This is a genomic window from Pseudoalteromonas phenolica (assembly GCF_005886345.1).
In the GTDB taxonomy this organism is placed as follows: domain Bacteria; phylum Pseudomonadota; class Gammaproteobacteria; order Enterobacterales; family Alteromonadaceae; genus Pseudoalteromonas; species Pseudoalteromonas phenolica_A.
Genome location: NZ_PNEC01000015.1, coordinates 1 through 54108, shown reverse-complemented (window position 1 = coordinate 54108; position 54108 = coordinate 1). Strand labels below are relative to the sequence as shown.

Genomic DNA, 54108 nt, shown 5'->3' with positions numbered 1-54108 from the left:
CCTTTTTTAAAGAAAAATGCATTATTTTCTATATATTTAAATATACAAACTTACAAACCACTTAATGACAACTTACCCACAAAATCCTGTGGATAAACTATGTTTTGCCGCTGTGCTTTAGATTGCCTTCCTTATTTATGCTAGATTACGGACCTCATTTATTCGTTCAATTAACTAGGCATTCAATTATGGCTGATATTTTAAACTTTATTAGTGGATTGCTATGGGGCCATGTCCTTATATATCTATTAATAGCAGCAGGTTTATTCTTTACCTTCCGTTTGGGCTTCATTCAATTTAGACAATTTCCTTATATGGTTAAGGTCATGGCTAATAGTAGACAAGGTTCTGACTCGGGCATTTCTTCATTTCAGGCTTTTTGTACTTCATTAGCTGCACGCGTTGGTACAGGTAATATGGCTGGTGTTGCTGTTGCACTCTATTTAGGTGGTGCTGGAGCAATTTTTTGGATGTGGTTAATTGCACTTATCGGTATGGCAACCAGTTTTGCCGAAAGCGCCCTTGCACAGCTATATAAAACAAAAGATGAAGATGGCAACTTCCGTGGTGGCCCTGCTTATTATATGGAGTATGGTTTAGGAAAGCGTTGGATGGGTGTCCTTTTCTCTTTATGCCTTATATTGGCATTTGGTCTTGTCTTTAATGCAGTACAAGCAAACTCAATCACAGCAGCGTTTGAAGTTGCCTTTGATATTCCAAAGCACATTATGGGGGTTTTACTCGTTATCGGCTCTGGTTTTATTATTTTTGGTGGTTTAAAAACCATCTCTCGTTTTGCTGAGTTAGTTGTTCCTTTCATGGCTTTGGCTTATTTAGCTGTTGCATTATATGTATGTGCTATCAATTTAGAGCTTTTACCAGCTGTGTTTAAGCAAATTATCTACAGTGCTTTTGGCATTGAACAAGCAGGCGCTGGTGCAATTGGTTATGCTGTTATGCAGGCAATGATCCAAGGGATTAAACGAGGTCTCTTCTCTAACGAAGCTGGTATGGGTAGTGCTGCCAATGCTGCAGCAACTGCAACACCAAACCCAAACCACCCTGCATCGCAAGGTTATGTACAAATGCTTGGCGTGTTTGTAGATACTATTATTATCTGTTCTGCAACTGCTGCACTTATTCTACTATCTAATCAACTAGTCCCTGAGTCTGGTGTTACTGGTATTGCTTTAACGCAAGCCGCTCTGGTTCAGCATGTTGGCGAATGGGGTGCTATTTTCATTGCAATTGCCATTTTATTCTTTGCATTTACATCTATCGTAGCTAATTACTCATATGCTGAAACAAACTTAATGTTCTTAGAGCACAATCATAAACATGGCATGCTGATCTTTAGATTATGTGTACTTGGTATGGTGATGTTTGGCTCTGTCAGTGAACTGGGTTTGATTTGGACTATGGCTGATGTGTCCATGGGTATGATGGCGATTGTAAACGTAGCTGCCCTATTCATGTTATCAGGTGCTGTAATCTGGCTTTACAAAGATTACATCTCTCAGCTTAAGCAAGGTAAAGTGCCTGTATTTGACCCAAATAGTAATGAGAAAATTAAAGCAACATTACCTAAAGGTATATGGACTAAATAATTCATAAACATTAAAAAAGCCGTTGAAATATTCCAACGGCTTTTTTGAAATCTTTTCTAAAGCAATATTAGATTGCTGTTTTCGCAAACTCTTTTACAAATTCACGTACTGGAATATCGTTACAACGTAAGCTACGCGCTTTGTAACCGATTTCTTTAATTCCTTTTCTCGCCGCTGTCATACACAGAGACGTTTCTAAACTTTGGTTTTTAGCAACTAATGTTACTTTCTTCTCTGAAGATGTATTCGCTTCACGCTCAGCACGTTCTGCAACTTTACGAATATCTTCGCCATTACATAATAAGCTCGGTGAAAAACGAGACACGTTTAAGCCATGTTTACTTGCTTCTTTACGAGCTGCTGAAAAGCCTTCTGTTGAAGCAATAACACATACTTTCGTTTCTGCTGAATTATCAGCTGACACGAATGCTGATGCTTGAGCATTCAAAGAAACAGTTAAACCAAAAGCCAAAAGTGAGATAGATTTAAGCATAATACACCTAATAAGAACGAGTTTGCGCGCATTATATAGACACTTTTTCTCTTGTAAATGTAATAAATGATTTATTTTGTACATTTAATAAACAGTTTACATTTGGTTAAATGTCGTGTTCAAAGCATTTAAAAGTTTATCTAATTTGTACAATTTGTTTAAAACTTAACGCACGCTTTAACTACTTTACATGTCTTTACAATCTTGGCTGGTGAGACTGTAAAAACTGAGTTAGCATCAAAAGGAATAATTTATAACAAGGATTACTATGAAACGATTTCTACCTCATGCTTTAAGCATCATTTCTTTGGCAGTATTAGCTGGTTGTAATAATGACAATAACACTCAAACTCAGCAATCTACTGCACAGGTACAAGAACAAACTGTTGCAGCACCGATAGCCAAAAAAGTACCACACGAAATGGAAATACACGGCCATAAACGTGTTGATAATTACTATTGGATGCGTGATGACGAGCGAAAAGATCCTGAAATCATTGCTCACTTAGAAGCAGAAAATGCTTATACAGCCGCGCAACTTAGCAACACAGAAAAACTTCAAGAAACACTATTTGAAGAACTTAAGTCTCGGATCCAAAAAGACGACAATTCTGTACCGACCAAACGTGGTAACTATTTCTACTCTTCGGAAATGCGTGGTAATAACGAATACCCTATTTATGTTCGTAGCAGTGACTTCAAAGGTTCTGATAAAGAGATCCTTATTGACATTAATGAACTTGCAAAAGGCCATGAATACTATAGTGCATCAGGCTTATCTGCGAGTCCAAATGACCAACTACTCGCTTATGGTGAAGATACAGTCAGCCGCAGAATTTATACTATTCAAGTTAAAGACTTAAAAACAGGAAAGCTTTTAGACGATAAAATTGAAGGCGCACAAGCGAGTGTTGTGTGGGCTAACGATAATGAACATTTCTACTATGTTAAAAAAGATCCGCAAACTTTATTAGGCTACCAAGTATATCGACACAAGCTTGGCACACCGCAATCTTCTGACGAACTTATTTATGAAGAAGCTGATAACACTTATTACACGTACATAGGTAAAACGAAAGACGGGTCAAATGTTGTCATTTACCATTCAAGCACCGAGTCTTCAGGCATGTCTTTCATAGACGCAAACGATAGTAAAGCTAAGGCCAAACGCTTTATTCCTCGTGAGAAAGGTCTTGAATATAATGTTTCGAAGCATAAAGACACCTACTATATTTTGACCAATCTAAATGCGGTTAACTTCAAACTGATGCAAGTTAACGAAAAAGACTTAGGTGATAAATCTAAATGGGAAGAAGTCATTGCACACCGCCCAGCAGTTAAACTAGAAGGTATCGAACTTTTTGATAACCATCTTGTTTATCAAGAACGTGAAATGGGTCAGGTAAAGGTAATCGTTCGTTCTCTTAAAGATGGCAGTGAAAAAGCACTTAAATTTAATGATGACGCATTTGCTGCATATTTATATGGCAATAACGAATTAAACAATGACTCAATCCGTATTTACTACACCAGTATGACTACCCCAGGAACTCACTACGATTTCAACCTTGAGTCAGGTGAACCAAATATTCTTAAACAAAATAAAGTACTGGGTGATTTCAAAGTAGACAACTACGCTTCTGAGCGTATTTTTGTTACGGCTAGAGACGGTGTGAAGGTACCTGTTTCTTTAGTTTACCGTAAAGACAAGTTTAAGAAAGATGGTACAAATCCATTATATCAATATGGTTATGGCTCTTACGGAGCAACAATGGATCCAAGCTTCTCAAGTAATCGACTTAGCTTACTAGATCGAGGCTTTGTTTTTGCTATTGCACATATCCGTGGTTCACAAATGCTAGGCCGTCCATGGTATGAAGATGGTAAAAAGCTGACCAAGCAAAATACCTTTAATGATTTTGTAGACGTAACAAAACAGCTGGTTGAACAAGGTTATGGCCATAAAGATCAAGTTTACGCTGTAGGTGGCAGTGCTGGCGGTCTGTTAATGGGTGCAGTGATCAACCAAGCGCCTGATTTATATAAAGGCATTGCTGCACATGTTCCTTTTGTTGACGTAGTTACAACTATGCTTGATGAAAGCATTCCACTTACTACCGGTGAATATGACGAATGGGGTAACCCAAACGACAAAGCTTATTACGACTACATGCTAAGCTATTCGCCTTATGATCAGGTTAAGAAGCAAGATTACCCTCATATTCTTGTAACGACTGGCCTACATGATTCTCAAGTACAGTACTTTGAGCCTGCAAAGTGGGTAGCAAAGCTGCGCGACTATAAGACAAACGACAATAAATTATTGTTTAAAGTAGATATGGAAGCGGGTCACGGTGGCGCATCAGGTCGCTTCAAACGCTTACATGATACTGCTCTAGAATATGCATTCTTCCTAGATTTAGCGGGAAAAAATAACTTATAAAATAGTTATTCAGTAAATGTAAGGCCGGATTAACTGGTCTTACATTCTCTTACATTTCGCTACACTTCGACACACACATTTCGGTTCTTCATTGCTAAAATTAAAACATATCAAAAGTAGCTTAGGCTCAGGGAATTGTTATGTTTGCATCAGCGTATAAAAAGATTTTTAGTTTAGTTTTATGTTTTGGCTCAACCTCGGCGTTAGCAGAGCCTGTCTCTCATTTAAATAAATTAGATAAAAGTCACACACAATCGACAAGCTTCAAACAAAACAATGATGATAAAAAGTTTCCAACCAAAAAAGAGTAACCTTATGGTTACTCTTTTTATTTAAAACGTTTAGTTTCCGAATTTTATTTTAATTATTCGTTTAGCGCTTTTAGAAGTGTTTCACCATCTGAATCTACATTTCTTATCAGCTCTAAGCCCAGTATTTTAGCTACTGTTGGGTATATTTCTAAATTACTCATTTCTTTAATTTTATGGCCCTTTTTGAAAGCAGGCCCAGTTGCAACAAACATAGCAGCCATATCATCTGTATTTGCAAATCCGTGAGTACCTTTATAATCTAATTTACCATCAAGACTAAAAACACTCGGAGCTTTGGTTTCTAAGATAATATCTGGGATCCTTGGGGTGCCATGGTAATGGCGCTGCTTTAAAATCGTCTCATCTAGCACTGCATACCGATTGTTTGAGATAAGACGCAGCTGTTGCTTTGCTGTATTAATGTTTTCAATTGAAGCGTCATTCGCATAAATAAGTACTCTTGGTCCTGTGTTTTTCACCGTCCAAGACTTTGGAATATTCAGGCTGCTAATCGTGATTGTTTTGTCTTCTTTTAATGAGGACATACCATGATCAGCCACCAGCACTAAGTTTACATCATGAGGCAGCTTTTTTAAGCGCTCATTAAACTGCCCGATTAGCTTATCCATTTTTTGCACGGCATCATATACTTCTTTGCTATCAGGGCCAAAGTCATGGCCCATACTATCGACTAATGAAAAATACCCTGCAACAAAACTTGGTCTTTGTTCTTTTGGTAATTTTAACCACTCAACCATTTGGTCAATACGAGTTTGGTAATCACTATGCTTTGAGTAATGGTAGTAATAGTCAGGGGTCATACCATTAAAGCGCGCATCGGATTCTGGCCAGAAATATGCAGCTGATTTGAGCCCTTGCATTTTTGCCAGATTCCATAAAGGTATGCCATTAAGCCAAGTACTATCTCCCTGCCCTTTGCCCATTTTATAACAATCACCTCTTTGTTTATCACAGAACTTATTGTCAATAATACCGTGATTGACCGGTAATAAGCCTGTAATTATGGATATATGGTTTGGAAAGGTTTTACTTGGATAAACAGGCCACATTTTAGTGGCTCGAACACCGCTATCAGCGATGCGTTTAATATTTTTAGCGTTATGCTTTTCAATATAATCCCACCGAAAACCATCAAGTGAGATAAGAACAACAGTTTGTTGCTTAGCGATACTGGGTATAGCTATCAGCAATAAGACACAATAAATAAGTGTTTTAATCATTTAAAATTCCCGTGTTTAAGTGCGATGTTATTCTGATAGCTTTAAATTTCAAAATAAACAATTCACGATAAACGGAAACTCTAAAATTAAGACAAGTTGAAATAAATTTTCGCTTTCTCGGTCTTATTGCGTATTCCCAATTAAAAAGGTTGTTAAATGAAAAAGTTTTATTGCAATACCAACGTAGCGTTCTTGTTAGTTGGATTATCAAGTATATTGATGAGCACGAGTATGTTGCTAATGGGCAGTCATAGACATATCGAAAAAACAGTCAATTTTTTTGGCTTCAACTCACTCCTAAGTTATGAACTTGCTAACATGCTGGCTGCTTTATGCTTTTCTTTACTTGCTGTATTTTCGATACTTTCTATGTACTTTGAAAAAGTTAAACCAGCCTTAGCATCCCTACTTATTGTTGTCTCTGTAGTGCCTTTACTAAGCCTTTTTTCAACGAGTATGTGGATTGAAAGCATGGGCGGATTTCCTGTCATCGGAGCAGGCCAAGGCGTCATTAAGTATTTTGCGTTACTTTCAATTGGCATCTGTCTACTTAACCCAAACCTGTCTCAGTATGCAATGAAGTGGATTGCAATTTTCCCTGTTTTGGTCGTACTCGTTTGGATCGGGGGTATGAAGTTTACCTTGATAGAAGCACAAGGGATCGAAGACTTACTGCAAACTTCACCATTTATGTCTTGGATGTATAGTGTTTGGGATTTACAAACTGCTTCGAATTTAATTGGTGTTTATGATTTGTTAGCTGTTTCACTTTTGATTGCAGCCATATATAACAAAAAAGTACTTTGGATTGGCGTGTTAATGTCACTTGCTGTTTTTATCATGACGCAAACATTTTTAGCTACAACCCCAGGCGCAGTTACGTCATCAACTATTTTATCTACGACTGGCCACTTTTTAATTAAAGATTTATGGTTTATTGCGAATTTAATTTTCTTTTTAAAGTTTACCGAACAAAAAGTATGATAAAAAGGGCACGTTTAAGCGTGCCCTCTCATATCCTGTTTATTTATATTTACCATAACTACCATCATCAAATAATGATTTAAGTTCATTAGCAAAGCTCACAAACTTTTCTTTAATCGTGCGCTTAATTTCAACGTCAACTGAGCCTAACCACAGTTTGCCTTTAATCTTTATAGTCGGTGCTTGTTTTGGCGCAATAGATGGCGCTTTATTTTCTACATTACCTAGAATGCAAAAAGCCTCACAGATCACGTTTACGCCTTCGGGGATTAAAATTTTCTCTGAACCCAGTATGCAATTTACATTTACAGTAACTTCTTGATGCTCAAATACAGCATCGGAAAAATCTAAGGTTGTAGAACCCAGTACATTCAATAAGTTAATTTCTTTCGGTACCGCCCATTTACCTGTTCGAGAGCTGTTTCCTAAAACCGTTTTAATATCTAGCTTGTCGCCTGCAGATTTTTGTCCGTAATTAATATTTAAGCTCGCATCTTTTTGTGCCGTATACTTCTCGTCAGCTTGCATAGTAAGGTCGGCCGTTAAAGCAACGATTTCAGCATGAACCTGTGTACTCATTGCTTTGTCTAAACGTCTTTCAAATGCCTCTGCGGAAATAACACCATGGCTGTAGTTGTAAATTAGGTTGTCTATTACTTCTTCTCTGACTTGTTCAATTGGTCTATCTTCTAATACGACGCTCATGATATTTCCCTACTATATAATACCAATCTGTAATAACACTTAATTAAGCTGATTGGTATGAGTGAATGACAGGTTCAACTTAAGCATTCAATAAGCTGTACCATTAAAATTGCATTTATTAAGTTTAAAGCAATAACCGAACCAGAAATAAAGTCATTATAATTCAATGCACTAGTTCGGACTGCACTTCTAGTTAGGTTGCTTTCTCACCAAAACTTGAGTGTATTGACCAATAAATAACATATCTCCCAAACCGAAAAAAGTGATAGATAATTAAATTGCTATCTCGGGCTTTCGCAACTCCCTTTCAATGTTAAAATGGTACGTAAATTACATAGAACTATAAGCGCAAATTATGAAAGTAATCTCATTTAACATTAATGGCCTTCGTGCTCGTCTTCATCAATTGCAAGCATTAATCGACAAACATCAACCTGACGTAATTGGTTTACAGGAAATCAAAGTTCACGATGAAGCGTTTCCGGTTGAAGATGTAGAAGCTATGGGCTACCACGTTTATTTCCATGGTCAAAAGGCACATTATGGTGTCGCACTGATGTCGAAGAAACCTGCTAAATCAATCAAAAAAGGGTTTTCGACTGATACAGAAGAATCCCAAAAACGTATGATTTCAGGTGTATTCGAGAATGACAAAGGTGAAGATGTGATCATTCATAATGGCTACTTCCCTCAAGGTGATAACATAAATCATGAAACCAAATTCCCATACAAGCGTCAGTTCTATAAAGACTTAATGACACACTTAAATGAAAATCACACGCCTGAAGAAAATGTCATTGTAATGGGTGATATCAATATCTCACCGATAGACTTAGATATCGGCATTGGTGAGCCAAATAAGAAACGTTGGCTGAAAACTGGCAAATGTTCATTCCAACCAGAAGAACGCGAATGGCTTGCGACGTTAATGGATTGGGGATTTAAAGACACTTTCCGCGAATTAACACCAGAAAAGACAGAACGTTACTCGTGGTTCGACTATCGCTCAAAAGGTTTTGATGATAACCGAGGCCTTCGCATTGACGTAGTATTAGCGACTGAATCATTGATGGCCAAATGTGTAGAAAGCGAAATCGATTACGAATTGAGAGGCATCGAAAAGCCTTCTGATCATGCGCCAATTTGGGCCGAGTTTAAATTTTAATTAGAACTCACTCTATGTTATTGACCCCGCTTGTTACCTTAATCATATTCGCGTTTACTATCGATAAACGCGAATATTTAACGCTTTGGCATAGGCCTATCCGACAAACTGGCGTACTTGCTTGTTCAGTTGTACTGGCACTGCTTTGGCAAATTAAAGCGGGGATATTGCCCTATCTAAATATTCATATATTGGGAATAACCGCAATTACTTTGGTGCTTGGCTGGCGGTTAGCAAGTTTAAGTGCTCTACTTACCAGTCTCTTATTACTTGCTTTTGGCGCCATTCAATCTTCTGAATTTGCCGACTTTTATCTTTTTACTGCGCTACTTCCCATATTGGTCAGTTACGGGCTATTTGTGCTGTGTTACAGCAAATTACCAAGACATTATTTTGTATATATTTTTGTCTGTGCATTTTTATGCGCAGGCTGTATTGGCGCATTCAAAATATTGTCGTCAGGTATGTATTATTGGCTAATTGATACGTACACATTCCAACAGTTATTAGATAACTATTTATTTTATGCAACCTTGATTTGGTTTCCCGAAGCCATGTTAAATGGTATGGCAATCACTTTACTTATTACTTATAAACCCCACTGGGTTAAAACCTTTTATGATAAGGAATACTTAGATAAATGACGCTAATTTATCACTGTCCGCTTTGTCAGGCTCCGTTAAATAAAACTGGCAATAGCATGTCTTGCGAAAACAGACACCAATTTGATTTCGCCAAAGAAGGCTATGTCAACTTACTGCCTGTTCAGAATAAAAAATCAAAACAACCCGGTGATAATTTAGATATGGTTCAAGCGCGTCGTGCCTTTTTTGCAACTGACCATTATCACTTTTTGAGACAAGAGATTGCCAATCTTATTGCACTATCTTCTCCTCAAACATTGCTCGATTTAGGCTGTGGTGAAGGATTTTATACGCACTTATTTGCCAATGAACTGCCCGAATGTGATGTATATGGGCTCGATATTTCAAAATCAGCCGTTAAATATGCGGCTAAGCGATATAAAGAGGCCAATTTTAGTGTTGCCTCAGCTAAACAAGCACCATTTGCAGATGAAAGTATGGACTGTGTTGTCACTGTGTTCGCCCCCGTTTTTGAACAAGAATTACAAAGGCTGGTGAGGAGCACAGGTAAAGTAATTTTAGTGAACCCGGGCCCTAAACATTTATTTGAGCTTAAGTCGTTAATTTACCCTGAAGTGAATTTACATACACATCCAGATACCCCTGCTGGGTTTAAATTAGTTAAACACCATGAACTTGAAAAACGAATAGAGATTAAAACAGAAATCATTGAGCATTTAATACAAATGACACCATTTGCTTGGAAGTTTAAAGAAAGTCACTATGACGCCTTAAAGGAAAAGCAGAGTCATACAATTACTCTATCTTTTTATTTAAGCGAATATCAAAAAGTGTAATCTGTTCTGTTAAATTCCCATCCTTTCATCCAAGTGATTTGCAGTGAGGATTAGTATAACTAAAAAGAGCAGTTTAAAACTGCTCTTTAGTGAATGCCTTATCCATTTTCTCAAACATATCTTTTAAAAGTTTTGCCAAGGTTCGATAAGTGGGTCTGCGAGACTGTAATTGCATGGGTGCATCATAGCCATTGGCGACCATCTTATTAAACAATTCTTGATACCAAGTATTTAAAGATGGATTAAGCGGCGTATCAGCACGTTTCCCTAACCAAAGTAAGCCTTGTGCGGGTAAAGATAAGAAAAATAAGGCAATCGCTAAAGATTGAGGTAAATATTGATTTCCCAGCCAGTTCGTTTGCAACACAAAGGTAATTACGGCTAACAAGGGCATCACATTAATAGCAAGTTCAGTTGCTTTAATTACTCTAAACTCTGCAAATATAGGCGCAAGTTCTTTGCGCATTGGCCATTCTTTGGCGTATTGTCGTCCAAGTTGCATTTGAGAAATGAGACTTTTTTGCATTAGGACTCCTAGAAGCTAACTTTTCAGTCAAAATTGAAGTAAAATATACAGTGTTCGACTGTCTATTATATCTTTGTATTAATGCGTAGCTTATACTGCGTCTTCGCTTAAGCTTAATACGCATTTACTGTTATTGTCAAAATTGGAAATGCATATGCCCTCATCTCATGTACTGGTTTTAAATTGCGGAAGCTCTAGTTTAAAGTTTGCCATCATCGACACTGTGTCGGGTGACGAGCTTCTTTCAGGTCTAGCTGAACGTTTAGGCGAGCAAGATCCGCAAATCAAGTACAAGTTTAATGGTGACAAGCAACTGATCGCGCTATCACCAAACGATGCTCATCAAACTGCAATTGCAAAATTAGTCGAACTAGTAAAGCACTTACAATTAGATTCGAGCCTAATTGCTGTTGGACATCGTGTTGTTCATGGTGGTGAGCACTTCACAAAATCAGCATTAATCACACCAGATGTGATAGAAGCAATCACCAAGACTTCTTCACTTGCGCCACTGCATAACCCTGCTAACTTGCTTGGTATCAAAGCGGCGCAATCTGCGTTTTCTCATTTACCGCAAATTGCTGTGTTTGATACCGCATTCCATCAAAGCATGTCGCCAGAAGCTTTCTTATATGCGCTGCCTTATACGCTTTACAAACAACATGGGATCAGACGCTATGGTTTCCATGGCACCAGTCATGCCTTTGTATCGGCAGAAGCAATCAAGACCTTAAACCTTAACGAAACAGACTCCAAGGTTATCAGTGCGCATTTAGGCAATGGTTGCTCTGTTACAGCTATTAAAAATGGTAAATCGGTAGATACCAGTATGGGTATGACACCACTTGAAGGCTTGGTGATGGGCACCCGCAGCGGCGATATTGACCCGGGCATTTTCAATTACCTGACTGAGCAACTGAATTACTCCGCAAAGCAAATAGATACACTCTTGAACAAAGAAAGTGGCTTACTAGGCATTAGTGAACTTTCTAATGATTGTAGAACCATTGAAGAATCTGCGGCTGACGGGCATCAGCAAGCAGCACTTGCATTAGATATATTCTGCTATCGTTTAGCAAAACAAATTGCAGCGTTTGTAGTGCCATTAGGTGGGTTAGACGCACTGATTTTCACGGGTGGCATTGGTGAAAATTCAGATGTTATTCGCGCTAAGGTCGTTGCACATTTATCCTTCTTAGGTTTAGAAATCGACAATGATAAGAACCTTGCGGCACGCTTTGGTTCTGAAGGTGTGATCACAAAGCAAACAGCGCCATGTGCCATAGTGGTGCCTACCAATGAAGAATGGATGATTGCCAACGATGCAGCAAACATTGCACAGGAGCAAAAATAATGAGCCGTAGGATCATGTTAATCCCCATCTCTACTGGGGTTGGTTTAACATCTGTCTCTGTTGGTCTTGTACGTGCGCTTGAGCAAAAAGCAGTAAAAGTAAACTTTTTCAAACCCATTGCTCAACCTCGTAAAGACGATATAGGGCCTGAGAAATCGACAGTTATTGTGCAACAAGGTTCCACTATTCAGCCTCCAATGCCGTTTGAACTTAGTTATGCTGAACAAATGATTGGTGATGGTAAAGGCAATGATCTGCTAGAAGAAATCGTTGAGCGCTTCGAAAGTGCCATCTGTGATGATGAAGTTGCGATTATCGAAGGTATGGTGCCAACTCGCCTTCAGCCTTATGCTGGTCGTGTTAACCGTGAAATCGCACAAACACTTGGTGCAGACATCGTATTTGTATTAACACCAGGTAATGATACCAACGAACAATTAGAAGATAGATTAGAAATAGCATCTGGTAACTACGGCGGCATAGATCACAGTCGTGTACTGGGATGTATTTTCAACAAAGTAAATGCTCCGCTTGATGAAGAAGGCCGCGCACGTGCTGATTTAGTTGACCAGTATGAACCTGAAGAACTTGAGAATGAAATGAACCGTTTGGCGTCATTGCCTATTTTCAGGAAACACCCGTTTATGTTACTTGGCGCAATTCCTTGGGATTTCGATCTAGTCGCGCCACGTGTAGCAGACTTAAGTGATTACCTAAAAGCCGAAGTGATCAATACCGGTGACATGGCTCATAGACGTTTACGTCGTGTCACCTTTTGTGCCCGAACGGTATCAAATATCTTGAATCACTTTACCCCGGGTGCGTTACTAGTTACACCGGGAGACCGCTCTGATGTGTTAGTGGCAGCGTGTTTGTCAGCTATGAATGGTACCAAATTAGGTGCGATTTTATTGACGGGTGGTTTTAAACCTGAACCACGCATCATGACTTTATGTGAACAGGCAATGGAAACGGGTCTGCCGATTCTAGCCACTGAAGCTGATACTTGGCGTACATCTTTGTTACTTCACAACTTTAATATGGAAGTACCAAGTGATGACGAACAGCGTATTGAAAAAGTAAAAGAGCATAATGCTGCGAACATCGACTCAGATTGGTTAGATACTTTAGCCAAAGACGTTGCGAAAACACGCAAGCTTTCTCCTCCTGCATTTAGATTCTTGTTGACCGATTTAGCGCGTCAAGCAAAGAAAACCATCGTGCTTCCTGAGGGCAATGAACCTCGCACTATCAAAGCTGCTGCAATTTGTGGTGAACGTGGCATTGCCAAAACTGTACTATTGGGTGAAAGAGAAGAAATCGAACGTATTGCGCTTCAACAAGGTGTAGAGCTCAACGAAAACGTTATTATTAAAGATCCAGGTGAGATCCAAGATAATTATGTTGCACCTATGGTTGAGTTGCGTAAGAACAAGGGCCTTACCCCTGTGGTTGCTAAAGAGCAACTGCAAGACAATGTTGTTTTAGGCACTATGATGCTCGCTGAAAACGAAGTCGATGGCCTTGTATCTGGTACGGTGAATACCACAGCGAATACTATTCGCCCTCCTCTTCAGCTCATTAAAACTGCGCCGGGTTCATCTTTAGTGAGTTCTGTGTTCTTTATGTTACTACCTGATCAAGTATTAGTTTATGGAGACTGCGCTATTAACCCAGACCCTACTGCTGAGCAACTTGCCGATATCGCCATTCAGTCAGCTGACTCTGCTGCGGCATTTGGTATTGAGCCACGAGTTGCCATGATCAGCTATTCTACAGGTGAGTCTGGCCATGGTGCTGATGTAGATAAAGTGCGTGAAGCCACTAAAATTGCTCAGGAAAAACGCCCTGATCTTGAAATTGATGGCCCACTACAGTACGACGCAGCGATTATGGAAAACGTAGCACGTAAAAAGGCTCCAAACAGTAAAGTTGCAGGTAAAGCAACTGTGTTTGTATTCCCAGACTTAAATACTGGTAATACGACTTATAAGGCAGTACAAAGAAGTGCTGAACTGGTAAGTATTGGTCCTATGCTTCAAGGTATGCGCAAACCTGTGAACGACTTAAGCCGCGGTGCACTAGTAGAAGACATTGTCTATACGATTGCTCTAACCGCGATACAGTCTAAACAGTTATCAGAGCAATAACCGTTAAGTTAGCTAAGTGTTAAGGGTTTAATTTTTTAACACTTAGCTATACTATAAGCATATAGCCCGATAATAATAAATGACTATGTCAAAGCAAACTTTACAATTGTTAGAACAGGATTTTTCAATACATAGCCTTGACGTTGACCAAGCTATTCCTGATCAGGTTTTAGCTTGTGATATCTTTTTTATTTCTAAAACACTAGAAGAACTTTCAATTGTGTGCCCTGCTGATGTTTCCATCGACAGTTTTGCCGTAGAGCGACATTGGCGAGCATTGGAGGTAATTGGTCCTTTGGGATTTTCTCTTACAGGTATCATGGCGAATATTTCAGGCGTATTGGCAGAAGCTAAAATTTCTATTTTTGCGATTTCTACATACGATACTGACTATGTTCTAGTAAAGGAACAACAAATACAAGACGCTATTGATGCGCTTAAAAAAGACGGATACACGGTTCTTTAATGCAGTTTTCTCCATCCATTTCTTTTTCGCCAATAAACGAAATCACAGATCCAGTTTTACACTTAGCCAGTCCATTTAGCGGCAAAGTTTTAAATCTTAACAATCACCCTTTAGCTCTATTTTCATCTGGCATGATTGGAAGAGGTGTGGCTGTTGAGTTAACTCAGGGAAAAGTCACCGCGCCATTTGACGGTAAAATTGAACAAGTTAAGCGTCATGGCTACGAGATTATATTGGTTGCAAAAAATGGCTTGAAATTACTCATACATATTCAACCACCTTCAGAGCAAGCCAATACAAGCTTGCAAATCACCAGTGCTTTTGGCAAAAAAGAAGTCAAGCAAGGTGAATTACTTGCTTACTTCGAAACCACACATCTTGACAAGCCACTGCTCGGCAGTTTACTTATTGTTAACGCAGATAAATTAGGTCCTTGCTTTTACCCACTTAAGCAAGTGCGTGCTGGATTAGATCCACTCATTACAATTACTCAAAACCAGAATATTTAAGAGGCTCTTATGATCACTATGTATGGCATTCCAAACTGTGACACCATTAAAAAAGCAAAAAAATACCTTAGTGATAATAATATTGAATTTACTTTTCATGATTACCGTAAAGATGGGATTTCAGAAGAGTTAGTTACTGAATTTTGCAAAAACTTAGGCTGGGAGCAAGTATTAAACAAGCGTGGAACAACCTACCGCGCGTTATCAGATGATGAAAAGAACAACCTATCTGAAGCATCTGCCATTACTCATTTAGTTGCGGCTCCAGCAATGATCAAACGCCCTATTCTTGAGGTGAATGGTAAACTACACCTTGGTTTTAAAGCAGCCCAGTATGATGAGATTTTCGCTTAATGGGCAGTCAAAATAATACACCTCAACATTCTGAGGTTGTTTCACTAGCCCAAGCATTGATCCAAAAGAAATCAGTGACCCCTGAAGATGCTAACTGTCAAGCCTTAATGAACGAGCGTTTAGCTAAACTTGGTTTTAACATTGAAGAGCATTTTTTTGTCGATACCTTAAATACTTGGGCAAGGAAAGGCACTGATAGCCCACATTTTTGCTTTGCAGGTCATACTGATGTTGTGCCTACAGGCGATGAGACTGACTGGCAACATCCTCCTTTTGACGGTGTCATTGAAAATGGCATATTACATGGCCGTGGTGCCGCTGACATGAAAGGGTCACTGGCGGCTATGGTGGTTGCAACTGAGCGATTTGTAGAAAAGCACCCTGAGCATAAAGGCTCTATTTCGTTTCTAATTACATCGGATGAAGAAGGTCCATTCATTAATGGCACCACAAAGGTAGTCGATCTACTTGAAGCCAGAAATGAAAAAATCGATATGTGTTTGGTCGGGGAGCCTTCTTCTCGTGACCGACTAGGAGATGTGGTTAAAAATGGCCGTAGAGGCTCTTTAACAGGACATTTAACTGTAAAAGGCAAACAAGGCCACGTTGCATATCCGCACTTAGCACATAACCCAATTCATGCGGTATCTCCTGCTTTGGCAGAGCTGAGTCAAACTGAATGGGATAAGGGCAATGCATTTTTCCCGGCAACCAGTTTTCAAATATCAAACATTCAAGGCGGCACTGGCGCATCTAACGTCATCCCTGGCAGTGTGTATGTGCAGTTCAATTTTCGTTTTTCAACAGAGTCAACGGTTGAACAGCTACAACAACGCGCAATCGCAATTCTAGATAAGTTCGGCTTAGAGTACGACTTAAACTGGATTGTAAATGGCCTACCATTTTTAACTGAGCCTGGTGAATTGCTTGATGTGACGTTGGCTGCCATCGAAGAAGTAACTGGCTTGCCAAGTACACCAGAAACAACTGGCGGCACGTCCGATGGTCGTTTTATTGCGCAGACGGGCTGTAAAGTAATAGAGCTCGGGCCAATTAATGCGACCATACATCAAGTTGATGAACACGTTAGCTGTGATGATTTAGACAAACTGGCTTTAGTTTACGAGAAGATACTCGAGAAGTTACTTAGCTAATGACTTTATCTGATATGGCCGCTTGCGCTTGCGGCCTTTCTGAAGCGCATTTAACCGAATACAAAGGCAAACAACTTCATCAAGAGATCGTCGATGATTTTCGAGCTTTAGAATTAGCCGCTAAAAATGCAGGGTTTGATTTAGAAATTGCATCTGCATATCGAAGCTTTGAGCGCCAATCTCTTATTTGGAATAACAAGTTTTCTGGTAAACGCCCTATTTTAAGTGCAACGAATGAACCTGTTAAAATTGCTAACCTGTCCGAAATTGAGATTATAAAAGCCATAATGCTCTACTCAGCAATGCCAGGTGCGAGCAGACATCATTTTGGCACTGATTTAGATATCTACGCCCCTAATATGCTCGCTGAAGGGCAAAGTCTGCAATTAGAACCGTGGGAATATAACCAGTCGGGTCCTTTTTATGAGTTGAACCTATGGTTGGAGGAAAACTTACTTCAATACGGCTTCTATAGACCTTATAAGTCTTTTCAAGGTGGTGTCGCACAAGAGGCTTGGCATATTAGTCACATAAAAAATGGCAATATGATGATGCAAATGCAAAGCGAAGAGAACGTAATCAAATCACTTGTTGATTCTGATGTGCTTGGTAAAGAAGTACTTATTGAAAATATCTCTTATCTGCACGCACAGTTTGTCACGAATTTATGCTCTCCTTAACCTACTAATCATTTATAGTTTTATATAAATGTTTGAAAAACTCTTCTTTACCAAAAAGCCGCGTACCTACTCCGGTATATACTAATCTCATTTGAATACGGCTAGTATTTTTGTAAAAACTAAATCTGGCCTCAGAGTCCGAAAATAAGCTGCAGTGCACTTTTAACTGACTTTCTCCCATCACTTGTATATAAGTTGCTGGCTCATGATCTGTTAGCTTCACGCAAATAGGTACCAAGCCATGTAATGTTAGCAAGTCACATAACAAATCTAGGTGTTCATTCGCTTTATTAATGATGTTAAAAGGCATAGCTTATTATTCTTTTTTGATAATTGACTAATATTAAAGCATACCTTTTGTTATTTATTGATCTATTTAAAGAATTTTTGTTATTACAAATTCAGTTAATTCACTATTAATGCGCCATTCAAACGCTTCGTCGAGAGATTTATTTAACAGTAACTGGCCTAAAGGGGAAGAAGGAGTGATAACCCAAATTGGTGTGTTTCTGACAACTAATTTTAAGCCACCTTCTGCTGGGCCAATAAAATACCAAAAACACCGCTCGTTATCGTTTTCACAACAAAGTAAACTGCCAACTGTAATAGTCTCAGTCGAATTTAAACTATATATCTCATCAAATGCTTTTATTGCTCTATAAGCGTCATCAACGCGTTCGCTCTGCCCTTGCGCTAAATAAGCAGATTCTATGCTTAATGAATCATATTGTGTTTCGGCTGCACTTTGTTCATGAGTAGCATCAACTCTTGCAGAATTTGCAGCTTGTTTAGCTTCTTGGAGTTTTGTTTCTAATGCGAACTTTAGATGTTCAATGAAATGCTGTTTGTTCATAAAAAATAATGGGCTGTGAAAAACAGCCCATTATCCTCGATTTAAAATAGTGATTCAAATGTACTATCAGGAAATAATATACCAGGAATACCTCTAACAGTTTGAATATCCCCGACTTGTTTATCTCCTAGGTAGTAACCACCCGTATAGTTTTTACCTTTCTTTTTGAGATCTAACCAATAGCCATGTTCACCCCGAGCAACCAAATTGATATTGTCGCCCGCAGTACGCACCACAATCTCCATGACTTTATTATTATTTAATAAATACACATCACCTTGGTTCAACTCAGAAAGTAACTCAGGTTCACCTATAAACTGTAATTTTAAGTCTTTTGCTCCATTAAGTGCTAACCCTAATTCAATACCAAACGCTAAATTAGTCGAATCTACCTCAAAAGGGGTTCTTTCATTTGCATATGCCTTTAAAGGAATAACCTGACTCGGTGTTGTCAGCACTGCATCAGTAGCGAATGAAAGAACTATCGTATCTAACTGCTCTTCAAGGATCTGTCTTTTAACCGTCAGATCAACATCCCCTTTAAGTATAGAGTTCTCTTGATTCAGAGTAATAACGCCAGCAAAGATGCCAACACCCGTTGTACTTTGCGAATCATCTGTGTCAATCGTACCATCAAGTTCTAAATTAATATTTGATAAATCAAGGGCCAGTTCTAAGTCACCTTTTGAAATTTTAGCGATCCCTGTACCTTCAATCTTATCACCCAAAGAAGCACTTTTGCGCCATGTTGGCATGACAATATTCATTTCAATGTCATAGCCTTCTCGCTGTCCTGATACAACCCAAGTAAATGGTCCATCAGAGTAGTCAATGGTTAAGCCATTAACTTGATAACGGCCCGGAAAACTATCATCAGCAGGTGAAACCTCTAACACAACATCTAAGATAGATTGCCCTATAAGCTCAATGGCTTTCTCGGCATCTTGATTTATTATTCCCTCAATTTCTTCAAGTCGCTTAGACATTTCTTCGCTATAGTTTTCATCTTGAAGCCTTAGCACACCGATGGCTTCGCGTATTTGAACAAGTAACGCATGCTTTCTATCAGCATCAAAGTCATTACTATTTGCTAATGGAATGGGATTAAAAACACTATTCAAACGAGTATGAACGAGCGCAGATTGACCAGCATATAAAGCACTCATTTTGTCATCTGTTAATAGAGTTCTTAAATAATCATTCGCATTATACAAATAGTTAGACCAATCAGTACTCTCGATATCATTTAACACCGTGTCATAGGCTTGTGCAAATTGACTACCTGACTCTCTTAATCTGTGCTGCATGATTGCATCGGAGAAAGTAATTGCATCAGCTAAAAACTCAGCACTCAAAGATTGGTTTTGATTACTATGAGCGAGATGATATATCGGTGTACTGGTCAAGCTTAATTGATTATTTGCTATATTCCTTTCTGCCATAAGCGTGGCAAATGGTGAGAAGAAAACCTTATTAATACCTGCAACAGGAAATGCTTGAGCTTGATAAGTCAGATCCGCAATTATTGGCTCACCAAAATCTATTTCATTATTGCCATTGAGATCATCTGGGTCATTTCTGATAGAGCGACCACATCCTGCTTGTAACGGGCACGTTATACGATTGTCAGTTGGAGCAAATGAAAACGCATAAGTTCTTTGTTCGTCTAATGACAGTTCATAAGCTGATATATCAGCCACTTCTTTGTTTTGTGTCGTATTTGTCGTTAAATCTACAATTTTTAAAACCCCACTTTGAGAAACAAAGCTAGGCATATAAAACTCCACTTCAGACTTCTCTAGTGTCTCTTCAATGGGTGGAGGGGTTGTTTGTTCAGTGTTATCTTTACTCGAGCCACACCCTGAAAGAAGAGCGACGACAAGCGATGAAATGAGTGTTTTTTTCATAATTCTGCTCTAAAAATCTTTTTTGATTGACCAAGATAAATTGGCGTAGTTGGCATTATCGAAATCAAAATTATCGGTTTTGAATGACAGAGTAAAATACTTGTTCTCAACACCAATAAGATAAGCTTTGCTATGCGTTTCAAAACCCGCAAACGTTTTCCAATGATCCCAAAACCCATATCTGACAGACATTTGATGAAATGCGTCGTTGTGATATTTTCTACTTGCAAGCTGAAAAGCTAAGCGGTCATTATACTGATAATCAACATTCACATAATACCTAGCATCACGCTCCAAGGTATGCGTTATTTCTCGATCAAAAGAGCTAGTGTTCAATTTCACTGTAGGTGATGTTGATAGCGTGCCACCTTCATTTTCTTGAAAAGGAATATCTGTAGTAAAACCTTTTACGAATCCACTGCCCTCATACTCGGCCTCATAAAAAAGGTCTTTCGCTAGAACATGAATATGTAAATCATCTGTGGCTTGCCATGACATGCCTAAATCGAAGCTATAACCTTTACCTTGTGGACTAGTATCGGGTGTGAACTCTTTAAATAATACATCCTTCGAGAAGTAGTAATCGACGTTTAAAGCACCTTCAACCTCATCACTGTAAATAGTGCCATCTACAACCCCATCTTGAAAATGTGCACTTTGGAAATACGTTACCTTAGGTTCAATAATTAAAGATTTTTTAAATAGCTCAATATCATATGAGATATAAACACCATGGGTAGTGCTTTGCTTGCCTTCTAAATAGTATCTGTAATTTCTATCTTCAAATGGCAAATCGTTTTTTTCTAAATGCGTATACAGGGCAGTATCAGGATCAAACTCTAACACATAGTCAAATCGGCTCTGCACACCAACCCCCACGCCCATATGCTTCACACCTAATTCAAAGGTATTGAATGTGAAAGCATTGTCACCTGTTTCTAATGGCTTATCAAATTCATCTAGAAAAGCTTTTACTGGTTGAGCTTCAGTATAAATCTCCGAAGAAAATGAGTGATGAACGGTAATTGGATGCTTGCCTGCTTGTGCATGCGCGGCAACAAATAAAGAAAGTATTACTGGGCTTATTTTTATTTTCATAAGAGTACTTCTAAAACAAAAAAGGGAAAGGTTGCCCTTTCCCTAGTTATTAAAAATTGGGTTTATCTGTCGCCGTAAACCTCAATATTTGTGTAATCAATCGATTCATTGCTAATGTAATTGATTCTAAAGCCGTTTTCAATTTCAGTAATGTCACCAGCTTTGAATCTAGTTAGGCCTTCATCAAGGATAGAAACTTCACCCATTAGTGGATCAGATTCATCTACTAAATTAACACTAAATTGATAGCCATGGTAATTAAGTAGGCTAATTGTCATCGAACCAATTTCTTCAACCGGCTCTTCATACCTTACATCAAATGAAGTGCTAAACTCCACCTGCTCTGAAGTCCCTTGAACCACAAAGTTTAGATGCTGAGTTACATCACTATTGAAGATTGGCACCGAATAACCATCAATATCAGTCGCTGTTACATCGAAACTAACGAAACCATCAAACCCATAAGGTCCGTCTGAGAATGTTACAAGGTTATAAGAAGTTACTCTATCTACTGAATCCGCGTCTACATCATCAAACTTTGTTACATAATCATTAAAGTGGATAACCAAACATGATGCATTAGGAGTAATAACTTCTCGTTCAAAAGAGTTGGCATAATCTAAACATTCAGCACTGTCTTGTTCAGATATATTTAAAGTTTGTCCATTATCTGACTTAACCATACCAGACCAAGTCAATGAGAACTTGCTTCTTTCTGTTGATATGAAAGAACCTATTGCATCAATGTTTTGGCCATCTCTGGTATTTCTAAAGCTAAATGAATATCTCTCTGTATCATATGAATATTCCCAGTCAGGATACTTTTCTGAAGTTCCTGACTGTTGTCCTGAGCCAAAGCTACCGTTATCTAAAATATCTTTGATCACATCAAAGATAACTTCACCAACATTAAATACTGCATCAGCACCTTCACGAGAAACTGCACTAACATTAACCAACTTACCAGTACCAACTTTTGCTACACCAGTCGCCATTTCATCGATTCGCTCACTACCAAAAACTGTATAGTAATGCTCTATAGCTTGTGTATGCATATCAGATGTAGCTGCTTGAGTAGCGATTGAATCAGCTTCTTCATCAGTGCTTTTCGCTTCTTCAACATAAATATTGGCTTTTTCAAGTGCATTTGAAGCATCTGCAAAGAACTTTTGAGCCGTTTCTTTATTCAATGAATAAGCTGACTCTAATTCAGCAAGAATGTCTTTTGCAGTTTGAGCATCTTGTGAACTTTCAATCGAACCGACAGCCTCATCAAATCGTACCTTAATGGTATTAAAGTTAACTTCTGCACTAACTGCGTCAGTTTCAGCCTGTTTAGCAGTTTCAATTGCTGATTCAGCTGTCTCTTTAGCAAATTCTTTACCTAAATTAAGCTCATTTACCGCTTCAACTGCATCAGCCAAATGTTGCTGAGAAGAAGCGACTAAGGCTTGTACCTTAACATTCTCACTATCTACAAGTGGTTTTTGTGCTGCTGCATCGTCAGCAATTGCTTGATATTGAGCATCTTTAGCAGCTAAGCCGTTTGTAGAAGAGACTAATTCAACTATTTTATTCGTTAGCTGAGTTGAAGTTGCAGAAATATCGCTTTCACGAACTGCTCGTTCAAATTCTGTTGCCGCAACACCATAATCAACAACATCTTGGTTACTTTTATCATCTTTTCCTGCTAACTCATCAACATTTGCTAATTGAGTTTCAAAAGTAGCCATCAGAGTTTGAACTGAAACTAGTTCAGCTTTTAGCTCCGTCAAACTATTAGAAAGCAACTCTGCAAGTTCAGCATTTTTTAGAACTTCACCATTACCAATTTCATCTAATTGCTTCTCTGATTTTTCAGCATCTTCTTTTAAATCTTCTTCCGTCGTTGCACCAGACTCAACGGCTTTATCTTTCGCTTCTTGAGCAGTTGCAGCTGTTTGTTCCGCTGTTTCTTCATCGACACCAGCTTCAATTAGCGCTGCTTTAACTGCTTCTGTATCACCGCTTACAACTGCTGCTAAAATCTTACCCGCAGCCTTAGATTGTTCTTTTAGCGCTGTAAACGTATCACTTGCCTCTAAGTTATCATCTTTAACATCATTTTTTAGCTGCTCGATAACGTCTGAAATTGAGCCATTGTCGCCTTTTGCTGCTACAGCCTGAATTGATGCAGCAACTTGGATCATGGTTAATACACCAGCATCGATTGATTCTGTACCGTCTACGTCCGTGAAGTCAACCGCACCACCTTCAGAGATATCCGCAGTTAAAGTTGCTAATAATGCCTCGTCACCGATCAGCGCTCTAATAACTTTCGAGCTTGCGCTTTTGATTGTATCAGTGCTTATTTCCCCATCAGCAATAAGAATTGCTGCAGCAGCAGAGGTAAATAAGGTTACATTAGCTTTAAAACTAGCTGCTGCATCACCTTCAGCATATTGAATACCTCTTACAGACGATGAATCAGAGCTAGTTGTTTTGATTAATTTAACAACAGAAAGCTCTAGGTCATCTTTATACCACTCGCCAAAGTCAACTTTATCATTTTTGTTAGTATCTAAATCTGATGCAGCTGAGAAGTCACCACAACCGACAAAAGCGTCACACTTTACTAAGCTGTCATCGCCATCTTTCTTGGTGTTAACTGAAATATGTAATGGACCGCTGAAGTCACTGGCAAGATAAATGGTATACTCACCTTTCTCACCTGTTACAACTGACGGGCTAGCATCTAAAATGGCTTTTTCAGCTAGGCTTTTTGCTTCAGCTTCTGACGTTGCCGAAGCGGTTTCTTCTACTGACGTTACTTCTGAACGATATGCAACATCAACTAATTCACCATTTGCGTTAACTGTTTTAACAGATAATGCAGCATTTTTTAATGTGCCTTTAACTGCACGACCAGAAACAGCAATATTGAAATCAGCATTTGCAACGCCGTCGACGGTAACTACAGGTTCAACTTTTACATTGTTGTCATCGTCTCCGAAACAACCAGTTAAACCAAGTGATAGTGCGACGGAAGTTGCGATTGGGGTAAGTTTATTAAATCGCTTTGCCATTAGGTAGGTCTCCTTAAGACAGCTATATGCTTATTATTCTTCTTAAATTCTAGTTGTTAATAAAAAAACAGCTAGTTAAATAGAGCTTCTATTTATTAAATGAAAACCAATATACGCAATGTTATTTACAATGTCATTGCAAAAAACGCGCTTTTGTAAAGAAATATAAAAATAATTAACAAGCTGGGTTTTAACTAAGTGGAAGGTATCTGTAATGTTAATACTTTATTATTCTCTTGCTGGCTTATTTCAAGCTTAATTTGCCATCGCATATCTTGAGTTTCACACACACCAACAAGACCACTAGCCCTATATGTATTATTTGAAAGCTTAGAAAAAAATAATGGTATGTAACCCATATTCATATTGATGCTTTCTATTCTAGCTGAATCAATTTGTAGACTTTCATTATTTTTTGAATGTAAAAAAATAGAAAACTCTTGCTCTGCTTTTACTTCATTATTTCCAAGCCAAAGTGTCAGTCCATCATGAGTGAAACAATGAGAAATTTGTTGGCATTTCTCTGGCGGAAGATAACTTTCACTTTTTTCTGAACTTTCATGTATAATTATATCCGAGTCTGAACAGGCAGAGGCCAACAGGCTCAAAACCAAGATAAAGAGATGAATTTCACGTTTTGTCATACTAATTTTATATTGAGTCTTAGACGGTAAGTGTAAGCTTTTTTTAAATCAGTCGCCATATTGGCCTTTCAAATTTCGCTTTTAGTGGAAAAATTGATTGATGTCATGATTTCATTTCTTTTAGGTATCTTTTTTTTTGCATAAAAATTACTATTACCATGCAAAAAAAAGGGTTTCTCAAGCTTGTTTTTTAAGCGTTTTATTAAATTTTAAGCGCTTTAGTGCAAACTTTTGAAATAAATAATAGGGCCTGCTTGCAGGTAATTCATTTCTAATCGCAAAAATTGCAGCGGAATCCAGAAAATGAGCCAATCAGTAGCATCACAATCTGAGTACAACTACACAGTTGTACGCCAATTCGCTATCATGACAGTGATTTGGGGCATTGTTGGTATGGGTGTAGGTGTGCTTATTGCAGCACAGCTTGCTTGGCCAGCATTGAACTTTGACACTCCATGGTTAACGTACTCTCGACTTCGTCCGTTACATACGAACGCAGTTATCTTCGCATTTGGCACAAGTGCGCTATTTGCAACATCTTATTATGTTGTACAACGCACCTGTCAAACGCGTCTTTTCTCAGACAAACTAGCCGCTTTCACCTTCTGGGGTTGGCAAGCTATTATTTTATCAGCAGTAATTACTCTTCCTCTTGGTTATACAAGCGGTAAAGAATATGCTGAACTTGAATGGCCAATCGATATCGCTATCGCGGTCGTTTGGATTAGCTATTTGGTGGTATTCTTAGGCACTCTAATAAAGCGTAAGGTTTCTCACATCTATGTGGCCAACTGGTTTTATGCTGGTTTCATCATTACTGTTGCTGTGCTTCACATTGTTAACAGCATGGTGGTGCCTGTATCTCTTGGTAAATCTTATTCAATTTACGCAGGTGCTGTAGATGCAATGGTTCAGTGGTGGTACGGTCATAATGCAGTAGGTTTTCTACTTACAGCTGGTTTCTTAGGCATGATGTATTACTTCGTACCTAAGCAAGCAGGACGTCCTATTTATTCATATCGTTTATCAGTAGTTCACTTTTGGGCACTAATTTCTCTGTATATCTGGGCTGGCCCTCACCATCTTCATTACACGGCATTACCTGACTGGACTCAGTCTTTAGGTATGGTTATGTCTGTAATCCTATTCGTTCCATCTTGGGGTGGTATGATCAACGGTATCATGACGCTATCTGGCGCATGGCACAAACTTCGTACTGATCCTGTTCTTCGTTTCTTAGTTGTTTCACTGTCATTCTACGGTATGTCAACGTTCGAAGGCCCAATGATGGCTATCAAGTCTGTTAATGCATTATCACACTACACAGACTGGACAGTTGGTCACGTACACTCAGGTGCACTTGGTTGGGTTGCTATGATTTCTATCGGTGCAATCTATCACCTCATTCCTGCTCTATTTGGTCACGGTAACATGTACAGCGTTAAGCTAGTTAACACGCATTTCTGGTTACACACTGTGGGTGTAGTTCTTTACATCGTAGCAATGTGGATCTCAGGTGTAATGCAAGGCCTAATGTGGCGTGCAGTTAACTCTGACGGTACATTAATGTACAGCTTCGTTCAATCTCTTGAAGCATCTAAGCCTTTCTACATCATGCGCTTCATGGGTGGTGTATTCATCGTAGCGGGTATGTTAGTTATGGCATATAACGTTTACCGTACAGTTGCAGCGAAGAGCGGTTCTTTAACTGCTGACGCTAATACTCAAATGGCTTAAGTGGGGTGTAATGTATGAGCAATAATAACTCTACCAACAAACATGAGATTGTCGAAAAGAACGTTGGCCTTATGGCTATCCTAACTGTTTTCGCAATCAGCTTTGGGGCACTTGTAGAAATTACACCACTGATGTTCCAAGACGATACGACTAAACCTGTTGATGGCCTTCGCCCTCTTACAGCTTTAGAAATGGAAGGTCGTGATATTTATGTGCGTGAAGGCTGTTACAACTGTCACTCACAAATGATCCGTCCATTCCGTGACGAAGTTGAGCGTTATGGACATTACTCTGTAGCTGGTGAATCTGTTTGGGATCACCCGTTCCAGTGGGGTTCTAAGCGTACAGGTCCTGACCTTGCTCGCGTTGGTGAGCGTTACTCTGATGACTGGCATTATGCACACTTAATGGACCCGCGTTCGGTGGTTCCAGAGTCAAACATGCCTGGCTATCCTTGGTTAGATGAAAATGTACTAGATGGTAAAGACACAGCTAAGAAGCTTGAAGTGTTCAAAGGGTTTGGCGTGCCATACACCGATGAAGACATTGCAGGCGCATCAGAAGCAGTTAAAGGCAAGACAGAAATGCAAGCCCTTATTGCTTACTTGCAGCAACTTGGCACTCACTTGAAGTAATTTATTATGGATTACGGCACATACAGAGGCATTTTGACTCTGGTAATTTTGGTACTATTTGTTGTGATTGTTGTGTGGGCATATAGTAAGCGCTCAAAAAATCGTTTCGACGACGCTGCTAATGCTATCTTTGAAGATGAAAAAAAGCACAACAACACAATCTCTAATGAGGAAAAGGAGTCTGAAAAATGACTAGCTTTTGGAGTATTTGGGTCATCGTATTGACCTTAGCGTGTCTAGCTCTAATCTTAGGCTTACTTCTATGGAACCTGAAAAACTACGCAGGTGTAAAAGAAGGTGAAAGCTGTGGCCATGAGTTCGACGGTATTGAAGAATTAAACAATCCACTACCAAAGTGGTGGACTTACTTATTTTTCGCAACTTTTATTTGGGCAGTTTACTACCTAGCAATGTACCCTGGTCTTGGTAATTTCCAAGGCTTCCTAAAGTGGTCAAGTTCTAACCAAGGCGTAACTTCAATGGAAGAGTCTCAAAAGGCGATTGAAGAAGCAAAAGCCAATGGTGAATGGGTTCAGCTAGACCAAGAGTATGTTGCAGCTGATGAGCGATTTGGTCCTATCTTCCAAGCATTTGCAAAGCAAGACATCGAAACACTTGCAACGAACGAGGAAGCACTTGAGATTGGCCAACGCCTATATGCACAAAACTGTTCTCAGTGTCACGGCTCTGATGCACGTGGTGGTATGGGCTTCCCTAACCTAACTGACAATGATTGGCTATACGGTGGCAACCCTGACCAAATCAAAGCAACACTTCTTCACGGTCGTGTAGCTGCGATGCCAGGTTGGGAAAGTGCATTAGGTGAGCAAGGCATTAAAGAAATGACAGCTTACGTATTAAGCCTTTCAGGTCGTAAAGTGAATGCAAAAGACGCTCAAGCAGGTCAGGCTAAGTTTGCAATGTGTGCAGCGTGTCACGGTATGGACGGTAAAGGTTCTGTTGCTAACAACAATCCTTTCGGTGCGCCTAACCTAACTGACAATATCTGGTTATACGGTGGTTCTCAACGTGCAGTTGAAGAAACATTAATCAATGGACGTGCTGGTGTAATGCCGGCTTGGAAAGATATTCTTGGTGAAGACAAAGTTCACTTACTTACAGCATATGTATATAGCTTATCTCAGAATAAATAAGCGAATCGCTAAGATTATTTGAGATCAAAAAAGCCTCCATTTGGAGGCTTTTTTTTAGGTTTTTATAGGCAAATAAGATACTATATCAGCATTGTTTTTTAGCTATGAGTACACTATGAAACCTACCCCTTGGTATAAGCATTTTTGGCCTTGGTTTTTAATGTTCTTCCCTGTTGCAACCATCGTTGCATGTATTGGTCTAGTTGTATTTGCGGTTGGTAATGGCCCAGATATTGTGGTAGATGATTATTATAAAAAAGGTAAAGCAATTGACCTTGAATTAAGTAAATTCAACAAAGCAAAAGCCTTATATCTTCATGGTGATTTAAACGTAGAAAGTGATTTTGTCGAATTTAAATTTACCAAAGGTGATTTTAGTAAAGTTACTGCTCTCAAAGCCTCTTTTTATCACCGCACAATTAAAAAACATGATTTCGAAGTTAACCTCCTTGCTAATGCAAACGGTAGTTTCACCGCTATTCTTGAAGATATCCAATTAGGCGCTTACACCATCTTTATTGAGCCTATGGATGGCAGTTGGAAAATGAAAGAAGATCTACTAATTCCGACTATTGAAACGCTTGAAGTATCACCTGAATACAATAAATCTCTGAAGTAAACCTTTATGTCTAATTCTTGTTTTCATTGCTTAGAGCCAATCCCTGCCGGTTTCGATGACCATATAGAGTTTGAGGGAAAAAATGAAGCAGTGTGTTGTATTGGCTGTAAAGCTGTCGCTGAAACCATCATTAGTCAGGGCATGACCGACTATTATAAGTTCAGAACTGATAGTGCAGGCAAGGTTGAAACATTGGTCCCTGAGCAGCTCAATTTTATAAAAAGCTATGATAATCAAGAAATTCAAGATGATTTTGTCACACATCAAGGTGACTTATCTGAGGTACTATTAAGTGTTGAAGGGATCAGCTGTGCAGCGTGTGCATGGTTGATAGAAAAGCAACTTTTAGCACTGCCAGGTGTTGCCCGTGTTGACGTGAATACATCGACTTACCGAGCAATGATTTTATGGAACAAAGAGAAAATATTGCTCAGTGAAATCATCAAAGCATTAATGGAAATAGGTTATAAAGCTTACCCTTTCCAAGCTGATGATGAAGCCGCGCAAAAACAAGCTACTGCCAAAGCATACATTAGAAGGTTAGGTGTTGCTGGCCTTATGACAATGCAGGTCATGATGTTCGCTTTTGCGATGTACTTTGGCATGTTTTCAGGCATGGAAGAAGACTTCGAACAATATTTCAGATGGATTAGTCTTGTTCTGGCTACCCCTGTGATCCTCTACTCAGCTCTCCCCTTCTTAACCAATGCAGTCAATGGCCTAAAAGCTAAACAGTTAAACATGGATCTGCCTGTCTCACTGGCAATATTTGGTGCTTATGGTGCCAGTGCTTACGCAACTGTCATGGAAGTGGGTGAAGTTTACTTCGAATCTATTTGTATGTTTACCTTTTTGCTCTTACTGGGCAAATATCTTGAGTTTAGAGCCAGACTTAAAGCTTCTGAATTCACTGCAAACCTGCAAAAATTATTACCTTTAACAGCTAGAAAACTTTTAGACGACGGTACTGAAGATGTCATCGCTGCACGTAATCTAAAATTAAATGACAGAGTACTTATCAAAGCCGGTGAAACCATTGCAGCCGATGGTATTGTCATCGATGGCAGCAGTACGGTTGATGAGTCTATGATGACAGGTGAGCATCTGCCTGTTAAGAAACAACTAAATAGCCAAGTCTTCGCTGGTACAGTAAATCACGATGGTCTAATGACCATTGAAATCAACAAAATTGGCCAAAATACCCTCCTAAATCAAATCATTCGCCTGCAGTATAATGCGTTAAGCAAAAGACCAAAATTGGTTGAAGTAACAGACAAAGTCGCTCAATGGTTTGTTGCGTGTTTACTGGTATTTGCTTCAATGACCGCGATTGGCTGGTATCAAATTGATCCTGAACAAGCTTTTTGGGTGACAATCGCCGTGCTTGTTGCCACTTGTCCTTGCGCACTCAGTTTGGCTATTCCTACCGCATTGACCTGTGCTGTTGCCACGTTGACCAAAAAAGGCATATTAATCAAAGAAGCCCATGTACTCGAAACACTAACAAAATTAACTCGTGTCGCATTTGATAAAACAGGCACTTTGACCGAAGGTAAGTTTTCAATCGCGAAAACAGTGCTATTTTCATCTGAATTCACAGAGGAAAAAGCACTCGCCTTAAGTGCTAGTTTAGAAAAATACTCTGAGCACCCTATTGCTGCTGCCTTTTTAGAACATGCTTCTGAATATCACGAGCTTAACGACGTAACTGTTCATCCTGGTATTGGGATCAGTGCCAAACTTGGTACAGACGAGTTTTCACTCGGTAAAACTGGTTGGTTTGGAGTTAGAGACAGCCAAGCTCAGGCTACCTTATTTATCAATCAAAAGCCGATTGCTGATTTTTATCTCACAGATAAAGTCAGGAGTAGTGCATCAAGTGTTATCGAGCACCTAAAAAGCTCTGGTTTGACGTGTCATATGTTAACAGGCGATAGCTCAAACGCTGGTGAAACTTTATCAAAACAGCTGAATTTAGATAGTTACCAATCAAACTGCTCACCAGAAGAAAAGCAAACAGCCGTTGAGTCTTGGTCAAAAAACAATGAAGTAGTTGCCATGATCGGCGATGGTGTTAATGACAGTCCGGTATTTAATAGTGCGCACCTATCAGTTGCTATGGAAACAGGTGCTGATATTTCAAAAAATACCGCTGACGTTGTGTTACTTAAAAGTGATTTAAACTCAATCAACACATTGAGAGAAGTCGCAATTACCACTCGTCTTATAGTTAAACAAAACCTCGCTATTTCACTGTGTTATAACGGTTCAATTTTACCGCTTGCTGCATTTGGATTAATTCCACCTTGGATTGCTGTAATAGGCATGACAACAAGTTCGATTGTAGTTATTTGTAACTCACTAAGGTTATTAAAACTATGAGTATCATATATATCTTAATCCCAATTGCGATTCTGTTCGTGATCATCGCAATTGGCATTTTCTTCTGGGCTGTGAGAAGTGAGCAGTTTTCAGATCTTAATAAGCAAGGCCATAGTATTTTATTCGAAGACGACAAAGACAAGCATACTAAAAGCAGTAATGAACGAGATTAGTTTATTCAGCGCATTTATTATGGGCTTAGTTGGTAGCGGTCACTGCATTGTCATGTGTGGTGGAGTTGCTTCTAGTCTGCAGCTTGCAAGTAAAAACCTGTCGGCTATCAAAGTCAGTTTAGCTTATAATTTTGGTCGTCTAGCAAGTTACTGTATTGCCGGCATGCTAGTCGCGACCTTAGGTGCGAGTTTTGCTAAACAAAACACCCACTTCGCCCTAGGCGTTAAAATTTTTAGTGGGATCTTTATGATCTTGCTTGCGCTTTACGTGATGCGCCTTGCTAACACACTCAAATTTGTTGAAAGCATGGGTAAAACCCTACTCTGGCAACATATCGTCAAATTCAATAAACTTTTCTTGCCCGTTGATAGTTTAAAAAAAGCATTTGGCTATGGCATGTTATGGGGGTGGCTACCTTGCGGGTTAGTGTATTCAGCTTTAATTTGGACTTTGCAAGCAGAGTCAACATTGCATGGTGCAAGCATTATGATGGCATTCGCCTTGGGTACTTTACCAGCTATGTTAACCATTGGGCAATCAGCCCAACATCTTAGCCGCTTTTTAAATCACAATCTGGTAAGATTAGCGCTAGGCAGTATTTTTGTATGGTATGGAATCTATCTACTAATCATTGTAACTGATAAATTAGTACATTAATCCATGTCATGCGTCTAATTTTAATGGATTTATTATGGATTTAAGCAATCAAAACCGTTCTAAAGGTAACTGTACTATCAGTTGCAACAGCTGCAGTATCAGTCAGTTATGCTTACCGTTCTCTTTAGATGGTAGCGAGATGGACAAACTAGATGAAATCATTGAGCGTAAAAAACCGCTCCATAAAGGCGATTTTCTTTTTGAGTCAGGTAATGCGTTAAACTCAATTTTTGCCGTAAGATCTGGTTCTTTTAAATCCTATACGCTTTCTGAGCAAGGTGATGAACAGATCACAGGGTTCCATTTAGCAGGTGATCTTGTTGGATTCGACGCCATTAACAAAATGCAACATCAGAGTTTTGCTCAAGCGTTAGAAACCTCAATGGTCTGTGAAATTCCATTTGACACGCTAGATGAGTTAGCAGGTAAACTCCCTAAATTACGCCAACAAATCATGCGTCTGATGAGTAATGAGATAAATTACGATCAAGAAATGCTTTTACTCTTAAATAAGAAGACCGCCGAAGAACGCTTAGCAACATTCATTTATAACTTATCAAATCGTTTCGGTGAGCGCGGTTTTTCACGCAAAGAGTTTAGATTTACTATGACTCGTGGTGAAATTGGTAATTACTTAGGCTTAACCGTTGAAACCATTAGCCGCCTTCTAAGCCGTTTCCAAAAGGCTGAGATCATTAAAGTTGAAGGTAAATTTATTACCATTTTAGATATACCTGGTTTGGCTAAAACGGCCGCAATTAGTTGTTGATCTAGTACAACCTTTACAGCGTTTGTACTTTCACCTTTGGCTATTTGCGTTACACTAAACGTGTACGATTTAGCCAAAGAGGTGAACTTCATGGACCAAATTAAACACATATTAGCAGTTGTAGACCCATCCAAGGAACAACAACACAGTTTACAACGCGCAGTCAGCTTAGCTCAAAAAACTGGCGCCAAGATCACCGCTTTCCTCTCTATTTATGACTTTTCCTATGAAATGACAACTATGTTGTCTAGAGAAGAGCGTGATGCTATGCGTGATGCTGTGATCAAAGACAGAGAAGCATGGCTAGGCGAATTAACCGCTTCTTTTTTAGATATAGATATAAACAAAAAGGTGGTTTGGCACAACCGTCCTTTCGAGGCCATCATAAAGACTGTCATTAACAGTCATTTCGATTTAGTCGTAAAAAGTACTCATCAACATGACACCTTGAAGTCTGTTATTTTTACCCCGACTGACTGGCATCTCATTCGTAAGTGCCCTACGCCAGTGCTGCTCGTTAAAGATCACGCTTGGCCAGAGCGAGGCCATGTGCTTGCTGCTGTAAATGCCGCTTCTGATAATGAGCAACATCAAACACTTAACGAACGGATTATCACCGATGCTAATTTCATTTGTAATATTGCAGATGCGAATCTCAGCATTGTGAATACGTACCCTGCGACACCAGTCAATATTGCCATTGAAATACCAGAATTCAACCCGTCTCAATACAATGAAGCAGTTAAAAAGCATCATGAAGATGAAACCTACGCACTGGCTGAACGTTTTGCATTAACTCCAAAGCAATGCATCATCAAAGAAGGCTTACCTGAAGATGTTATTCCTTGTGTTGCAAAAGAGTGCCAGTCTGAACTGGTAGTGATAGGTACTGTAGGTAGAACTGGTTTAAGTGCCGCGCTTGTGGGTAATACCGCTGAGCATGTTATTGATAGTCTTGATTGCGACGTCTTAGCGTTAAAACCTGATGGATACAAAAGCCCATTAGAAGATTGATTTAAACTACAGCCAGACTACCTTAAACGTGCATTTTAAGGTGGTTTGGGTATAATGCGCCCTTATTTTTCCGTCATTTAAATAGGGGGCCGAGTGTCTCACTCAAAAGAAGCCAAAACCGCTTATAACCTGAATAAACTTCAAAAGAGATTGCGTCGATTAGCTGGTCAAGCTGTTGGTGATTTCAACATGATCGAAGAAGGCGATCGTGTCATGGTTTGCCTTTCTGGCGGCAAAGATAGCTACACCCTACTAGATATTCTTCAGCATCTTCAACGCGTTGCCCCCATTAAATTTGACGTGTTTGCGATTAATCTTGATCAGAAACAACCTGGCTTTCCTGAGCATATTCTGCCTGAGTATTTAGATGGTCTAGGTATCGAATATAAGATCGTCGAAGAAGATACTTATAGCATTGTTAAAGATAAGATCCCTGAGGGTAAAACAACTTGTTCGCTTTGTTCTCGCCTTCGTCGCGGCATTTTGTACCGCACGGCAAAGGAAATGGGTGCAACTAAAATCGCGCTTGGTCATCACCGCGATGACATGATTGAAACCATGTTTTTAAACATGTTTTATGGCGGTAAATTAAAAGGCATGCCAGCTAAACTCATGAGTGACGACGGACAACATATGGTGATCCGCCCTCTAGCTTACTGTAAAGAAGCTGATATTGAGCAGTACGCAACAGCACAAGCGTTCCCGATTATTCCTTGTAACTTGTGTGGCTCTCAAGAAAATCTTCAGCGCAAACACGTTAAAGCCATGTTACATGAGTGGAATAAATCAAACCCAGGTCGTATTGAGAGCATCTTCACTGCAATGCAAAACGTCGTACCTTCGCATTTAGCAGATGGAGAGTTGTTTGATTTTAAAAACCTGCAAACAGGTGAAGTGATTGACGGCGGTGATATTGCCCTTGATAAGCCTGATTTTAAAGAGCCTGCAAGGGAACAGGAAGAAGAGGATAACTCAGTAAAAATCCAACCAATCGAGTTGGTCTAAGCTTTTTAATAAAGCCGCTAATTCACTTAGCGGCTTTATACGTCCCAAATCATAAATCATAAATCATAACTACAATTCTTCACGTAATTACTACTCATCGAAACTCATAACTTAGAGAATTTGTTAGACGAACTAGTCTCAAATTAGCTTTAAGCCTGTTCAAAATTTTAGATATAAAAAAAGCGACCAATTGACCGCCTTCCTTATTCCAAACAACGATTAAGCGTCGTTTTGCTCTTCTTGTGCTTTTTCAACTGAAATAGCAAGTTCAGTTAATGCATCAAGGTTTGCAACACTTGGTGCATTTGTCATTAAACAAGATGCCTGCGTTGTTTTCGGGAACGCAATCACATCACGAATATTGTCTGTTCCGCAAAGTAACATAACTAGACGGTCTAGACCGAATGCAAGACCTGCATGTGGCGGTGTACCGTACTTAAGTGCATCAAGTAAGAAACCAAACTTATCTTCTTGCTCTTGCTTTTCAATACCTAGAATGCGGAATGCAGCTTGTTGCATGTCATTATTGTGAATACGAACAGAACCACCACCTACTTCATAGCCATTCAGTACCATGTCGTATGCATCACTAATAGCCTCAGCTGGGTTAGCTTCAAGCTCTGCTGCAGAGATAGCTTTTGGAGCAGTGAATGGATGGTGAACTGCATGAAGATTACCTTCATCGTCTTCTTCAAACATCGGGAAGTCTACAACCCATAAAGGTGCCCATTTGTCTAGATCTGTTAGTTCTAGGTCTAAACCTACTTTTAAGCGTAACGCGCCCATTGCTTCGTTTACAGTATTACGCTTGTCAGCACCAAATAAGATGATGTCACCAGTTTGAGCATTTGTGCGCTCAAGCAGTGAATTAATGACTTGTTCATTTAAGAATTTAGCAATTGGAGATTGAACACCTTCAACACCTGCATCACGGTCATTAACTTTCATCCAAGCAAGGCCTTTTGCACCGTAGATGCCTACAAACTTAGTATATTCGTCGATTTGCTTACGAGAAAGTTTTGCACCGCCTGGCACAGTTAGCACAGCAACACGACCTTTTTCATCATTTGCAGGGGCAGCTAATACTTTGAACTCTACATCTTTAACAATGTCAGCCACATCAACAAGTTCTAACGGGTTACGCAGGTCTGGCTTGTCTGAACCAAAACGACTCATCGCTTCGCTGTAAGGCATTGTAGGGAAAGTTCCTAAATCCACGTCTAGAAGCTCTTGCCACATTTCACGAATTAAACGCTCTGTTACTTCACGAACTTGATTAGACGTCATGAATGACGTTTCTAAATCAATTTGTGTAAATTCAGGCTGGCGGTCAGCACGTAAATCTTCATCACGGAAACACTTAACGATTTGATAGTAACGATCGAAACCAGACATCATCAGTAGTTGCTTGAACAACTGAGGAGACTGAGGTAACGCATAAAAACTGCCTTTATGAACACGACTCGGTACTAAATAGTCACGGGCACCTTCTGGCGTTGCTTTAGTAAGCACTGGCGTTTCAATGTCTAAGAAGTCATTTGTGTCTAAGAAACGACGCACAAAGCTGCTTGCTTTAGCACGCAGCTTAATTCTGTCTAACATTTCAAGGCGACGAAGGTCTAAATAGCGATACTTTAAACGACGCTCTTCAGAGTTTTGCTGGTTAAAGTCTAACGGTAAAGGCTCAGAGCGGTTAATTACCGTTAAACCTGTGCCTAAAATTTCAACTTCACCTGTTGCCATATCTTTGTTAATTTGGCTTTCAGGACGCGCACGTACAGTACCTGTTACCTTTACACAGAACTCTTGACGTAACGTATTCGCCACATCCATCAAACCTTCAACTTCAGGGTCAAATACCACCTGAACTAACCCTTCACGGTCACGCAAGTCGATGAAAATGAGACCACCTAAGTCACGACGTTTGTTGATCCAACCACATAGTTCTACTTCTTGACCAACATGGCTGCTGTTTAAATTTCCGCAGTATATAGAGCGCATAGCATTCCTGTTTGTTCAGCAAGCTTAGTGCTGAACTTCGTTTAATGAAAAATTGCTCCAATTATATAAAAATCGCCGTTAATGTCATCCTTGAAGTGCTGAGCTTTCGCAATAGTTTGTAAATTTTCCAACTATTGCACCTATTTGTTACACTCTCGTGCTCATATTAAGTCATTTAATAAAAAATATGCTTTACTTAGGTTGTCCCCAATGGAGTAGCACTCACTGGAAAGGTCGTTTTTTTTCGTCTAACTGTGCGCCAAGCAATATGCTCTCAGAATATGGTCAAATTTTTAACACCGTTGAAGGTAACACCAGTTTTTATGCCAACCCAAAACCAGACACCATAACTAAATGGTATCAGGCAGTGCCCGAGGATTTTAAATTTACCTTTAAGATACCGAGACGCTTTAGCCATGACATGGCGTTACAACATTGCCAAGATGACTTAAAGGTTTGGCTTGATTTGTTTAGCCCACTTTTTCCTAAAATCGGGCAAGTAATGATACAACTTCCCAAAGCATGTTCCCCTGAATATTTGCATCGCATTGAAAATTTCTGTGCTTTATTACCAGATGAGCTTTCTGTTGCCGTTGAAGTAAGACATTTAGATTTTTTCGATAAAGGCGATGCGGAGCGTCGTTATAACCAGTTCTTAATGAAACATAATTACAACCGTATCATGATGGATACACGACCTCTTTTTAGTGAAATACCAAACACAGAAGCCATAATAGATGCCCAGGCAAAGAAACCTAAAGTACCACTTCATGTCTTAGCCACCAGCAATGCACCTATCGTCAGATATGTCGGCACATCAAACCTTGAAGACAATAGAGCTTTTTACAAACCTTGGTTAAATAAAATTCGTCTGTGGCTTGAAGAAGGCAAAACCCCCTATGTGTTTTTCCATACCGCCGATAACTATGACGCACCACTTTTAGCTAGGCAGTTTATTGCTGAGTTAGGTTTAGAACATAATGTCAGTTTGCCATTTCCTGCTGAAAAAGAAGCAAAGCAAAACTCATTGTTTTAGAATTACATCAAATTAGAGTAGAGAGTAACCAGTGCCCCACCCTTACACACACTATTTCAGTCATTACCCTGAAAATATTCAAGCACAAGTTGATATGCTTATCTGTGGTAATAAGCTGCTTTCGTTTTTCAAAAATAAATACCCTGTTAGTCACACTCTAAAAAATGACAAATTACTTTTTGAATTCACGAATGAACTCAAGCAAAAATACTTGAAGAATGCCCCCAAGTTGCAGCAAGTACAGTATAAGAAGCAGAAAGATTTAGTAAAAAATGCACTGGGCACACATACCTTTAAACGACAACAACACGGTGGCAAGCTAAAAGCCAAACATGAAATTGCCATAGCCGAGCAACTTCGTTTAGCGCCAGAACCACTCTTAAAAGCCTTAGTAGTTCATGAACTAGCCCACTTCAAAGAAAAAGATCACAACAAAAGTTTTTACAATCTGTGTTGCCACATGGAGCCAGAATATCACCAGCTTGAACTAGAGTTGAGGCTATTTTTAGTACTTCGACAAGAGCAACTCAGTTTTTATTAAACACAAAAAAAGCAGGCTATGCCTGCTTTTTTATTTGATGTCTAAGTTTCTTATAAGCCTAATTTAGCCAAAAAACCATCATCAGCATCGTCGCTAACTTCATTATTAGCAGCGGATTTTATTTTAGAAGCATCTTGCTTCCTTTTATCAAAGTTGGCTTGATTTTCAATAATTGAATCAGGGTCGATAGATTCGGCAATGTCGAAATCATGTAGCTTAATAAACTCTGTTTTATCCATTGCTAATTCGAGGTAGAAAATATTTTGGTTTTGTGTAGTAAACGTTACACGACGTGCCTGAGGCCTATCCATCGTGGTATCAACAGAAATTTGCACCTGCTTGTTAATCGCCATCATTTTAGGCTGATTTTGTGTAATTGAAGTGTGAAGCTGTTCACGCACCTTGCCAGTAAAGTCACCGACCATTTGGTTCATTAACTCACCCAACACATTAGATACATCATCAGACAAGTGACTCAGAGCAATTTCTTCTTCAGGCATACCCATGTTACGCATGTAATCTTGATAAATTTCCATCGCAGCTTGCTGCGTGAAATTCATCACAACAAGTCCTGTGAAGCCGCCGTCGAACAACACAAAACAACCAATATCTGGTCGCATACACGTGCGTGTAATTTTTTGTACCATTGCAGAATACGAAATTTGATTGCCACTAGCTGAGGATAAAACTTCGGTCACCGAGTGGCACAGGGTTGATAAAATATCTTCTGTGCTAATCACTTTGTTTCTTGCCATTTTTTTCTCTTTAATAATTAACCGAACTTGTACATAAGATATGTGACAAGTCTAAAAGTTACAACTGCTATGTGATATCAGACAAATATATAGTGATTGTTAGTTGCTGTAATCACCATGATTCTACTCAAAGTTCATAGCACACTTTTGAAGCAAACTTATAGTTCTAAAAATATAGGTCCACGATGAATTGTATTTTTATAATCATCAGATGCTTATTTGTAGCGGCTCTTATTTAACTGTGAGATTTTTGACAAAGGCCATGTCATTATTAAACAAATTAGCATTACTGCAATTGTTTCTGTTTGATCTTTTGCCACAGCTAGGTATGTGCAAGCAACAATAGTACAAATAATTAATAGCCACAATGTTATGTACAAAGCTCTAAACTTATGAAAAAAATCGCACAATTTGAGGAAAAACATATTCCAATCCTTTAGTTCAAACGAACCAACAACTTTATAGTTCTTTTGTATATTACAATAAACGATGATGGCATGATTTAGAACATAATATTAAGAAAATATTTCATTTTAGTTTCAAAAACATACATTCTTCTTACAAAATACCCCAGATTAATTTATTTAAAATGCTAAAATACTGCAATTATTTGTAATGAGAGACAAACCGTGACTGGCAAAGACAGTATTTACGCCAATCAAGTTGAGGTCAAAGACTTCTCCTTCGATGCAAATGTCGTCGAAGTATTTCCTGATATGATCCAGCGCTCAGTCCCTGGTTATGCCACTATTGTTAGCACTATGGGAAAGTTAGCAGGTCAATACGCACAGAGCAACTCGAACCTTTATGATTTAGGCTGCTCGTTAGGTGCAGTTACTTTGAGTATGCGACGTAATATTGAAAAAGAAAATTGTAAAATTATCGCCATTGATAACTCTGAACCTATGGTAGAGCGGTGCAAACTACATCTACAAGGCTTTAAATCAGATGTGCCTGTAGAAGTGAGCTTAGCCGATATCAATGACATTAATCTCGAAAACGCCAGCGTTGTGGCTATGAACTTCACTTTACAGTTTATCCCGCCAGAACAGCGCCGAGCACTACTAGAGAAAATTTACAACAGTCTTAAGCCTGGTGGTGTACTTCTACTTAGTGAGAAATTTCGCGGCGAAAATGAACAGGCAGATAATTTACTCATAGATTTGCACCATGACTTTAAGCGTCATAACGGCTATTCAGAGTTAGAAATAAGCCAAAAACGTACTGCCATTGAAAATGTGATGCGCACAGATTTATTGAGCACTCATCTTGCGCGCTTATCTGATATTGGCTTCGGTCAAACTCAGGTTTGGTATCAATGCTTCAACTTCTGCTCAATGGTTGCGATTAAATAACGGAATTAAAATGAATACTTGGTTTACAGATTTTTATGCGGCCATTGCTAAAGGGCCACTTAGCCATTGGTTAGATACGCTTCCAGCACAATTAACACACTGGCAAAAAGAAGCCCAACACGGCGATTGGCCAAAATGGGAAAAAGTACTTAAGAACCTGCCTGAATCAAATACGCAACATATCAATATCACAGATAAAGTTGAATTTGGTCTAGAAACAGAATTATCTGAAGGTCACACAAAACAACTGACGCATTTATTAAAGCGCATGATGCCATGGCGAAAAGGCCCTTTTCACATTCATGGTATTCATATTGATACAGAGTGGCGCAGCGATTGGAAATGGGACCGCCTAGTTGAGCATATTAGTCCACTTCACGGACGTACTGTTTTAGATATCGGCTGTGGTTCGGGCTATCATTTATGGCGTATGAAAGGTGCGGGAGCTGAATTTGTCGTTGGTATTGACCCGTCAGATCTGTTTTTATCGCAATTCCAAGCAATAAAACATTTTAATAAAGATGAAAACGTACATCTTTTACCCCTGGGTGTTGAGCAATTACCTGAGCTAAAAGCTTTTGATACCGTTTTTTCAATGGGTGTTTTATATCACAGACGTTCTCCCATTGACTTTCTAGCGCAGTTAAAAGCCCAATTACGCAAAGGCGGCGAACTCGTATTAGAAACATTGGTAGTTGAAGGTGATGCGCATACTGTTCTAGTACCTACAGATCGCTATGCAAAAATGCGTAACGTTTGGTTTATTCCAAGCACAGCTGCATTAACCTTATGGCTTGAGCGTGTCGGGTTCAAAAATATTCGAGTTGTGAATGAAGATGTCACGTCATTAGATGAACAAAGACGTACTGAGTGGATGGAGACAGAATCTCTGGCTGATTTCCTTGACCCGAACGACCCAACAAAAACCATTGAAGGCTACCCTGCTCCACTTCGTGCGATAATTATCGCCGAAAGCTGAAAAAGTAACTAAAAGGAGCGTTAGCGCTCCTTTTTAGTATGCAATGGCGAATTAAAGTTGATTTTTATCGTTTGCATTAGCAGTTTTAGTTTGCTTTTCTTTATCTGACTGCTGTTGGAGCTCCTCTAAAAAACCTTCGTACTTTTCTTGCATTAGTTTTACATTAACTTCAATTGCGGTTTGCCAATTTTTCCCCATGTCATCTGTTTTAACCACTTGGCCCTGATCACACAGAAAGTAAAGTGTTTGACCTGATGAGAGTTGGGGCAAAATGGTATGGCAGTTATCCTTTGGCTGACCATGCGTTTGCCATAACAGTTTGGATTTTGGGTTTAAATTGCTGCTTTTGACTTCAGCACTTATAATACTTAGAGCTCTCTTTTTATTATTTTTCGCTTTTACACGACCGACAGTAACAAGGGTATTCCCATTTAGTACTGCTGCTAATGTTGCATCAGCTTTTACGTCGCCAAAAATACTCAAAGAACGATCAAGTTCGTACCATGTTTTACCATAATCTAATGAAACAACTTGATCACCAATCCCATCCCATTGACTAACTTCAAGACCTATCAGTTCACCTGTATTTAACTGTATTAGTTGCTTAAACGCAGGATGCTTTTTACTTTCCCACTTTCTGCCTGATTCTTCAAAGGTGAATAACTTATTATCATTAATTAGTTTTATTTTGCCTTTATCGTCAAAAAACGGAAATATGCCGCCATTTTGTACCCAAAAATTATTGCCTGGCTTTTTCTTAAAAGTTCCTAACACTTCCCATTGTTGTTCTAACTCTTTAAAGCTATAGAGTCTATATTGGTTTTTTGAACCCGTTAACGCATAACCCATTTCACCTTGAGTTGCTAACCATATAAACGCTTCTTTGGCTGATACTGCACTGACTTTTTCCCAGTTATTAATCTGACCAGCAAAAAGCTCTCCACGTTCACTGCCAACTAATAATTGGTCATTGAAGTAAGTAGCAGCAGTCAGCTGAGATGATGTGGGTAGGGTGTCAGAAGAGAGATTTCCCTTACTATCAAGCAGGTGTAGACGGCCTAAACGAGATAATAGAGCATTACTCTCGCCCATGTTTAAAGATACTGAACGCTCGCCAAAAGAATTCTCTTGCGATAGAGACGCAAGCTTATTTCTGTATTCAACTAAATCATCTTGTTTCCAGCCATTCACTTTATCAAAACTAACCGACTGGATTAATTTCGGATAATGCTGAGTAACAAACTCGGTCAAGTCTTGCCCTTGCTTCATTCTAGTCACATAAGCTTTTTGCTGTGATGTTGTACTCCAAAATGATGCTTCTTTTGTACTTAATAAGGGTTGAAACACTACCGTACCCAAATTTGTAAACTGGCTCTGTTTTACTTCAAAAATACCCGCAGAGAAAAACACTGGCATAGTTATCCAAGATGACATATTTCCATCAGAGTAACTGCTATATAAAGATGAAATCATATACTCACCTTCAGGCATAGTTCCTACAAATGCTTGGCTAGCTAAAGTACCATGAGTATTAGGCTGTAGAATAAAGAACTCAGGCTCCCAATCAACTTGCTCTGGCTCGAATTTTTTGCCACGCTTTTTTGCCTTCGTTTTAGCTTCTTCTATAGCTTGCTGCTTTAATTCTTCCTGATTGTCCAATCTAACTAAAATAACTTCATCCCAAGAACTATGCCATGTTGCTAAACGCTCAGTATTATTAACAAGTTGCAGAGCAACCACGCCATGACCTTGCGTAAGGTTCTGATTATTTGCTATTTTTGTATATTTCATCGCTGTGGACGAGCATGCAGCTAGTAACATTAATGTCATTGCCACAAACCCTGTTTTTAAATGCTGATAATTCATACTTATCCTTTGTTTATTTTCGCGCGACAATTCTAAGCTTACACAACATCGAAACTCAACAAAAGCCTAATTCAACTAGCCCCCCTTTCTCAATTGTTGTAAAATATGCGCGTTTCTAAGCAACCCCTATTCTATTTTTGAGGAAAACCTGTGAGCGAACAAAAACAGTCTCTTAGTTATAAAGACGCTGGTGTTGATATTGATGCTGGTAATGCATTAGTTGAGCGTATTAAAGGCGTAGTGAAAAAAACTCGTCGCCCTGAAGTTATGGGTGGCATCGGTGGTTTTGGTGCACTATGCGAACTTCCAACTGGATACAATGAGCCTGTTCTAGTAGCTGGCACAGATGGTGTTGGTACAAAACTTCGCCTTGCTATCGATCTTAAAAAGCACGACACAGTAGGTATCGACCTTGTTGCGATGTGTGTAAACGATCTTATCGTTCAAGGTGCTGAGCCACTATTTTTCCTTGACTACTATGCAACAGGTAAACTAGACGTTGACGTTGCTGCTGACGTAGTTACTGGCATTGGTAAAGGTTGTGAGCTTTCTGGCTGTGCACTTATCGGTGGTGAAACTGCTGAAATGCCAGGTATGTACGAAGGCGATGACTATGACATGGCTGGTTTCTGTACTGGTGTTGTAGAAAAATCAAAAATCATCGACGGTACCAAAGTAACAGCTGGCAACCAGCTGATCGCACTTGCTTCTAGCGGGCCTCACTCAAACGGTTACTCACTGATCCGTAAAGTGCTTGAAGTGTCAGGCGCTGATACAAACTCAGAATTCGAAGGCAAGACATTAGGCGAACACCTAATGGAGCCTACGCGTATCTACGTTAAATCTATCTTAGAACTACTAAAAGACGTAGACGTACACGCACTTTCTCACATCACTGGTGGTGGTTTCTGGGAAAACATTCCTCGCGTATTGCCTGAATCAGCAAAAGCAGTTGTTAAGGGCGATAGCTGGCAATGGCCTGTAGTATTCAACTGGTTACAAGAAAACGGTAACATCGAAACTCATGAAATGTACCGCACATTCAACTGCGGTGTTGGCATGATCTTAGTAGTTCCTGCAGACAAACTTGAGCAGAGCCTTGAGATTTTAAAAGCACAAGGTGAAGATGCGTGGCACATCGGTGAAATTCAAACTGCGGCTGCAGGTGAAGAACAAGTAGAAATCATTGGTGGTGCTGAGTAATGCCAGCATCGCGTATTGTTGTCTTGATTTCAGGCAGTGGTTCAAATCTACAAGCCATTATAGATGCTTGCCTAAGTAATCAAATCAGTGGTGATGTTGTCTCTGTTATCAGCAACAAGGCCGATGCTTTCGGCCTAACACGCGCAAAGAACGCAGGCATTGAAACTTGTGTTCTTAGCCATAAAGATTTCGCATCACGCGAAGACTACGATGCACAACTCGCACAATTAATTGACTCTTTTGACCCGGCTCTAGTTGTATTAGCTGGATTTATGCGTATTCTTACTCCTAGCTTAGTGCAAAAATTTAAGGGAAAAATGTTGAACATTCATCCTTCTTTGTTGCCTAAGTATCAAGGGCTGAATACTCACCAAAGAGCAATAGATGCTAAAGACGATGTGCATGGCGTAAGTGTCCACTTTGTGACAGAAGAATTAGACGGTGGACCTGTTGTTTTACAAGCTAAAGTACCAATTTTAGCAAATGATACAGCAGAGTCACTTGCCCAGCGGGTTCACGAACAAGAACACATAATCTATCCTTTGGCGGTCCAATGGTTCAGCGAACAGAGACTAACAATGGAAGCAGACTATGCCGTTTTTGACAATCAACCCCTTCCACCGCAAGGCGCGCAGTTCGCGGAATAGACATACTAGCGCTTGGTTTATTACACTAAGCGCTATTTTCTCAACATCGGTTTTAGCCGAGCCTCTTACTCCCTATCGAGCAGAATATGAAGTTAGCCGAAAAGGGTCCGTCCAAGGCAATGCGTTGCGTGAATTAACAAAAAATGCTGACAATACTTATGTACTCACTTATCAGAGTGATATTGAGTGGATGATTTTCTCTGATGAGAGAAATGAACGTGCCAGATTCATGGTGAATAATAATCAAGCTATTCCATTAGAATATTCAATGTCACGAAAAGGCACAGGCCCAGATAAGCAGTACAATCTTGTATTTGATCAAAGTAAAAAACAAATCTTCTCAAATAAAAAGAAACATCCGCTGAAGGTTGACTGGAAAGCAGAACAAAAAGATCTACTCACCTATCAGTTTCAACTGCGAAATGATTTAAAAGCAGGTGAAACAAAATTTAGTTACCCCATTATTGATAAAAATGGCAATCAACGTAACTATGATTTTGAAGTTGATGGAAAAGAGACCATAACACTACCGATTGGCAATGTTGAAACAATCAGAGTTAAACGTCTCTATGACAACAACAAAAGACAGGCAATTGCTTGGTTTGCACCTGAATATGACTTTTTACTTGTTAAAATGTATAAAGGAAAAGAAGGAATTGAACAATTCCAAGTCCAACTTAAACAGTATGACAAATAGAATGACTCGTTGAGATAACAAAAAGCCAAGCGTATGCTTGGCTTTTTGCTTTGCTTAACACTGTAAAGAGCTAGATTTTTTCGCCTAACTTAAATAAGGCAAATTCGCCAGGTTCCATCTTTTGCCATTGCTCATCATTAGTCAGTGGGCGAGTTGCAATAACAGAAACCACATCGTTTGGTGTTGTCTCTTGTTGAAAATCAACAACCATATCTGCATCAATTAAAGTCGCTTTACCAAAAGGTGCTCTACGAGTTATCCAGTGTAAATTATTCGTACAAAAAGCCAAAACAAACACACCATCTGTCAGTAGCATGTTGAAGACGCCCTTCTCCCTTAATTCGTTAGCGAGCTTTGCAGCATAGCGAAACACAGAAGCCATATTAGAGGGGCGTTTTGGATACTTTTCACGGATTTTGTCTAAGATCCAACAAAACGCCAACTCACTGTCGGTATTGCCGACAGGTTTATAAAATTCTGGTTTTAAATCTTGGTAATTCGAAAGTTGCCCATTGTGGGCATACGTAATTTCGCGACCCCAAAGCTCACGCGTGAACGGATGTGTATTCTCCAAACACGTGCGCCCACGATTGCCTTGTCGAATATGGCTTATTACCGAAACACTTTTAATCGGATACGCTTTGACTAGTTTGGCTATTTCAGATGTGCAACTTGGCTCTGGATCTTTAAATGTGCGACACCCTTTGCCCTCATAAAATGTAATACCCCAACCATCTTTATGAGGACCAGTATTTCCACCGCGCTCTAGAAGACCAGAAAAACTAAAACAAATGTCCGTCGGTACATTGGCTGACATGCCAAGAAGTTCACACATTTAATAAATCCAAAAAAATAAAACCATACATATTATGACAGCATTCGAAAATGGATAACACTAAGAAAGTTAAGGTTTATATAACCAATTCATCACTGATATAAAAAAGCCCTCACTAACAGTGAAGGCTTAAATAACTATAACTTTTAATTTCGTTAGTTTCTATAAAAAGAAAGATACCAACCGTTTGCTAAAACCTCATCAAATTGCACAGGCCCTTTTTCAGGTAAGTGCTCAAGGGTGAAACCCTGTTCGCGAGGTGAGTTTGGATTTTTAACATTATATTTATAATCGAATGAAACGCCAGAGCCTGCAAAACCTGCTATATGTAGCTGTATTTTTAGGGTGCAATTAACATTTTCACCTTTTTTGAACTTAATAGAAGTTGCGCCTATTTTAGATAACCTTTCGTCTAAATATTGTATAGTTGGCTCATTTTCTTGTTTTGGGAGATTCACGCTATAAAAAAACTGCCATCACAATTTCTAAATGGCTGTTCCACTTTACCCATTTCACAAACATATATTTGAAGTTCTGAAAAAGTGTGCTTATTTTGTTTAAAACTAGATTTCATTTCTTGAAAGCTAGGTGGGTTTTCACACCCAAGAGTTAAAAAGCTTAATAGTAAAATAACCAATCTTTTCATTAATACTTAGCTCCTTTATGAAATCAATCGTGATTGATATTAATAACACAAACAAAATACAACAATGCATTTACAACGATTAGCACATAAAAAAGCCCCGTGAAGAACGGGGCTGGTTGAGAGTATTTTATTTATTAATTATAAACCGAATACCACTTTTTCACTTTTCAGCATGCGGCTACTTAGGTAACTAAGCACACCGAATAGCCCTAGCGTTACCAATGTTGATAAAGCCAGTTGTGCAACAGGAATGTCATTACCTTTAATAAATTCAATCATGGCGTATTGTTGTGCCGCAATTGGTAGCCACTGTACAACGTCAGTCGCGATATCATAGGTTGTTACCATGCTAAGACCCATAGGTACGAATAAAACCATGGTTACATAGGTTTGCGCTTCTTTGAACGACTTAGCCATGAAAGACACAAACACTTGCAAACTTGCTGACATAAGCGCAATCGGTAAACCAATCACAAAACAAAACAACATAAATTCAATGCTTAAGTTAACACTAAAGCCAAGCTGTTCCCAAGGCACCATGCCATAAGCAAACTTTGAAACCACTAAGATAAGAGCCAAACCTAACATCGAGAATGTTGCTATTGCGCCGGACTTAGCCAAAACGATTTGTAATGTACTAATTGGGTGGCTTAGTAACAATGCAATTGAATTACGCTCACGCTCACCCGCACTGGTATCAATGGCTAGGTTCATCGCTGCATAAAACAGAGTTAGTACAATAGAAAGCGTCGCGATGCCTAAGAACATACCGCCTTTAGAATCAGGTGTTGCTTGATCATGCACTTGTACATCAACGGCTCTCATAAGAGTTGGATCAACACCTCTTGCCAATAGGCGTAAACCGGCTACCTCAGAATTATAGCGTGCTAATGAACGTTCTAATCGAGAAATCGACTTACGCAATTTATCATTAGACTTATCAGCTATCACAGTAACCGTTGCAGGTCGACCTTCAGACATTTTTACAGCAAAATCATCACTGATTTCTAACACGATATCTTTAACGTCTTCGCCTGTACCATGCACAATCTCTTTACTTTCAAGATACTGAACCAGATTAGGGGCTTGTTCTGGGTTTTTAATTGTAATTTTTAAATCTTCAGCTGATGCAAATTGCTTTAACATCACTGAAAATAGTAAACACATAATGATTGGTGTACCAATGGCATAATACAAACCCGCCATTACGGAACGCTTGTCACGGCTAGCATCCAATACTTCTTTTTTAAATAAAACTGACAGTAACTTCATCATGCTGCAATTCCTTCATCACTACCGATTAATTCAATAAATGCTTCTTCAAGGCTTTCTTTACCAGTTCGCTCACATAATTCAGCTGGCGAGCCTTCAGCCACAACTTGACCCTTAGCCATTACCACAACATGATCACACAGTGCGGCCACCTCTTGCATTACATGGCTTGAGAATAGAACGCAGTGTCCCTGCTCTTTCAGCATTAGTAATAACTCACGAAGAATACGCGTGCTCATTACATCAAGACCACGAGTTGGCTCATCAAGAATAATGTTGGTCGGTTTATGCACGATTGCTTGTGCCAGCGCCGTTTTCATGTGCTGACCTTGCGAAAAGCCTTGGCAGCGTCTGTCAGCAATGTCGTCCATTTTTAATTTACTTAATACATCTTGGGTTGCAGCTTTTGCAGCATCCGTTTCCATACCACTGAGTTCGGCATAAAATTGAATGTACTCGCGTGGCGTCAGACGCTCGTATAAACCACATGGGTCTGGAAACAAGCCCAATTTCTGTTTTGCTGCCATTGGCTCTTTTGCGACATCAATACCATCAATCTCCGCATTGCCACTATCAGCTTTCAGTAAACCAAATACAGTACGCAAACAGGTGGTTTTACCTGCACCATTTGGCCCCAGCAAACCTGTGATTTTGCCATTTTGTGCAGTAAAGCTCAGATTATTCATGGCTTTTACTGAACCGATCTTCTTTTCTAAGTTATTTACAGAAATCATCTCTTACTCCTTTTCACTCGATTCAGAACCACTGTCGGTATGCAGAGCAACACCATTTAAGTTCATAAAAAACTGCTTGCGATTGTCTTTTTCTAAACAAGTTGCGTCTAATTCTTCTGACCCATTCGAGTCAATAAATTTACCTACGATATTCGCAGCACAGGTTTGTGATACCACACCGTGAGTTGCACTCTCAGAAACCAAGTGTTTTGCGTTACTCATTTCTACCATTGCCATTTCAGCCCAACTAGCAGGCGTAGCCGGATCTAAACCACCTGATAATAAGAGCGTAGGAATATCTGTTTTAACTGGTTCATAGAAAGATTTATCTACTGGCTTGGCATCCCAAATAGGACATGCGATATCAAAACCTTCAATCATCATTCGTCCCAGATAAGCTTCGCCATGATCAGAACGGGATACATCGGTTAAACTCGGCCAATCTTCAGAGCAGACAATCGCACTGTGCATCCCCATCGCCATGCTATCCATCATATCTGTTGATGAAAGTAACCCTACAATCGGTGAATAGTCTCCATTCAACGCTTCACTGATTGCTAAAGGAACGAGTGCACGTGTAGTGTGGCTGTATAAAGCCATACGAACAGTGCTAAACACCTTCATTTTGGTCAGTACTAAGTTTATCTTTTTGTGTGTTCTTGGATGACGCACAGTTGTTTCAATCGCTTGATCATCTAATTGTTCAAGTAACTTATAAAAGTTCGCTTTCAAATTTGGATAATTTTCTGAGCAATTTGCATCTGTTTCACATCTATCAAATAAAGCATTCATTGAGTCATCAATCGCTTTACCTATCGCTGTTAAACTTTGTTGCATAGGCACAACACCATCGAGTGTGCTGGTGATCACAGAATCAGGAAATTGACGGGTATATTCTTGCGCTATACGCGTACCATATGACACGCCGTATAAATGCAGGCCTTTATAACCTAACGCTTCTCTCACAGCATCAAAGTCTTTTGCCGCTGCTACAGTAGAATAATGTGATAGGTCAGTATTAAGTTCGTCTTTACACTTTTGTGTTTCTTCTTTTGCGAAGGTATCCATGTCTTCGGTTAAATCATTTAACTCAAATTGCGAGATTAAATCTACACCTTCACATTGCAGTTTATTGGATTTACCTGTGCCACGTTGATCAACCAGAAGTATATCTCTAGATTCACGTGCATAGCGCAGGTTTCTATCAAAAATGGCCGCTAACTCTGTGGCTGATTGACCTGGACCACCAGCAAAACCAAGTACGGCTTCTTCAGGTTTACTTGGTTTGATTGCAGGAATGATTGCAAAGTGAATGTCTATCTCACCGTCCGCTGGGTTGTCTGAAACTGGCTGCTTAATGCTGCCGCATAATAATCTGTCATCTAAACCTTTTGCATAACATGGAGTAAGTTCTGGTTTTACTTTGTTATCTTGCTCTGCAATAGCTGAAGATGAAAGCCCCATCATTAACGGCAGAGCCGCTAACTTAAAAAGACCTGTTTTTGTCATGTTACTTCTGCTCATCATTGAGTTCCTTGTTGCTTTTTACACACACTATGATATTTTTAACTTAGTGTATTGGTGTATTATTGTATTAATACAGTGAGTTTAGATTAATGCTAGAATTTATTAATGTCAACCCCAGTAGTGGCGATCCAATTTATAAACAATTACACGAACAAATCGTTCGTTTAATTGTTGGTGGCCAAATACAAGCTGGAGAAGAGTTGCCATCAGTTAGAAAAATTGCAGAATATTTCACAGTGAACCCGATGACAGTATCACGGGCTATTGGCATGCTTGTAGATCAAGGTTGGTTAGAAAGACGAAGAGGCCAACCTACTCGGGTTGCAGAGCAGCAACCTCAATCACCAGAACAAGGTCAAACGCTCCTTTATGAAGGGGTAGATCAACTAATACAGCAGGCAAAACAGCTTGGTGTAACCGTGAACGAACTAAATGAGATAATCTCAAAAAGATGGGAGCAATAATAATGACAACCGCCCTTTTAGAATATAAAAACGTTCATAAGATATTTAATCAAAACATGGTGTTAAAAAACATCGATTTAACCATAGAGCCCGGTATGGTTGTAGGTTTGCTTGGCAAAAATGGTGCTGGTAAAACAACTCTTTTGCGCAGTGCCCTTGGACTTATTGAGGTAGATACGGGCGAAGTATTTACACTCGGGGAAAACCCGACTCAATTAAATGCAGAATTAAAGTCACAAGTTGGCTATGTGCCCCAGCAAGCTTTTGGATATGAGGGTTTTTCGATTAGAGAAGCGTTAGATTTACACTCAAGCTTTTACAGCGAGTGGGATAACACACTAGAGCTAGATTGGCTAAAACGTTTTGAATTAAATTCTGATGATATGGTTGAAAACCTATCTATCGGCCAACGGCAAGCACTTGCTTTAATTATGGCCATGGCATATCGACCTAAACTACTTATATTAGATGAACCTGTAGCCAGCTTAGATCCCATCGCCCGTCGAGAATTTATGCTCGATCTTTTTGATCTATCGCTCGAATCAGGTTCTGGCGTGATCTTTTCAACACACATCACTTCTGATATAGAAAGAGTCGCTACCCATGTTGCACTTGTTAAAGACGGTGAAATCAAACTCTTTAATGAATTAGATGAACTCAAGACCTCAATTCGGAAAATAAGTATCTCTAACGAAACAGCGGTTAATTTAAGTGACTTTGATGTTCTTAACAAACAGAGTAACGCAGCAATCATCTCGGGTTACCAAGGCCAAGATATTGCTGGTGTAAATCATGTTTCGACATTATCGCTTGAGCAATTATTTGTGGAGTTACACGCATGAGTAATACGCTAAACCGTACTTGGCATAAAGGGTTTTATGCCTATTGGTTTAAAGAATGCGGCAGCTTAAACTACCTGCTGCCCATGTTAATTGGTGTAATTATCAGTGTACTTGTCATGATTAAAGGGCTGACTGAAGCCTTGCCATTTACAATCTGTTTTACCAGTATCTGTGCCTTTGCTTCTGTCTCTTGGCAAAGCATTCGCCTGCAAGCCACTGAATGGCATAGTTTAGTACCTGGTTATACTGACCACATCGTCAAACAGGGCAATATCATTATTGTTGCGCCACACGTGATTTTGCTCGCAAGTGCTATTATTTTTGAACAATATGATGTATTAAAATTGCTCTGTATTTCTGTTTTAGTCGGAACCTTGTTTTATTTAAAGTGCCGAGTTACCAGCAAAATGTTTAACTCAAGTTCCTATTTTTTCTTTGCAATCATCGGTTTTACAGTTGCTTTTAAAGAAGTGCCTACTTGGTTAGCCGCTTTAGCTGTGATCTTAAACATTAATTTGGTGCTGTTTAGAAGGCACTTTGGTACAGCGTTCAAATGGCAAACCCAAGCCCTCGTTGACTATAAACACGCGCTTCAATCTGGTTGGTCCCCAATCCCTAAAGGTTTTTTAAAGGGTTATGGACAAGGATTAAATAAATTCTTTTTTCCTTTGAGCTATTTTATGGGCCGCTCGCTCATACAATACACGGTACTCGTGCTAATAATATTGGTTGCCTTACTTACCTTAAATTACTTTTATGTTGCGGGCAGACCTAGCTTATTTATCTTTTCTAACCTTGTATGTATTCTTGCTTTTATGATCTTATGGACAAGAATTCAAAGGCAACAAGCATGGGGAACCTTAATCACTTTACCGATTTACAGCAGTGTAATGGAGGCTAAAATTAATTACGCTAAAGCAAGTGAAAAATTCGCGCTATGTATTTTTGTTTGCTCAGCCCTCTTAGCAGGCTTTATAGAATTCATTCGCTTTGCTTCCCCTGTTTTCAACCTGTCAATGACTTATAGTTTAGTAAACACTGCTGGTGTGCTTATATGTTTTGCTATAGGTAATGTATGTAAGAAATCGGCATTTTTCAGTGTTGCATTGGTATTTACGTTAGGTTTTGTCTTAGCAATAACAGGCATTGTTGTTGAGACAGAGGCTGAAAAGCTTGGAATAGAGCACTCTGCAGGAGCTTTTATTTATTTATTATTCGCCATTTTTGCAAATCGTATTTCTTCAAAACAGCTTTATACTAATATCTAATTAACCTCAGATCTGTATAAGATTTAAAGTCGAGTCACTTTTATGCTCGGCTTTTTAGTCTGAAAAGTGTAGGCAATTAACCCAGCCATTAAATTAACCATAAATGAGATACAGCTTCGATGCATTTTATGATATATTTGAGCC

Annotated in this window: 53 protein-coding genes and 1 pseudogene; 35 read left to right on the top strand and 19 right to left on the bottom strand. The window is 39.3% G+C overall.

Features of this window, described 5'->3' with window-relative positions; all coding sequences use genetic code 11:
- Positions 1 to 188: 188 nt before the first annotated feature.
- Positions 189 to 1607 carry an alanine/glycine:cation symporter family protein gene (locus tag CWB72_RS08470; protein WP_138630573.1) on the top strand — a complete coding sequence of 473 codons (1419 nt, stop codon included), beginning with the start codon at positions 189 to 191 and terminating at the stop codon, positions 1605 to 1607.
- A gap of 67 nt (positions 1608 to 1674) precedes the next feature.
- Here CWB72_RS08470 and CWB72_RS08465 read toward each other — a convergent pair whose 3' ends face one another.
- Positions 1675 to 2100 (bottom strand): exonuclease III, encoded by a 426-nt coding sequence (locus CWB72_RS08465; RefSeq protein WP_138569006.1) that lies wholly within the window; start codon positions 2098 to 2100, stop codon positions 1675 to 1677.
- 268 nt (positions 2101 to 2368) lie between these two features.
- On the opposite strand from CWB72_RS08465, the gene CWB72_RS08460 reads away from it, so the two are divergent.
- Positions 2369 to 4543: a S9 family peptidase gene (locus CWB72_RS08460; protein ID WP_138630571.1), complete on the top strand. Its 2175-nt coding sequence runs from the start codon at positions 2369 to 2371 to the stop codon at positions 4541 to 4543.
- 140 nt (positions 4544 to 4683) lie between these two features.
- A complete protein-coding gene (locus CWB72_RS20525) occupies positions 4684 to 4854 on the top strand; it encodes a hypothetical protein (RefSeq protein ID WP_171037246.1) in 171 nt (56 codons plus the stop codon).
- A 53-nt stretch (positions 4855 to 4907) separates the two neighbouring features.
- Here the strand turns inward: CWB72_RS20525 and CWB72_RS08455 are convergent, their stop codons facing one another.
- Positions 4908 to 6095: an alkaline phosphatase family protein gene (locus CWB72_RS08455; RefSeq protein ID WP_138630570.1), complete on the bottom strand. Its 1188-nt coding sequence runs from the start codon at positions 6093 to 6095 to the stop codon at positions 4908 to 4910.
- Positions 6096 to 6251: 156 nt separating this feature from the next.
- Here CWB72_RS08455 and CWB72_RS08450 point away from each other — a divergent pair, with 156 nt between their 5' ends.
- A complete protein-coding gene (locus CWB72_RS08450) occupies positions 6252 to 7079 on the top strand; it encodes a DUF417 family protein (protein WP_252371513.1) in 828 nt (275 codons plus the stop codon).
- Positions 7080 to 7118: 39 nt separating this feature from the next.
- Here CWB72_RS08450 and CWB72_RS08445 read toward each other — a convergent pair whose 3' ends face one another.
- Positions 7119 to 7784 carry a DUF1707 SHOCT-like domain-containing protein gene (locus tag CWB72_RS08445; protein ID WP_138483025.1) on the bottom strand — a complete coding sequence of 222 codons (666 nt, stop codon included), beginning with the start codon at positions 7782 to 7784 and terminating at the stop codon, positions 7119 to 7121.
- Between the two features lie 355 nt (positions 7785 to 8139).
- Here CWB72_RS08445 and xthA point away from each other — a divergent pair, with 355 nt between their 5' ends.
- Genes xthA through rlmA form a run of 3 tightly spaced genes read left to right on the top strand, consistent with a single transcriptional unit; the run spans position 8140 to position 10390 of the window.
- Positions 8140 to 8949 (top strand): exodeoxyribonuclease III, encoded by an 810-nt coding sequence (gene xthA / locus CWB72_RS08440; protein ID WP_058029606.1) that lies wholly within the window; start codon positions 8140 to 8142, stop codon positions 8947 to 8949.
- A 14-nt stretch (positions 8950 to 8963) separates the two neighbouring features.
- Positions 8964 to 9593, top strand: a complete 630-nt coding sequence (locus CWB72_RS08435) for an energy-coupling factor ABC transporter permease (protein ID WP_138630568.1) — start codon at positions 8964 to 8966, stop codon at positions 9591 to 9593.
- On the top strand, positions 9590 to 10390 hold the full coding sequence (rlmA, locus tag CWB72_RS08430) for a 23S rRNA (guanine(745)-N(1))-methyltransferase (RefSeq protein ID WP_138630566.1): 801 nt from the start codon (positions 9590 to 9592) through the stop codon (positions 10388 to 10390). The genes CWB72_RS08435 and rlmA overlap by 4 nt, the downstream gene beginning before the upstream one ends.
- A gap of 73 nt (positions 10391 to 10463) precedes the next feature.
- Here rlmA and yfbV read toward each other — a convergent pair whose 3' ends face one another.
- A complete protein-coding gene (gene yfbV, locus CWB72_RS08425; protein ID WP_138630564.1) occupies positions 10464 to 10916 on the bottom strand; it encodes a terminus macrodomain insulation protein YfbV in 453 nt (150 codons plus the stop codon).
- 154 nt (positions 10917 to 11070) lie between these two features.
- On the opposite strand from yfbV, the gene CWB72_RS08420 reads away from it, so the two are divergent.
- The 7 genes from CWB72_RS08420 (at position 11071) to CWB72_RS08390 (ending at position 17583) form a co-directional block, all read left to right on the top strand.
- A complete protein-coding gene (locus tag CWB72_RS08420) occupies positions 11071 to 12270 on the top strand; it encodes an acetate kinase (RefSeq protein ID WP_138630562.1) in 1200 nt (399 codons plus the stop codon).
- Positions 12270 to 14420: a phosphate acetyltransferase gene (gene pta, locus CWB72_RS08415; RefSeq protein WP_138630560.1), complete on the top strand. Its 2151-nt coding sequence runs from the start codon at positions 12270 to 12272 to the stop codon at positions 14418 to 14420. The genes CWB72_RS08420 and pta overlap by 1 nt, the downstream gene beginning before the upstream one ends.
- An 85-nt stretch (positions 14421 to 14505) precedes the next feature.
- Positions 14506 to 14886, top strand: a complete 381-nt coding sequence (locus CWB72_RS08410) for an ACT domain-containing protein (RefSeq protein WP_138569014.1) — start codon at positions 14506 to 14508, stop codon at positions 14884 to 14886.
- On the top strand, positions 14886 to 15395 hold the full coding sequence (locus tag CWB72_RS08405) for a PTS glucose transporter subunit IIA (protein WP_138569015.1): 510 nt from the start codon (positions 14886 to 14888) through the stop codon (positions 15393 to 15395). The genes CWB72_RS08410 and CWB72_RS08405 overlap by 1 nt, the downstream gene beginning before the upstream one ends.
- Positions 15396 to 15404: 9 nt before the next feature.
- Positions 15405 to 15749, top strand: a complete 345-nt coding sequence (locus CWB72_RS08400) for an ArsC family reductase (RefSeq protein ID WP_138630558.1) — start codon at positions 15405 to 15407, stop codon at positions 15747 to 15749.
- The gene (gene dapE / locus CWB72_RS08395) at positions 15749 to 16903 is read left to right on the top strand and encodes a succinyl-diaminopimelate desuccinylase (protein ID WP_138630556.1); all 1155 of its coding nucleotides are present in this window, start codon (positions 15749 to 15751) and stop codon (positions 16901 to 16903) included. Before CWB72_RS08400 ends, dapE begins: the two co-directional genes overlap by 1 nt.
- Complete coding sequence (locus CWB72_RS08390) at positions 16903 to 17583, top strand: M15 family metallopeptidase (RefSeq protein WP_138569018.1); 681 nt, start codon at positions 16903 to 16905, stop codon at positions 17581 to 17583. Before dapE ends, CWB72_RS08390 begins: the two co-directional genes overlap by 1 nt.
- 376 nt (positions 17584 to 17959) lie before the next feature.
- On the opposite strand, the gene CWB72_RS08385 is transcribed toward CWB72_RS08390, so the two are convergent.
- The 5 genes from CWB72_RS08385 to CWB72_RS08365 form a co-directional block, all read right to left on the bottom strand.
- Positions 17960 to 18436 (bottom strand): GreA/GreB family elongation factor, encoded by a 477-nt coding sequence (locus CWB72_RS08385; protein WP_138630554.1) that lies wholly within the window; start codon positions 18434 to 18436, stop codon positions 17960 to 17962.
- A gap of 41 nt (positions 18437 to 18477) precedes the next feature.
- Positions 18478 to 20343 (bottom strand): hypothetical protein, encoded by a 1866-nt coding sequence (locus CWB72_RS08380; protein WP_138630552.1) that lies wholly within the window; start codon positions 20341 to 20343, stop codon positions 18478 to 18480.
- A 9-nt stretch (positions 20344 to 20352) separates the two neighbouring features.
- Positions 20353 to 21441: a hypothetical protein gene (locus CWB72_RS08375; protein WP_138630550.1), complete on the bottom strand. Its 1089-nt coding sequence runs from the start codon at positions 21439 to 21441 to the stop codon at positions 20353 to 20355.
- Between the two features lie 62 nt (positions 21442 to 21503).
- Complete coding sequence (locus CWB72_RS08370; protein ID WP_138630548.1) at positions 21504 to 24506, bottom strand: hypothetical protein; 3003 nt, start codon at positions 24504 to 24506, stop codon at positions 21504 to 21506.
- Between the two features lie 194 nt (positions 24507 to 24700).
- On the bottom strand, positions 24701 to 25150 hold the full coding sequence (locus CWB72_RS08365) for a hypothetical protein (RefSeq protein ID WP_138630546.1): 450 nt from the start codon (positions 25148 to 25150) through the stop codon (positions 24701 to 24703).
- 303 nt (positions 25151 to 25453) lie between these two features.
- On the opposite strand from CWB72_RS08365, the gene ccoN reads away from it, so the two are divergent.
- From ccoN to ttcA, 11 genes are all read left to right on the top strand, one after another.
- Complete coding sequence (ccoN, locus tag CWB72_RS08360; protein ID WP_130254459.1) at positions 25454 to 26887, top strand: cytochrome-c oxidase, cbb3-type subunit I; 1434 nt, start codon at positions 25454 to 25456, stop codon at positions 26885 to 26887.
- A 14-nt stretch (positions 26888 to 26901) separates the two neighbouring features.
- The gene (gene ccoO / locus CWB72_RS08355; protein ID WP_130254460.1) at positions 26902 to 27522 is read left to right on the top strand and encodes a cytochrome-c oxidase, cbb3-type subunit II; all 621 of its coding nucleotides are present in this window, start codon (positions 26902 to 26904) and stop codon (positions 27520 to 27522) included.
- Positions 27523 to 27528: 6 nt separating this feature from the next.
- A complete protein-coding gene (locus CWB72_RS08350; protein ID WP_130254461.1) occupies positions 27529 to 27714 on the top strand; it encodes a cbb3-type cytochrome oxidase subunit 3 in 186 nt (61 codons plus the stop codon).
- The gene (gene ccoP / locus CWB72_RS08345; protein ID WP_138569024.1) at positions 27711 to 28676 is read left to right on the top strand and encodes a cytochrome-c oxidase, cbb3-type subunit III; all 966 of its coding nucleotides are present in this window, start codon (positions 27711 to 27713) and stop codon (positions 28674 to 28676) included. Before CWB72_RS08350 ends, ccoP begins: the two co-directional genes overlap by 4 nt.
- A 115-nt stretch (positions 28677 to 28791) precedes the next feature.
- A complete protein-coding gene (locus CWB72_RS08340; protein WP_138569025.1) occupies positions 28792 to 29295 on the top strand; it encodes a FixH family protein in 504 nt (167 codons plus the stop codon).
- 6 nt (positions 29296 to 29301) lie between these two features.
- A complete protein-coding gene (locus CWB72_RS08335; protein WP_138630544.1) occupies positions 29302 to 31677 on the top strand; it encodes a heavy metal translocating P-type ATPase in 2376 nt (791 codons plus the stop codon).
- Positions 31674 to 31850 (top strand): cbb3-type cytochrome oxidase assembly protein CcoS, encoded by a 177-nt coding sequence (gene ccoS / locus CWB72_RS08330; RefSeq protein ID WP_130254465.1) that lies wholly within the window; start codon positions 31674 to 31676, stop codon positions 31848 to 31850. Before CWB72_RS08335 ends, ccoS begins: the two co-directional genes overlap by 4 nt.
- The gene (locus tag CWB72_RS08325) at positions 31837 to 32508 is read left to right on the top strand and encodes a sulfite exporter TauE/SafE family protein (protein ID WP_138569027.1); all 672 of its coding nucleotides are present in this window, start codon (positions 31837 to 31839) and stop codon (positions 32506 to 32508) included. The genes ccoS and CWB72_RS08325 overlap by 14 nt, the downstream gene beginning before the upstream one ends.
- Positions 32509 to 32542: 34 nt before the next feature.
- Positions 32543 to 33277, top strand: a complete 735-nt coding sequence (locus CWB72_RS08320) for an FNR family transcription factor (protein ID WP_138630542.1) — start codon at positions 32543 to 32545, stop codon at positions 33275 to 33277.
- Positions 33278 to 33367: 90 nt separating this feature from the next.
- Positions 33368 to 34291 carry a universal stress protein UspE gene (gene uspE / locus CWB72_RS08315; RefSeq protein ID WP_138630540.1) on the top strand — a complete coding sequence of 308 codons (924 nt, stop codon included), beginning with the start codon at positions 33368 to 33370 and terminating at the stop codon, positions 34289 to 34291.
- 93 nt (positions 34292 to 34384) lie between these two features.
- The gene (ttcA, locus tag CWB72_RS08310; RefSeq protein ID WP_138630538.1) at positions 34385 to 35296 is read left to right on the top strand and encodes a tRNA 2-thiocytidine(32) synthetase TtcA; all 912 of its coding nucleotides are present in this window, start codon (positions 34385 to 34387) and stop codon (positions 35294 to 35296) included.
- 219 nt (positions 35297 to 35515) lie between these two features.
- Here ttcA and aspS read toward each other — a convergent pair whose 3' ends face one another.
- A complete protein-coding gene (aspS, locus tag CWB72_RS08305) occupies positions 35516 to 37297 on the bottom strand; it encodes an aspartate--tRNA ligase (RefSeq protein WP_138630536.1) in 1782 nt (593 codons plus the stop codon).
- Positions 37298 to 37484: 187 nt separating this feature from the next.
- On the opposite strand from aspS, the gene CWB72_RS08300 reads away from it, so the two are divergent.
- Positions 37485 to 38333 (top strand): DUF72 domain-containing protein, encoded by an 849-nt coding sequence (locus tag CWB72_RS08300; protein WP_138630534.1) that lies wholly within the window; start codon positions 37485 to 37487, stop codon positions 38331 to 38333.
- 31 nt (positions 38334 to 38364) lie between these two features.
- On the top strand, positions 38365 to 38874 hold the full coding sequence (locus CWB72_RS08295) for a M48 metallopeptidase family protein (RefSeq protein ID WP_436409850.1): 510 nt from the start codon (positions 38365 to 38367) through the stop codon (positions 38872 to 38874).
- Between the two features lie 50 nt (positions 38875 to 38924).
- On the opposite strand, the gene CWB72_RS08290 is transcribed toward CWB72_RS08295, so the two are convergent.
- On the bottom strand, positions 38925 to 39629 hold the full coding sequence (locus tag CWB72_RS08290; RefSeq protein WP_130254471.1) for a DUF3334 family protein: 705 nt from the start codon (positions 39627 to 39629) through the stop codon (positions 38925 to 38927).
- 629 nt (positions 39630 to 40258) lie between these two features.
- On the opposite strand from CWB72_RS08290, the gene cmoA reads away from it, so the two are divergent.
- Both cmoA and cmoB read left to right on the top strand, forming a co-directional pair.
- Positions 40259 to 40984 (top strand): carboxy-S-adenosyl-L-methionine synthase CmoA, encoded by a 726-nt coding sequence (cmoA, locus tag CWB72_RS08285; protein WP_138630532.1) that lies wholly within the window; start codon positions 40259 to 40261, stop codon positions 40982 to 40984.
- 10 nt (positions 40985 to 40994) lie between these two features.
- Entirely contained in the window at positions 40995 to 41963 is a 969-nt protein-coding gene (cmoB, locus tag CWB72_RS08280; RefSeq protein WP_138630530.1) for a tRNA 5-methoxyuridine(34)/uridine 5-oxyacetic acid(34) synthase CmoB, read from the top strand.
- 51 nt (positions 41964 to 42014) lie between these two features.
- Here the strand turns inward: cmoB and CWB72_RS08275 are convergent, their stop codons facing one another.
- The gene (locus CWB72_RS08275; RefSeq protein WP_138630528.1) at positions 42015 to 43829 is read right to left on the bottom strand and encodes a hypothetical protein; all 1815 of its coding nucleotides are present in this window, start codon (positions 43827 to 43829) and stop codon (positions 42015 to 42017) included.
- 150 nt (positions 43830 to 43979) lie between these two features.
- On the opposite strand from CWB72_RS08275, the gene purM reads away from it, so the two are divergent.
- Genes purM through CWB72_RS08260 form a run of 3 tightly spaced genes read left to right on the top strand, consistent with a single transcriptional unit; the run spans position 43980 to position 46376 of the window.
- Positions 43980 to 45032, top strand: coding sequence for a phosphoribosylformylglycinamidine cyclo-ligase (gene purM, locus CWB72_RS08270; RefSeq protein WP_138630526.1), 1053 nt, complete (start codon positions 43980 to 43982; stop codon positions 45030 to 45032).
- Positions 45032 to 45679, top strand: a complete 648-nt coding sequence (gene purN / locus CWB72_RS08265; RefSeq protein WP_138630524.1) for a phosphoribosylglycinamide formyltransferase — start codon at positions 45032 to 45034, stop codon at positions 45677 to 45679. Before purM ends, purN begins: the two co-directional genes overlap by 1 nt.
- Positions 45624 to 46376 (top strand): DUF3108 domain-containing protein, encoded by a 753-nt coding sequence (locus tag CWB72_RS08260; RefSeq protein ID WP_138630522.1) that lies wholly within the window; start codon positions 45624 to 45626, stop codon positions 46374 to 46376. The genes purN and CWB72_RS08260 overlap by 56 nt, the downstream gene beginning before the upstream one ends.
- 70 nt (positions 46377 to 46446) lie before the next feature.
- On the opposite strand, the gene CWB72_RS08255 is transcribed toward CWB72_RS08260, so the two are convergent.
- The 6 genes from CWB72_RS08255 to CWB72_RS08230 form a co-directional block, all read right to left on the bottom strand.
- Positions 46447 to 47211 carry a class II glutamine amidotransferase gene (locus tag CWB72_RS08255; protein ID WP_130254477.1) on the bottom strand — a complete coding sequence of 255 codons (765 nt, stop codon included), beginning with the start codon at positions 47209 to 47211 and terminating at the stop codon, positions 46447 to 46449.
- A 155-nt stretch (positions 47212 to 47366) separates the two neighbouring features.
- Positions 47367 to 47669: a hypothetical protein gene (locus CWB72_RS08250; protein ID WP_138630520.1), complete on the bottom strand. Its 303-nt coding sequence runs from the start codon at positions 47667 to 47669 to the stop codon at positions 47367 to 47369.
- On the bottom strand, positions 47666 to 47857 hold the full coding sequence (locus CWB72_RS08245; RefSeq protein ID WP_138630518.1) for a hypothetical protein: 192 nt from the start codon (positions 47855 to 47857) through the stop codon (positions 47666 to 47668). The genes CWB72_RS08250 and CWB72_RS08245 overlap by 4 nt, the downstream gene beginning before the upstream one ends.
- Positions 47858 to 47995: 138 nt before the next feature.
- On the bottom strand, positions 47996 to 49132 hold the full coding sequence (locus CWB72_RS08240; RefSeq protein ID WP_138630516.1) for an ABC transporter permease: 1137 nt from the start codon (positions 49130 to 49132) through the stop codon (positions 47996 to 47998).
- Positions 49129 to 49863, bottom strand: a complete 735-nt coding sequence (locus tag CWB72_RS08235) for an ABC transporter ATP-binding protein (protein ID WP_058029572.1) — start codon at positions 49861 to 49863, stop codon at positions 49129 to 49131. The genes CWB72_RS08240 and CWB72_RS08235 overlap by 4 nt, the downstream gene beginning before the upstream one ends.
- A 3-nt stretch (positions 49864 to 49866) precedes the next feature.
- Entirely contained in the window at positions 49867 to 51390 is a 1524-nt protein-coding gene (locus CWB72_RS08230; RefSeq protein ID WP_138630514.1) for an alpha/beta hydrolase, read from the bottom strand.
- Positions 51391 to 51479: 89 nt separating this feature from the next.
- On the opposite strand from CWB72_RS08230, the gene CWB72_RS08225 reads away from it, so the two are divergent.
- The 3 genes from CWB72_RS08225 to CWB72_RS08215 are packed head-to-tail and all read left to right on the top strand — an operon-like array spanning position 51480 to position 53964.
- Positions 51480 to 51854, top strand: coding sequence for a GntR family transcriptional regulator (locus CWB72_RS08225; protein WP_130254481.1), 375 nt, complete (start codon positions 51480 to 51482; stop codon positions 51852 to 51854).
- A 2-nt stretch (positions 51855 to 51856) separates the two neighbouring features.
- A complete protein-coding gene (locus CWB72_RS08220; RefSeq protein WP_138630512.1) occupies positions 51857 to 52696 on the top strand; it encodes an ABC transporter ATP-binding protein in 840 nt (279 codons plus the stop codon).
- A complete protein-coding gene (locus CWB72_RS08215) occupies positions 52693 to 53964 on the top strand; it encodes a hypothetical protein (protein ID WP_138630510.1) in 1272 nt (423 codons plus the stop codon). Before CWB72_RS08220 ends, CWB72_RS08215 begins: the two co-directional genes overlap by 4 nt.
- Before the next feature lie 23 nt (positions 53965 to 53987).
- Here CWB72_RS08215 and CWB72_RS21200 read toward each other — a convergent pair.
- Positions 53988 to 54108 (bottom strand): annotated as a pseudogene (locus CWB72_RS21200) (IS982 family transposase); the annotation flags it as partial.

Coding starts and splice junctions, on each gene's coding strand:
- CWB72_RS08470 (WP_138630573.1), top strand. CDS start 189: ATGGCTGATATTTTAAACTTTATTAGTGGATTGCTATGGGGCCATGTC.
- CWB72_RS08465 (WP_138569006.1), bottom strand. CDS start 2,100: ATGCTTAAATCTATCTCACTTTTGGCTTTTGGTTTAACTGTTTCTTTG.
- CWB72_RS08460 (WP_138630571.1), top strand. CDS start 2,369: ATGAAACGATTTCTACCTCATGCTTTAAGCATCATTTCTTTGGCAGTA.
- CWB72_RS20525 (WP_171037246.1), top strand. CDS start 4,684: ATGTTTGCATCAGCGTATAAAAAGATTTTTAGTTTAGTTTTATGTTTT.
- CWB72_RS08455 (WP_138630570.1), bottom strand. CDS start 6,095: ATGATTAAAACACTTATTTATTGTGTCTTATTGCTGATAGCTATACCC.
- CWB72_RS08450 (WP_252371513.1), top strand. CDS start 6,252: ATGAAAAAGTTTTATTGCAATACCAACGTAGCGTTCTTGTTAGTTGGA.
- CWB72_RS08445 (WP_138483025.1), bottom strand. CDS start 7,784: ATGAGCGTCGTATTAGAAGATAGACCAATTGAACAAGTCAGAGAAGAA.
- xthA (WP_058029606.1), top strand. CDS start 8,140: ATGAAAGTAATCTCATTTAACATTAATGGCCTTCGTGCTCGTCTTCAT.
- CWB72_RS08435 (WP_138630568.1), top strand. CDS start 8,964: ATGTTATTGACCCCGCTTGTTACCTTAATCATATTCGCGTTTACTATC.
- rlmA (WP_138630566.1), top strand. CDS start 9,590: ATGACGCTAATTTATCACTGTCCGCTTTGTCAGGCTCCGTTAAATAAA.
- yfbV (WP_138630564.1), bottom strand. CDS start 10,916: ATGCAAAAAAGTCTCATTTCTCAAATGCAACTTGGACGACAATACGCC.
- CWB72_RS08420 (WP_138630562.1), top strand. CDS start 11,071: ATGCCCTCATCTCATGTACTGGTTTTAAATTGCGGAAGCTCTAGTTTA.
- pta (WP_138630560.1), top strand. CDS start 12,270: ATGAGCCGTAGGATCATGTTAATCCCCATCTCTACTGGGGTTGGTTTA.
- CWB72_RS08410 (WP_138569014.1), top strand. CDS start 14,506: ATGTCAAAGCAAACTTTACAATTGTTAGAACAGGATTTTTCAATACAT.
- CWB72_RS08405 (WP_138569015.1), top strand. CDS start 14,886: ATGCAGTTTTCTCCATCCATTTCTTTTTCGCCAATAAACGAAATCACA.
- CWB72_RS08400 (WP_138630558.1), top strand. CDS start 15,405: ATGATCACTATGTATGGCATTCCAAACTGTGACACCATTAAAAAAGCA.
- dapE (WP_138630556.1), top strand. CDS start 15,749: ATGGGCAGTCAAAATAATACACCTCAACATTCTGAGGTTGTTTCACTA.
- CWB72_RS08390 (WP_138569018.1), top strand. CDS start 16,903: ATGACTTTATCTGATATGGCCGCTTGCGCTTGCGGCCTTTCTGAAGCG.
- CWB72_RS08385 (WP_138630554.1), bottom strand. CDS start 18,436: ATGAACAAACAGCATTTCATTGAACATCTAAAGTTCGCATTAGAAACA.
- CWB72_RS08380 (WP_138630552.1), bottom strand. CDS start 20,343: ATGAAAAAAACACTCATTTCATCGCTTGTCGTCGCTCTTCTTTCAGGG.
- CWB72_RS08375 (WP_138630550.1), bottom strand. CDS start 21,441: ATGAAAATAAAAATAAGCCCAGTAATACTTTCTTTATTTGTTGCCGCG.
- CWB72_RS08370 (WP_138630548.1), bottom strand. CDS start 24,506: ATGGCAAAGCGATTTAATAAACTTACCCCAATCGCAACTTCCGTCGCA.
- CWB72_RS08365 (WP_138630546.1), bottom strand. CDS start 25,150: ATGACAAAACGTGAAATTCATCTCTTTATCTTGGTTTTGAGCCTGTTG.
- ccoN (WP_130254459.1), top strand. CDS start 25,454: ATGAGCCAATCAGTAGCATCACAATCTGAGTACAACTACACAGTTGTA.
- ccoO (WP_130254460.1), top strand. CDS start 26,902: ATGAGCAATAATAACTCTACCAACAAACATGAGATTGTCGAAAAGAAC.
- CWB72_RS08350 (WP_130254461.1), top strand. CDS start 27,529: ATGGATTACGGCACATACAGAGGCATTTTGACTCTGGTAATTTTGGTA.
- ccoP (WP_138569024.1), top strand. CDS start 27,711: ATGACTAGCTTTTGGAGTATTTGGGTCATCGTATTGACCTTAGCGTGT.
- CWB72_RS08340 (WP_138569025.1), top strand. CDS start 28,792: ATGAAACCTACCCCTTGGTATAAGCATTTTTGGCCTTGGTTTTTAATG.
- CWB72_RS08335 (WP_138630544.1), top strand. CDS start 29,302: ATGTCTAATTCTTGTTTTCATTGCTTAGAGCCAATCCCTGCCGGTTTC.
- ccoS (WP_130254465.1), top strand. CDS start 31,674: ATGAGTATCATATATATCTTAATCCCAATTGCGATTCTGTTCGTGATC.
- CWB72_RS08325 (WP_138569027.1), top strand. CDS start 31,837: ATGAACGAGATTAGTTTATTCAGCGCATTTATTATGGGCTTAGTTGGT.
- CWB72_RS08320 (WP_138630542.1), top strand. CDS start 32,543: ATGGATTTAAGCAATCAAAACCGTTCTAAAGGTAACTGTACTATCAGT.
- uspE (WP_138630540.1), top strand. CDS start 33,368: ATGGACCAAATTAAACACATATTAGCAGTTGTAGACCCATCCAAGGAA.
- aspS (WP_138630536.1), bottom strand. CDS start 37,297: ATGCGCTCTATATACTGCGGAAATTTAAACAGCAGCCATGTTGGTCAA.
- CWB72_RS08300 (WP_138630534.1), top strand. CDS start 37,485: ATGCTTTACTTAGGTTGTCCCCAATGGAGTAGCACTCACTGGAAAGGT.
- CWB72_RS08290 (WP_130254471.1), bottom strand. CDS start 39,629: ATGGCAAGAAACAAAGTGATTAGCACAGAAGATATTTTATCAACCCTG.
- cmoB (WP_138630530.1), top strand. CDS start 40,995: ATGAATACTTGGTTTACAGATTTTTATGCGGCCATTGCTAAAGGGCCA.
- CWB72_RS08275 (WP_138630528.1), bottom strand. CDS start 43,829: ATGAATTATCAGCATTTAAAAACAGGGTTTGTGGCAATGACATTAATG.
- purN (WP_138630524.1), top strand. CDS start 45,032: ATGCCAGCATCGCGTATTGTTGTCTTGATTTCAGGCAGTGGTTCAAAT.
- CWB72_RS08260 (WP_138630522.1), top strand. CDS start 45,624: ATGCCGTTTTTGACAATCAACCCCTTCCACCGCAAGGCGCGCAGTTCG.
- CWB72_RS08255 (WP_130254477.1), bottom strand. CDS start 47,211: ATGTGTGAACTTCTTGGCATGTCAGCCAATGTACCGACGGACATTTGT.
- CWB72_RS08245 (WP_138630518.1), bottom strand. CDS start 47,857: ATGAAAAGATTGGTTATTTTACTATTAAGCTTTTTAACTCTTGGGTGT.
- CWB72_RS08240 (WP_138630516.1), bottom strand. CDS start 49,132: ATGATGAAGTTACTGTCAGTTTTATTTAAAAAAGAAGTATTGGATGCT.
- CWB72_RS08235 (WP_058029572.1), bottom strand. CDS start 49,863: ATGATTTCTGTAAATAACTTAGAAAAGAAGATCGGTTCAGTAAAAGCC.
- CWB72_RS08230 (WP_138630514.1), bottom strand. CDS start 51,390: ATGATGAGCAGAAGTAACATGACAAAAACAGGTCTTTTTAAGTTAGCG.
- CWB72_RS08225 (WP_130254481.1), top strand. CDS start 51,480: ATGCTAGAATTTATTAATGTCAACCCCAGTAGTGGCGATCCAATTTAT.
- CWB72_RS08220 (WP_138630512.1), top strand. CDS start 51,857: ATGACAACCGCCCTTTTAGAATATAAAAACGTTCATAAGATATTTAAT.
- CWB72_RS08215 (WP_138630510.1), top strand. CDS start 52,693: ATGAGTAATACGCTAAACCGTACTTGGCATAAAGGGTTTTATGCCTAT.